The organism is Mediterraneibacter flintii (genome assembly GCF_055387595.1).
Window position 1 is genome coordinate 807,403 of the sequence record NZ_AP031405.1, and the last position, 57,671, is coordinate 865,073.

The following is a 57,671-nucleotide window of genomic DNA, read 5'->3' on the forward strand; positions in this document are numbered from 1 at the left end:
AATATAATTGAAAAGAATGACAGCCTCTTCTGACAAGTAAGCGCAGGAGAGAAAATTTTATTATAACATATAACAAAAATACTGGAAAGAAAGGGAGCAAAGGTAACAATGGCAGAGGCAAAGAAAAGACTGCTTACGTATGCGGGACTGAAAGCTCTGGAGGATGAGCTTGAGACTCTGAAAGTAGTCAAACGAAAAGAAGTTGCACAGAAAATCAAAGAGGCGAGAGAGCAGGGAGACTTGTCTGAGAATGCGGAATATGATGCTGCGAAGGATGAACAAAGGGACATCGAGGCGAGGATTGAAGAGCTGGAAGGCATTCTGAAAAACGCAGAGGTCGTCGTTGAGGACGAAGTTGACTTTGACAAGATTAATGTAGGGTGCAAGGTAAAAGTATTCGATATTACGTATGATGAAGAGATGGAATTTAAGATTGTCGGTTCTACGGAAGCAAACAGCCTGGAAGGGAAGATTTCCAATGAATCTCCGGTTGGACAGGCGCTGTTAGGCAAGAGAGTCGGAGAGACAGTGGACGTAGAGACACAGGCAGGAATCATTCAGTATAAAGTGCTAGATATCAGCCGTTCCATGTAAATAGTTTTTCGAATCCAGCCTCCTTTTACAGGGGGCTGAATTGGCATATAAAGAAAGGAGAAAAGCAGTGTCCAAACAGCAGAATAATGTACAGGAACCAGATTTGAACCAGTTAAGAAAGGTGCGCCGTGAGAAGTTAGCTGAGCTTCAGGCAAATGGAAAAGATCCGTTTGCTATCACAAAATATAAGCAGACAATCCACAGTCAGGAGATTAAAGATAAGTATGACGAGTTGGAAGGAAAACAAGTTTCTATCGCCGGACGCATGATGTCCAAACGTGTGATGGGAAAAGCATCTTTCTGTAATCTTCAGGATTTAAAGGGAAACATCCAGTCCTATGTTGCAAGAGACAGTGTGGGAGAAGAGAATTACAAAGAGTTCAAAAAAATGGATGTAGGCGACGTGATTGGCATTGTAGGCGAAGTATTTAAGACAAAAACAGGAGAAATATCGATTCACGCGTCCTCTGTTACACTGCTCACCAAAAGTCTTCAGATATTGCCGGAGAAGTTCCATGGGCTGACGAATACGGATGTCCGTTATCGTCAGAGATATGTGGATTTGATCATGAATCCAGATGTGAAGGATACATTTATCAAGCGCTCCAAGATTCTAAGCGCTATACGCCGTTATCTGGACAAAGAAGGATTTATGGAAGTAGAAACACCTATGCTGGTCAGCAATGCGGGAGGAGCAGCAGCAAGGCCCTTTGAGACTCACTTTAATGCGCTGGATGAAGACTTTAAACTGCGTATTTCCCTGGAGCTGTATTTAAAACGCTTGATCGTCGGCGGCCTGGAAAGAGTCTATGAGATCGGCAGAGTGTTCCGGAATGAGGGATTGGATACAAGACATAATCCAGAATTTACTTTGATGGAGCTGTACCAGGCATATACAGATTATAACGGTATGATGGATTTGACAGAAAATCTGTACCGCCATGTGGCACAGGAGGTGCTCGGAACAACTACGATTGTCTACAACGGTGTAGAGATGGATTTAGGAAAACCGTTTGAGAGAATTACAATGGTAGATGCAGTAAAGAAATACGCGGGTGTGGACTGGAACGAGGTAGAGACGTTAGACCAGGCAAGAGCACTTGCACAGGAACATCATGTTGAATTTGAAGAACGCCATAAAAAGGGCGATATACTTTCACTATTCTTTGAAGAATTTGCAGAGGAGCATTTGATTCAGCCGACATTTGTAATGGATCATCCGATTGAAATTTCACCGCTTACAAAGAAGAAACCAGAGAATCCAGAGTATGTGGAACGTTTTGAATTCTTTATGAATGGGTGGGAGATGGCAAACGCTTATTCTGAGTTAAACGATCCGATCGATCAGAGAGCGCGCTTTAAGGCGCAGGAAGAACTGCTGGCGCAGGGAGACGAAGAAGCAAATACAACAGATGAAGACTTCTTAAATGCACTGGAAATCGGCATGCCGCCTACCGGAGGAATCGGATTCGGAATTGACAGAATGTGTATGCTGATGACAGATTCCGCGGCAATAAGAGATGTGCTTTTATTCCCGACAATGAAGTCCTTAGATGGTGTAAATAAGAAAAATGATGTAAATAATACAGCTTCTGAAGCACCTGAAAAAAATGTAAAAACTGAGTCTGAAAAGATTGATTTTTCTAAGGTAAAGGTAGAGCCTTTATTTGAGGAATTTGTTGATTTTGATACATTCAGCAAGTCAGATTTCCGTGCAGTAAAGGTTAAAGAGTGTGTTGCAGTACCGAAGTCAAAGAAACTGTTACAGTTTACTCTTGATGACGGAACAGGCACAGACAGAACCATTTTAAGCGGTATTCATAGCTTTTATGAGCCGGAAGAACTGGTTGGAAAGACTCTTATTGCTATCACAAATCTTCCACCGAGAGCGATGATGGGCATTGACTCTTGCGGTATGCTCCTCAGTGCTATTCATGAAGAAGAAGGCGAAGAAAAGCTTCATCTTCTGATGGTAGATGACAGAATTCCGGCAGGTGCAAAGCTCTATTAAGATGATGTAAAGATGTACCGTTTCACCAAATAGACGGGACGTACTTCATTTGATAAAAAACTGAAAAAACAGCGATTTACATCAAACTTACATCAATTGATGCAGAAATCGGTGCAAGCAAGAAAAAATCGCATAATTAGTGCAATGAGTGGGCAATTCCAATCGGGATTGCCCATTTTTAAAACAAACAGAAATACAAATCGGGAATTTGTATAAAATATTTTTTGAAAAAACTGTTGACTCCTACGTTGCGTAATGGTTTAAAGTATATTTATCGAGAGAGGAGGAAATGATGATGATGACAGTAAATGAAGTGAGTAAGCTTGCCGGAGTGAGTATACGCACTCTACAATATTATGACAAGATTGGTCTTTTACATCCGACGGGATACACCGATGCGGGTTACAGATTGTATGACGATGCAGATTTGGAACGCCTTCAACATATTTTGCTGTTTCGAGAATTGGAGTTTCCTCTTAAAGACATTAAGATGATTGTTAATAGTCCTGATTTTGACAGAAGCAAAGCTTTAGAACAACAAATAGAGCTGCTTAAGCTTAAAAAGGAACATATTGAGAACTTAATGAACTTTGCTCTTGGAATAAAATTGTTAGGAGTGAAACACATGGATTTTAAGGCTTTTGATAGAAGTAAATTAGATGAATATAGCAGACAGGCAAAGGAATTATACGGTAATACACCAGAATATAAGGAGATGGAAGAAAAGCAAAAGAATCGAACTGAAGAAGATGAGAAAATCTTAGCAGATAGATTTATGCTTTTTTTTAAAGAAGCCGGAGAGATGAAGAATATGAATCCAGCATCTGATGATGCACAGAATCTTGTAAGAAGATTACAGGATTATATTACCCAAAACTTATATACTTGTACAAATAAGATTTTGCGTGGATTAGGAAAAATGTATTCAGGAGGTGGAGATTTTACAACAAATATTGATGCATATGGTGGAGAAGGTACAGCAATATTTGTAGCAGATGCAATAGAGATATATTGTGATAATGCAGAGTAAAATTGAATTTTTATTTATGTAATGCACACGATAAATCCAGTTTTGAACTTGCCCTTTGAGAGAGGAGAAAATCCTTTTCTCAAAGGGCTTTTTCTATTTATATGGATATTCGCAAACTACAAGATAAAGCTAAAACTTCATATACTCTAAGCACAAGGAGGTTGAGGTTTGGCTATGAATAACAGTTTAGCAGAAGTACACCCGGAGCTTGTTTCGGAGTGGTCGGAAAAGAATTTAACGCTTACGCCTGATGACATTACTTTCGGTTCAAATAAAAAAGTATGGTGGAGAGGTGCTTGCGGTCATGAATGGCAGGCAAGCGTTAAGGCTCGTTCTAATGGAGAAAAATGCCCGATATGTTCCGGTGCGAGAGTGATTGCAGGTATTAACGATTTGACGACATTAGAGCCATTACTGGTAAAACAGTGGTCGAAAAAGAATAGGATAAAACCGACAGAGGTTTCTATTGGTTCTCATAAGAAAGTGATTTGGAGATGTGAGAAAGGACACGAGTGGGAAGCTGCGGTTAAGAGCAGGACAATAAATAAAACTGGTTGCCCGTATTGCTCCCATAACAAAGTGTTGGCAGGATTTAATGACCTTGCAACACTTCTGCCGGATATAGCAGCCGAGTGGTCGGACAGAAATTATCCGTTACTTCCAACTCAGGTTACGGTCTTTGCCAATCGTAAGGTTTGGTGGAAGTGTAAGGATTGCGGCAAAGAGTGGAACACCCTTATTTCTACCCGTTCCGGTGGGAGCAAATGCCCGTATTGCAGTGGGTACATATTCCTGAAAGGGTTTAACGATTTGCAGACAACACACTCTGAAATTGCTTCGGAGTGGTCGGAGAAGAACTTGCCATTGAAGCCTGATGAAGTAAATGCAAAGTCGAGGAAAAATGTCTGGTGGAGATGCGGTAAATGCGGTAACGAGTGGAAATCTGTTATCAATGCCCGTGTGAAAGGTACGGTATGCCCCGTTTGTGCAGAGAGAGAAGTCCTTGCCGGATATAATGATTTGGCGACAACGGACAGTCAGCTTCTTAGCGAATGGGATTATGAACAGAATAAACTGAAACCTACAGAGGTATCACGAACTTCAGCAAAGAGAGCGTGGTGGAAATGCAGGCACGGTCATTCGTGGAGTATGAAGATAAATGAAAGAACGATATTGAATAAAGGCTGTCGAATTTGTGAGCAGGAGTATTTGTCATTGTTTCCTACTTTGGCTGTCAGCTATTATTCTAATAAGAAAGGCTTGAAAGCAGAACTTGGCTCTGACCGATTGCTTGGAGTTCCGCTTGAAACATACATACCTTCAGAAAAGTTGGCTATTGAGTCAGGAAGTGCCGATGAGAATATAGAAATAATGAAAGCATATATGTGTAAGCAACGAGGGATAAGGCTGATTAAGCTGCCGATGAAAGGCACAGAACTGGATTATGCCAATAATTTAAAGAAAGCTTTTCAGAGCGTACATATATTTATTTCTTCTGATACCGAGGAAGATGTGGAGATAATCAAGAATACATTTGAAAGATGGAGGGACAGCCAATGAGAGAGAAAACTTATCATCTATACTTAAATGAAGAAGAACGAAGCCAAGTGATACAATTACTCATTGCACTGAAGAACAATTTAGCAGCTCAGGGACGATACACCGACGCAGTAGATGATGTTCTATGTAAAGTGCTTGAAGCAAAGAAAAAGAAATTGAAAATTGAATACATTTAGAACGTGTTTTGCCGTCTGTTTCCTAACCGGAGCAGGCGGCTTTTTTTATTTAAAAAATTTTTTTAAAAAAATTTTCGGAAAAGCGTCGATTTTGGGTGTGCATTTCATACCCCTTTGTCCAAATGAGTGAAGGGGTTCATTCCGGATAGCAAAAAACGGAAGCCTTTTCGCTTGAAAAATTGAATAAGTCATTCACTAAGACTTTATTTCTGATGATAGCCACTTTAGTAGGTACGCCGTGATTTCTGTATTTCAGAATAGCGAGAACTCCGGCTATGAGTATCAGGTTGCCCCTGATATGGCGATGACAGTCAGAATGATAATGATACTTCTCTACGGAGCTGGCGGAGTACCCGGCAGAGGTTAGAACCCTATGATACAGATAAGCAGTCTGTTCCTTAGTGATTTCCCATAAGCATTTTGCTTGGCAAGGGGTGTTGAGAACAAATATTGCTATGACCGATTAGGAAATGAGTCGGTCAGGTACATAGCCATAATGCGGTGGCTATGAATTTTCAGAAAGGAGGGCAAAAAGAAGTGTCAAACTGCAAAACGATTTCCGTATGTAACCAGAAAGGCGGAGTCGGAAAAACCACCACAACCGTTAATCTTGGAGTCGGGCTTGCAATGCAGGGCAAGAAAGTATTGCTCATAGACGCAGACCCGCAGGGCGATTTAACGACTTGTCTTGGTTGGCAGGATACAGACGGTTTGGGTATCACGCTTGCAACGAAACTCACAGATGTAATCAATGAAACGATGACAGACCCTATGGTTGGTATCCTGCACCACGAAGAAGGTGTTGACCTTGTTCCGGCAAACCTTGAGCTTTCAGCAATGGAATTTAACCTTGTAAACGCAATGAGCAGAGAAACTACACTCAAGAATTATCTGAGTCAAGTGAAGAACAGATATGATTATGTAATTATAGACTGTATGCCTTCACTTGGTATGGTTACTCTCAATGCTTTATCGGCGGCAGACAGTGTTATCATTCCGGTTCAGGCTCAGTATTTGCCTGCAAAGGGTATGACACAGCTTGTGCAGACCATTTCAAAAGTAAAGAAGTATATCAATCCGGATATTAAGATAGACGGTATGCTGCTTACTTTGGTGGATAGCCGAACAAACCTTGCAAAGAGTACGGTGGAAGCACTCAGGGCAAACTTCGGTAATCAGATAAGGATGTATCGAACACAAATCCCGATTGCCGTAAAAGCCGCTGAAACTTCTTCCAAAGGTAAAAGCATTTATGCTTATGAGCCAAACAGCACAGTGTCTAAGGCATACGCTGAATTTACAAAGGAGGTGTTAGCCGATGGCAGGAAGAAAGAGCGACTTCACTCTCACGAAGCTCGATGATTTATTTACCACGCAGGCACAGAGAGATGAAGAACAGCTTTCAAAAATCCGAGATATTCCGTTAGAGCTGATTGATGATTTCCCCGACCACCCGTTTAAGGTCAGGGACGATGAAGATATGATGCAGCTTGTGGAGAGTGTCAAGGAAAGAGGAGTTATTACTCCGGCAACGGTAAGGCAGAAAGAGGACGGCAGATACGAACTTGTTTCAGGACACAGACGAAAGCGAGCTTGTGAACTGGCAGGATTTGAAACCCTGAGAAGTGAGATTGTAGACCTGAACAGAGATGAAGCGACCATTTTAATGGTTGAAAGTAATTTCCAGAGGTCAGAGATATTGCCGAGTGAAAAAGCCTTTGCCTATAAAATGCGTTTGGAAGCAATGAAAAGGCAGGGACAAAGAACAGATTTAACTTCTACACCACTGGTGGAGAAGTTGGCAGGTAAAGATGCCCTTTCGGTTTCTCGTATTGGAGAAGAAGTAGGGGAAAGTCGTGAACAAATACGCAGGTATATTCGCCTGACAAACCTTGTTCCTGAATTGCTTGAATTTGTTGACGAGGGGCGTATTAAAATGCGTCCTGCCGTAGAACTTTCCTATCTTGACGAAGATTGCCAGCGTGATGTGGTTGACGAAATCGACCTGAATGACGCTACCCCGTCACACGACCAGACAATCCGTATGCGAAAGTTATTCAACGAGGGCAACCTTACAACAGAAGCAATCCACGCTGTTATGTCTGAGGAAAAGCCGAACCAAAAGGAAAAAATCGTGTTGAGGGGCGACAGAGTAAGACAGCTTATCCCGAAAAACATTCCCGTCAGTCAGACGGAGGATTTTGTCTGCAAGGCATTGGAGCATTACAACAAGTTTTTGCGTAACCGTGCAGAGCGTGACAGCAGATAGCCTGTTTTACAGTTCCCCTTTCTCACACTCTAACCCCTTAGTTATACTTCTACCTACCGAAAATGATATATATTATCTCACTTGAATATAACTATCTCAAAGTATATGTCTATCTCTAAGGGGCAATCGCACAGTATGAACGGACTGGAGGTGTATGGTAAAATGAAAAATTAACGAAAAATCCGTATTTGTTTTTCGGCAGGTAAATTCTGCCGTAAGAAAAAATCCATAAAGGCACATCGTAGCGATACGGTGTGTTTTCAATTTTTACAGGAGGAAACGCAATGATAAAGTCAAAATTCAAAAGAGTCACGTCGCTTTTCTTGGCGACCCTTATGTGTGTGACCACTTTTGCAGGCATTGGCTCGACAACAGCATATGCTGCTTCGGGAGAAAAAGCCGATGTTTATATGGTCGATTTCCCTCGTGATGGCGATGCTAATTACGATGGGGTATGGGGACACAGCAATTTGACCTTGAAAAATGGTTGGCATACCGGACGTTCCAATTTTACCAATCTTAAGGCTATTGGCTCATACTCAGGCAATGTTGCTTATTGTATTGAGCCGGGAATTTCGCTCAAGGTCGGTCAGACAATGAATAAGTATGACGAAAATTATTTTAATAACCTTGCAGCCAACGGGGTTATTTCCGGAGATGAAATCCGTCTTTTCGTTGGTCGTATTTTACAGTATGGCTATCGTGGGACAATCTCGACATCTTGGAGGTCACAGAATGAAGCAGCAGCAAACAGCATTGCACAGGCTTATGCTACACAGCTTCTTATCTGGGAAACTGTTATCGGAGAGCGTGATGCGAACTTCAATCATGTAGCAGCCAGTGGTTGCAGCAATGTGAAAGATGTCATCAATGCAAAGCATCCGCTCCGCAATAAGATTTTCAGTTATTACAACAGTATGGTGCAGAGTGTACAGAACCATGCAACCATACCGAGCTTTTGTAATAAATCATCCGGTTCGGCAAAGACAATAGAACTTGAGTGGAACGGAAGCAAGTACACAACTACTCTGACAGACTCCAATAATGTGCTGTCCAAATATAATTTCAAGGCAAGCATCAGTGGAGTGAGCTTTTCAGTGAATGGTAACAAACTTACTGTTTCTATGGATACTGCACCGAGTAAGGAATTTACGATTACCGCAACGAAGAAAAATGCAGTACGAAGAGGTGTGGTTGTATGGTCAGAGGGTAAACACGGTCAGAACTCCAGTGTGCAGGATGTTGTCAGCTATGCTCAGGAAGTAAGCGACAGTATCAACGGTTTTGTGAAGATGAAAGTCAGCTATGGTTCTTGTCAGATTGTAAAGACCAGTGAGGACGGCAAGGTTGACGGTATCAACTTCACGATTACCGGAAACGGTATCAATCAGACGGTTACAACAGCTAATGGCGGTAAGTTCCAGATTGATAACCTTATGCCGGGTATCTATACCGTAACCGAGCAGGCATACGATAAGTACGAGCCGCAGGAAACACATAGAGTTACTGTTGTGGCAGGGCAGGTTGCAAAGGTCACTTTCAATAACAAATTGAAGCGTGGCGACCTTCAGGTAGTGAAGTCCTCAGAAGATAACCTTGTTGAAGGTGTGAAGTTCCATCTTTACGGTACTTCTCTTTCCGATGATGCTGTTGACCAGTATGCAGTTACAGACAAAAACGGTGTGGCAACTTTCAAAGATGTGCTTATCAGTGGTTCTGAACCATATACCCTTGAAGAAGTAGACACGGCTATCCGTTATGTTGTGCCGAAAAATCAGACTGCACCAGTGAAGTGGAAAGAAGTAACCACAAGAAACTTCAATAACATTTTGAAGAAATTTACTGTAACAGTAACAAAGAGCGACGCTGAGAAAGGCGAAGCACAGGGCAATGCCAAACTTTCGGGAGCAGTTTACGGTATCTATAAGGGCGAAACGCTTGTAGATAAGTATGTTACTGATGAAAACGGTCAGTTCACTACTAAAGAATATGTTTGTGATACCGACTGGACAATCCGAGAAATTACTCCGTCAGAGGGGTATTTGCTTGATAAGACTATCCATGAAGTAGGTGCAGACCCGAAACTTTATGAGGTAGAACACAACCTTACTTCCAATGATGTAATCGAGCAGGTAATCAAAGGCAATGTGGCTATCATTAAACACACTGATGATGGAGAAACAAAGATTGAAACTCCTGAAAAGGGTGCTTCCTTTGAGATTTATCTGAAATCTGCTGGAAGCTATGACGCAGCCAATAAAGACGAGAGAGATACTATCGTTTGCGATGAAAATGGCTTCGGTCAGACAAAAGATATGCCGTATGGTATTTATACCGTACACCAGACTTCCGGTTGGGAAGGCAGAGAGATGATGGACGATTTTGATGTGTTCATTTCACAGAACGCACAGACCTACCGTTATCTTATCAATAACCGTAACTTTGAGAGCTTTGTCAATGTAGTCAAGGTGGACGCAGAAAGCGGAAAGAGTATTCCGTATGCAGGAGCAGGATTTAAGATTTACGACCCACAGGGCAATCAGGTCAAAATGACCTTTACTTATCCGACACCGACCACGATTGATGTGTTCTATACCGACGCAAATGGTTCTCTTGTAACACCTGAGAAATTAGATTACGGCAAGGGATATTCCATCGTAGAGGTACAAGCTCCATACGGATATGTACTTGATGATACTCCGGTATATTTTGATATTACCGAAGAAAATTCCACAGAGGAAGGCGGCGTAACTGTTGTGAAAGTCAATAAGCCGAATATGGCACAGAAAGGTACTATCACGGTTGAAAAGACCGGAGAAGTATTTAGTGGTGTCAATGTAAGTGGTTCTGAGGACAGTGATGTTATCTATCAGCCTGTTTATGAAGTGTCAGGACTTGAGGGGGCAGTTTATGAAGTCCGTGCTGCGGAAGATATTAGCACACCGGACGGTACACTCCGCTATTCAAAGGGCGAAGTGGTAGATACTATCACAACAAGCTCCGATGGATTTGTGAAGAGCAAAGAACTTTATCTCGGAAAATACGAGGTCAAGGAAATTACCGCACCTGATGGAATGGTAATCAGTGGCGAAACACATACGGTTGAGCTTACTTATGCAGGTCAGAATATCTCTGTTACCGAAACTTCCACATCATTCTATAACGAAAGACAGAAAGTGCAGGTAAGCCTTGCAAAAGCCATTGAAAAGGACAAGACATTTGGTATTGGCGATAACGGAGAAATCAAAAATATCAGCTTTGGTCTTTATGCCGCAGAAGATATTGTATCTGCAAGCGGTACAGTTATTCCAGCTGATGGACTGATTGAGATTGTCAGCGTAAATGAAAATGGAACTGCTGTTATGAAGTCAGACCTTCCGTTTGGTAAATACTATGTCAAAGAGATTGCAACCGATGAGCATTATATTCTCTCTGATACGAAGTATCCGGTTGTATTTGAATACGCAGGTCAGGATACCGCAACGGTTGAAATCAAAGTGAATGACGGAAAAGAAATCAAGAATGAACTTATCTATGGTTCTGTATCAGGTAAGAAGATTGATGAGAATGGAGAAGCACTTGAGGGTGCTGTTATCGGTATCTTCAAAGCCGAAGAAACAGAATTTACAAAGGATACTGCACTTATGACAACTACCTCTGCAAAAGACGGTAGTTTTTCTTTTGCAAAAGTTCCTTATGGCAAATGGATTGTAAGAGAAATCGAGCAGCCAAAGGGATTTGTTCTTGATGAAAAAGCGTATGAAGTCAATATCAGCGAAGCCGAGCAGGTAGTTGAAATCGAGATTGTCAATGAGTATGTTCACGGTAATATCAGACTCACGAAGGTGGACGCTGAATATCCGGATAACAAACTTACGGGTGCAACCTTTGAGGTATATAAGGACATCAATGAGAACGGAAAGATTGATGATGGCGATGAACTTATCGGAAATCTTGAAGAAACCGAAACCGGAATTTATGAGATGAAAGAGTTACTTTACGGAAAATATATTGTCCGTGAAACAAAAGCACCGGAGGGCTTCCTGCTTGATAAGGGAGAATACTCGGTTTTCATTGAGAAAGACGAAACAACTTATTCTGTCGAGAATAAGGCGGGTGTTGGATTTATCAATGAAGCTATGCGTGGAACACTGAAAATCGTCAAGACATCTTCGGACGGTAAGGTTAAAGGTTTTGCGTTCAGAGTAACCGGAGCAAACGGCTATGATATGACATTTGAAACAGATAAGAACGGCGAAATCGTGATTGAGGGACTTCGTATTGGCGAATATACCGTATCAGAAGTGGCAAACAATGCGTCTGCCGCATATATCACACCTGCCGACCAGAATGTTACTATCAAACTTGATGAAACAGCCGTTGTAAAAATGCACAATGAATTAAGGGATACTCCGAAAACAGGAGATGATACCAATATGAAACTTTGGTATGTTCTTGCCGGACTTTCTGCTGTCGGTATCGCTGTAACTTCTGTTGTTGCACATAAAAAGAAGAAAAAGGAGGGTAACGAGTAATGGAAGCAAAGACAATTATTGCTATCGCATTAGTCGCCGTTATCGTCGGCGGCTTTATCTTTCTTCAGGTTAAAAACCGTAAGAAGTAAGAAATAACCGAACATTAACCAGTCGGGGACAGAGCGTAAAAAACTCTGTCCCTTTATTTTTGGGAGGAACACTATGAAACAACAGAAAACGGTGGAGAGCCGAGTGCTTGAAATCTTAAAGGAATGCCCGATGTCGAGGTATGATGATATGCTTCTCATTCTGCATTATTACAACCGATACGGATATATTCCTGCCGGAAAACTTCCGCTTGAGGATATTGTCTTTAATTACAGGGCGTACGGACTTCCTTGTTTTGAAACCATACGCAGGGCAAGGCAGAGAGTACAGTCCCTTTTTCCTGAGTATTCACGCAATCCGCAGAAAGAAGAACAGAGCGGCAGTATTTCTATTGTAATCAACATTGGCTAAGGAGGTATTTTCGTGAAAGACAAAGCAACTTTTCAGAATAAGGTCAAGGTACTGAATAAACTCTTTGACTCCGGTTGTGATACGGAGAAAAAGTTGCAGCAGCTTGATATGGAATCAATCCTGAAAATCCCGAATATCACTATTCCCGATATGGGTGTGATTATGGAGCTTCAGAAGAATACAAAGTCCGGTAAGCTCTTTTCGTATTTGGGCGGAGGTTCTGATGAAGCAGTAAAAAGTAACAATGAGAAGAAAGAGCCTGCTATGCAGGAGCAGAGATAAGAAACGATAAGGAGGTGCAAGAGTAATGGCACGAAAATATGACCTTATTTCTGAACTTTACAACCGCACCTGCAAAACGGTTGTGTCAAATCCTCAGAACTGGCAGGCATTCTTAGCTTCGGCTTGCCGAAATTATAAGTTACGCTATGACGAACAGCTTCTTGTATATGCACAGCGACCCGATGCAACTGCGGTTCTTGAGATAGAGCAGTGGAACAAAATTTTTGGCAGATGGGTCAACCGAGGTGCTAGAGGTATTGCTGTTTTTGCTGATGAGAACCGTTCACGGCAAAGACTGACACATTACTTTGATATTTCAGATACTCACGAAAGCAGATATTCAAGAACAGTCCCGATTTGGGATATGCGTCAGGAATACGAAGCTGATGTGATTGAGACATTGGAAAGCACTTTCGGAGAGATTGAGAATAAGAGCAGTCTTGCCGAAGCAATTATTGGAGCAGCAAGAAATGCGGCAGAGGATAATATCCCTGATTATCTGCAAGACCTTTACTATGCAACCGAGGGCAGTTCCTTCGAGGAAGTGGAAGAGGATATTGTGGCTTTCATTTATAAAAATGTCGTGGCAAACAGTGTGGCATATATGATGATGTCAAGGCTTGGCATTGATACGGACGGTTATTTTGAACTTGATGATTTCAGAGATGTTACTAACTTCAATACGCAGGAAACACTCAATGCACTTGGATTTGCTACCAGTGATATTGCAGAAATGGGATTGACGGAAGTATCTAAAACAATTACTGCACTCAACCGTCAAAATCGCATAATTGTCGGTCAGGACAGAAATGAATACAATAAGGTTGAAAATAACGACGAAAGGAGTTTGGACAATGAACGAACTGACCTACACGATGGTGGGCGATTACAGCCTTCCGAACCTGAAACTTCCACAGCAGCCGGAAGTGACGTTGGGCAGATACGCTCAGATGAGGAGAGAGTTTCTGAAGGAACATCACAGAGTCCTTTACTACAATCTCCTGACGAGGGGCGAACTGACACATCACTTGGCGGAAGTGGAACAGAGAGCCAGCAAGATGGAGGAAACAATCCTGAGCCAGATGGCACAGAAAGAGGGAGTGACCGAACAGATGAAAGCGGAGGATATGATGAAATGGGTTCGTCTGATGAACTCCCTTCGCAGCTCGGCACAGGAAATCGTGAAAGCGGAAGTGATATTCGCTTAGAAGATATAAAACCGTTGCCGGATATGGGCGGGCAATTATCCTTTATACAAGAACGAGCAGAGGAACAAACAGCCTCTGCTTTTTCTATTCCAAAAGAAATTATAGATAATTATCTTGCGAGTGGAAGCGGCTTTGCGAATGGAAAGTACCGTATTTATGAGCAACTTCAAAAGAGTTTATCGCTTAAAGAAAATGCCGATTTTCTAAAGAAAGAGTATGGCACTGGTGGAGGGACATACGCAGGTGGTGTTTCGGACTATAATTATGATTGCGATGCAAAAGGTGTCCGTATCCGAAAAGGTTATGAGGAAAATGCACCAGAGATTCGTATGAATTGGACGGAGGTTGCAAAGGAAATTGGTCGCCTTATCAGCGATGACAGATACCTGAATAAAAAAGAATGGTGGAACTATCCTGAATGGCTCGCTGAGCAGGAAGTGAAGCGTACAAGAGTAGCAGAACAGGTTAAAAATCGTGAAGTGATGTCCACCGTACCAGCCGAAAAAGAGCCTGAAGAACAAGAAATGCCGCAAGATGTGGAGTATGAATATCATCTTGGCGATAAGGTGTATATCGGTGCTTCTGAGTATGAAATTTTATCTATTGATGACGAGAGAGTAATGCTCTATGACTATGATATGCCGTTGTTTAATAAGGAATTTTCACACATAGAGTTTGATGAAAAAGTGCGTGAAAATCCAATGAATGAGCATTTGATTGTAAAAGAAGTACCAACCGAAGAAAGAAATGTAACTGTCGATTATAACGATGCTTTTTTTATCAATCAGGATAATGCAACTGTTACTTGGATTTATTATAATCCGGACAGTGCAGCCGGAGGACAGTATGTCACAAATATACTGAATTTTGATGAAATCACAGAGATAGCAAAAGACAGTCAGACATCTAATGAGTTTTTTGATAGGCTTGGAAGTATCGCCAATCAGACACTTGCCGATGTCGGAACTGAATGGTTTTCGGAAGCAGAAAGCCGTTTTTTAGAAAAGCCGGATTTTACAGATTGCACGCAGGATACAATGCAGAGCCTTATTTCGGAAGCAGAAAAATCTTCAGTCACAGAAGTTCAGACCAATATGGGCAGTATGCCGATAGAGGATTATCGAGAGATAGTAGCTTCGCAGTCAGGTTTTGACAGCTATGATGAAATGTATAAGCAGGGGTATCGCATAGGAAACGGTTACGATAAAGAGCCTGAGCCGGTAGTTCCCGCTTGGGAGCAGAAGAAAAAGGTCAAGGGCTTTGACCTGCACCCTGATGTGCCTATGGCAGACCGTCATACCTTTAATCTCAGAGAAAATGAGGTTGAAACGGTAGGTAAAAAGGAACGCTTCCGCAGAAATATTATGGCGATACAGCTTCTTAAAAAGTGTCAGGAAGAAAACAGATTTGCCACTCCTGAAGAACAAATTATCTTATCAAAGTATGTTGGTTGGGGTGGACTTTCAGAAGCCTTTGATGAAAATAATTCAGCGTGGGCAACGGAGTATCTGGAACTTTCTTCGGTGTTAACACCGGAGGAATATGCTTCGGCAAGAGAAAGCACATTGACTGCGTTCTACACGCCGCCCGAAGTTATCACAGCCATTTATAAGGCAATGGAGCAGATGGGCTTTAAGGAAGGAAACTTATTAGAGCCGTCCTGCGGTATCGGTAATTTCATTGGTATGCTGCCGGACGCAATGCAGGACAGTAAGATTTACGGTGTGGAACTTGATACGATTTCCGCAGGGATTGCACAGCAGCTTTACCAGAAAACAACCATTGCGGCACAAGGATTTGAAGAAACAAATCTGCCGGACAGCTTCTTTGATGGAGTGGTTGGAAATGTACCTTTTGGAGATTTTAAGGTATCGGATAAAAGGTATGACAAGCATAAGTTTCTGATACACGATTACTTTTTTGCCAAGTCTCTTGATAAGTTAAGACCCGGCGGTGTGATGGCTCTTGTAACGAGCAAAGGCACAATGGATAAGGAAAACTCGGCAGTACGAAAGTATATTGCACAGAGAGCAGAGCTTCTTGGAGCAATCCGATTGCCGAATAATACCTTTAAGGGTAATGCAGGAACGGAAGTCGTTTCGGATATTCTTATCCTGCAAAAGCGTGACAGATTGATAGATATTGAGCCGGATTGGGTTCATCTTGATACCGATGAGAACGGAATTAAGATGAACTCTTATTTTGTGCAGCACCCAGAAATGATACTTGGAGAAATGAAAATGGTATCAGGGCGTTTCGGTATGGAAGCAACTTGTGTGCCGTATGAAAATGCAGACCTTGCAGCACAGCTTGATGAAGCGGTAGCAAACATTCACGGGGAAATCACGGAATATGAAGCCGAGGAAGAACTGGAGGAGGAAGATAATTCTATTCCGGCAGACCCGACAGTGAGAAACTTTTCCTATACGGTGGTGGACGATAAAATCTACTATCGTGAAAATTCCCGTATGACTCCGGTGGAGGTGTCGGCAACCGCAGAGAACCGAATTAAGGGTATGATTGCCATTAGAAATTCTGTCAGAACGCTGATTGAATTGCAGACAGAAGATTACCCTGACAGCGAAATCAAAGCAGAGCAGGAGCGATTAAACAGACTTTACGATACCTTTTCCGGTAAGTACGGACTCATTAACAGCCGTGCAAATACTTCTGCTTTTTCGCAGGACAGTTCGTTCTCTTTGCTTTCCGCATTGGAGATAATCGGAGAGGACGGAGAACTGGAGCGTAAGGCTGATATGTTTTCCAAGAGAACAATCAAGCCGCATACCCCGGTTACTTCTGTTGATACGGCAAGCGAAGCATTGGCGGTATCTCTTGGAGAAAAAGCCACGATTGATATGGACTATATGATGGAGCTTTCCAGCAAATCGGAGAATGAAATCTTTGAGGATTTGAAGGGTGTTATCTTCTTGAATCCGCTTTATGAGTATGGAAATTCTTACGAACCGAAGTATCTGATGGCTGATGAATACCTTTCGGGTAATGTCAGGGAGAAGCTGAGGATTGCAAAGAACTCGGCAGAACTCTATCCGGAAGATTATAAGGTCAATGTGGAAGCACTTCAAAAGGTGCAGCCGAAAGACCTGACTGCAAGTGAAATTTCCGTACGACTTGGTGCAACTTGGCTGCCGCCGGACGATGTGCAGGATTTTATCTTTCATTTGCTTGAAACACCACGCTATGCACAGTGGAATATCAAAGTTCACTTCTCTCCTTTTACGAGTGAGTGGAACATTGAGGGCAAATCTTACGACAAAGGAAATGTTAAGGCATATAACACTTACGGAACTTCCCGTATCAATGCCTATAAGATTATCGAAGAAACGCTGAACTTAAAAGATGTGCGTATCTTTGATTATATCGAAGATGATGAGGGAAAGAAAAAGGCTGTCCTGAATAAAAAGGAAACAGCGATTGCTCAGTCAAAGCAGGAAATGATTAAGCAGGAATTTCAGGACTGGATATGGTCTGACCCTGAACGAAGGGAAAGACTTTGCAAGTTCTATAATGAGAAGTTCAACAGCGTCAGACCCCGTGAGTATGACGGAAGCCATATTATTTTTAATGGTATGAATCCTGAAATTGAACTCAGGGAACATCAGAAAAATGCGGTTGCCCATATCCTTTATGGAGGAAATACGCTTCTTGCACACGCAGTCGGAGCAGGAAAAACTTTTGAAATGGTAGCGGCAGCACAGGAGTCAAAAAGGCTTGGACTTTGTAATAAGTCACTGTTTGTTGTACCAAATCACTTGACCGAACAATGGGCGGCGGAGTATCTGCAACTCTATCCGGCGGCGAATATCCTTGTTGCAACAAAGAAAGATTTTGAAACCAAGAACCGTAAAAAGTTCTGCGGCAGGATTGCAACCGGAGATTATGATGCAGTCATTATCGGTCATTCACAGTTTGAGAAAATTCCGATGTCCATTGAAAGACAGAGGGTAATCTTAGAACAGCAGCTTGAGGAAATAACCGAAGGAATTGCGGAACTCAAGCGAAACCGAGGGGAAAACTTCTCAGTCAAACAGCTTGAAAAGTCAAAAAAATCCATTAAGCAGAAATTGGATAAACTCAATGACCAGACGAAGAAAGATGATGTTGTAACCTTTGAGGAACTTGGTGTAGACAGGCTTTTTGTTGACGAGAGCCACTACTATAAGAACCTTTATCTCTATACTAAAATGCGTAATGTGGGCGGTATCGCACAGACGGAAGCACAGAAATCTTCCGACCTCTTTATGAAGTGTCGTTACCTTGATGAGATTACCGGAGGACGAGGAACAGTGTTTGCAACGGGTACACCTATCTCTAACAGTATGGTGGTGCGCCCGTAAGGGGCTGTAATAATCTTACCTTGAGCAAGTAATAGGGCAAGGTATCAAAGCGGAATAATCCGCACCCTATCGTCACCCGACTTATCCAAAAGGGGAAACCCGATGGGGAGTGTAGCATGTCGGAGGGCACGAAACACGGAAACTTCCAAAGTGTTTGCGTGGTAGTGGCGAAAAGTTATGAATAAGGATGAAAGCTAAACTGCCTGAATGACAGTCGGAGATTGGGCAAAATGTTGCTCCATGCGTAAGGAAGTTATACTCGCATGTACTCTGGTGGATATGAGTCGGCCATGCGTATCCACAAGATACCCAGAGTAAATCAGCCATAGGATAATGGAAAACGACGAACGTCACATCCGAAATCATAACAGGCTTATGTTATTACAGTTCTAAACGGGGATTGCCTAAGGTAAAATGCCGAAAATCGGCTATGAGTGCTATGAGAAAAGTGACTCTGAATATTTACTATGGCAACAGAGTCTCCGTAGTAGTCCGAGGACGGGAAAGCCGTCCACATGGCGAAGGGAGACAGTCTTTCTTCAATACAAATAATAAGGAAAGGTGCGTGAGGCATTATGAGAAGTCCCGAAAATGTATTGAAAAGTTTAAGTGAAAAAGCAAAAAACAAAGAGTACAGGTACGAGAGATTATACCGTAACCTGTACAACCCAGAGTTCTATCTGCTTGCATACCAGAATATTGCGACCTCTCAGGGGAGCATGACGGCAGGTGCAGACGGATTCACTCTTGACGGTATGAGCATGGAGCGCATTGAAAAGCTCATTCAGAAGCTGAGAGACCACTCATACCAGCCGAACCCTGCAAGGCGTGTTTATATTGCGAAGAAAAACAGCAGTAAAAAGCGCCCATTGGGGATTCCGTCAACGGACGATAAACTGTTACAGGAAGTTGTCCGTATGATACTTGAAGCAATCTATGAGCCGACATTCTCTGATAATTCACATGGTTTCAGACCGAAAAGAAGTTGCCACACAGCGTTAAAAGAAATCGTAACGCTGTTCACTGGTGCAAAGTGGATAATCGAAGGAGACATTAAGGCTTGTTTTGACAGCTTCGACCACCATATCACAATACAGCTTTTGAGAAAGCGCATAAAAGATGAAGCGTTCATATCGCTGATGTGGAAGTTTCTAAGGGCAGGATATATGGAACAGTGGACATACCATGAAACGTACTCCGGCAGTCCACAAGGCTCCGGTGTCAGTCCGATACTTGCCAACATCTATCTGAATGAACTTGATGAGTTCATGGCAAGGATGAAAAAGAGTTTTGACAAAGGCGATACAAGAAGCCGTAAAGTCCACAAAGACCATGATAAGGTACGCTGGGCTTATCGGAAAGCGCAGAAAAATCTGGAAATAGAGCGCACAGAAGCAAACCTAGCAGCATTTAAAGAAGCAAGGAAAGTGATGTTGTCCACACCACATTTAGACGAGATGGATGAGAATTACAAAAGACTTCAATACAACCGTTACGCTGACGATTTCCTGATTTCAATAACAGGTTCAAAGCAGGATGCTGAAAATATCAAGGAACAGGTAAAGATATTTCTAAAAGACAAGCTAAATCTCACAATGTCGGAGGAGAAAACTCACGTTACCCATTCCTCTGAAAAGGTGCGGTATCTTGGATACGACATAAGAATATCAAGAAGTCAGGACACAAAGCGGACGAAAAAAGGTCTGCAACGGGTGTGGTATGGAAAAGTGCAGTTATATATGCCGAAAGAAAAATGGATTGCGAAACTGCACGAATACGGTGCGTTTAAAATCAAAAAAGACGAAAACGGCAAAGAGATTTGGAAGCCACTCCACAGAGGGGCGCTTATGCCATTAGACGATGTGGCAATCATCAGTAAATATAATTCTGAAATCAGAGGATTGTACAATTATTACAGGTTAGCAATCAATGTATGCAATCTGGGGAAATTTCATTCTATCATGCGTGGAAGCTGTTTAAAGACGTTGGCGGCAAAATATAATTCTTCTGTTATGAAGATGTATAAGAAATACCGTAGCGTAAAGGGCGACTTTGGCGCAGATTACAAAACCAAGAGTGGAACAAAGCGGTGTGAGTTTTACAATGAAGGATTTAGGCGTAATAACAATATCGCACCTGAATTTGTAGACATTATGCCGAAATACAGAGGGCAGATAAAACCGAATAGTCTTGCAGGACGTTTAAAAAGCGGACAATGCGAGATGTGCGGAGCAAACCCCGTGAAAGTGTATATGCACCATGTAAAGCGCTTAAAAGATTTGAACGCTGATAATGAATTTGATGAACTGATGTTACTGAAAAGGCGGAAGTCATTGGCTCTCTGCCCGAAATGCTACGAAGAAGCAAAGACAAAATCACTTAAACTATGAAAGATGGCGAGCCGTGTACATCGAGAGGTGTAAGCACGGTTCTGGAGGGGGTTACGCCAAGACCACGGACGAAAGGAAGTATGGCGTGGCGTTTCCTACCTTATGAACTCTACACGATACAGCGATATTTACAGTACAACACGCTTGTGAAAAATGGTTTACAGCACTTCGACGCTTGGGCTTCCACTTTCGGAGAAACCATTACGGCAGTGGAACTTACACCCGAAGGAACGGGATACAGAGCAAAGACAAGGTTCGCAAAATTCTATAACCTGCCTGAACTTATGGCGATGTTCAAGGAGATTGCGGACATTAAAACGGCAGATATGTTGAACCTGCCAGTACCGGAAGCAAAGTACCATAACATTGCAGTAAAGCCGTCAGAAATGCAGAAAGAAATGGTTGCTTCTCTTGCAGAGAGAGCCGAGCAGGTGCGTGGCGGCGGTGTGGACGCAAGCGTAGATAATATGCTGAAAATCACGAATGACGGAAGAAAACTGGCTCTTGACCAGCGTATGCTCAACGATATGCTGCCTGATTTTGAGGGCAGTAAAATCAATGCCTGCGTCGATAACATCTATCGGATATGGGAAGAAAACGCCGACAAGAAATCGGCACAGCTTGTGTTCTGCGACTTGTCCACTCCGAAGAATGACGGAACATTTTCCGTCTATAACGACATCAGGAAGAAGCTGATTGAGAGAGGTATTCCTGAAAGCGAAGTGAAGTTCATACACGAAGCCGACACGGATATGAAGAAAAAAGAACTGTTCCAAAAGACCCGTAAGGGAGAGGTCAGAGTGCTTCTTGGCTCTACTCAGAAGATGGGAGCAGGAACGAATGTGCAGGATAAACTTATCGCACTTCACGACGTGGATTGTCCGTGGCGACCTTCAGATTTGGAGCAGCGTTCCGGTAGAATTGTCCGTCAGGGCAATGAAAATCCACAGGTAGATATTTACCGCTATGTAACAGAGCAGACCTTTGACGCATACCTCTATCAGCTTGTGGAAGGTAAGCAGAAGTTCGCAAGTCAGATTATGACGAGCAAATCTCCGGTCAGGTCGGCAGAGGATATTGATGAAACCGCATTGTCCTATGCAGAAATAAAAATGCTTGCAACAGGCAATCCGTATATCAAAGAAAAGATGGACTTAGACATTCAGGTACAGAAGCTGAAGATGTTAAAATCCAATTTCTTATCGGAGAAATACGGACTGGAGGATAAGGTCATCAAGTTCTACCCACAACAGATTGCTTACTTGAAATCCCGTGTAGAGGGACTTACAAAAGATGTTGAAACAGCAAAATTACACCCGAAACCGATAGACGAGCAGCCGCTTGGAATGATGGTATCGGGTGTTTCTTATTCCGAAAAAGCCGAAGCAGGTCAGGCAATCATCAATGCCTGCAAGTCAATGAACAGTCCCGATGCGATACCACTTGGCGAGTACCGTGGCTTTCAAATGGAACTGTATTTTGATACGGTGCAGCGTAATTATGTTGTGAAATTGAAAGGCGAAACGAGCAGAGATGTACCGCTTGGCGATGACGCTCACGGTAATATCGTGAGAATAGATAATGGCATTGAACGCTTTGAAGAAACACTTGCTGATACGAAAAACAGTCTTGAAAATACAGAAAAGCAGTTTGAAACGGCGAAGCAGGAAATCGAAAAGCCGTTTGCTAAAGAGGAAGAATTGAGGGCAAAAACTGCCCGACTTGATGAGCTGAATATCCTGCTCAATATGGATAAAAAGGAAAATGAGATTGTCGGCGGAGAGCCTGATGAGGGCGAAGCAGTCGGCGGCAGAAAGGAGAAATCGTATGAGAGATAAACAGAAAGGCGGTGGTCGATATGCCTTTTATCGCACCTGAGTTAATCGTTCAGGCGAAACAGATGGACTTATTAACCTACCTGAAAAATTATGAACCGTATGAGCTGGTTAAGTATTCAGGTAACACCTATTGCACCAGAACCCACGACAGTTTGAAGATTTCAAACGGGAAATGGATATGGTGGTCGAGAGGTATCGGTGGCAGGAGTGCTTTGGATTATCTGATTAAGGTCAAAGGTTACAGCTTCCTTGAAGCGGTGGAAACCATTATCGGACACACGGCGATTCAGGCTCCGGTCTATGAAAAGCCACAGCCAAAAGAGGAAAATAAACCGCTTCTTCTCCCTGAAAAATGTGCTTCCAACAGAGTGATTACAGAGTATCTTTTCGGGAGAGGAATAGATTTTGAAATCATCAATTACTGTATCTCTAATGACCTTATCTTTGAGAGTCTGCCGTATCACAATGTTGTATTTGTAGGCTATGACGAGAAGAAAGAACCGAAATATGCAGCCTACCGTTCCACGAATAAGCGTAGGATTATGGGCGATTGCAGTGGCAGTAAAAAAGATTATTCTTTTCGGCTTGGTAAGGAAAACTTGGAGGAAGTACACCTCTTTGAGTGTGCCATTGACTTGTTATCCTATGCCACGCTTGCGAAGCTGAACGGGCAGGATTGGAAGGAAATGAGCTTTGTTTCGTTGTCCGGGGTGTATTCTCCGGCAAAGAAAATTGAGGACAGTAAAGTGCCGATTGCACTGGAAAAGTATCTTGGCAGTAATCCATCTGTCAGGAAAATCCGTATCCATTTTGACAATGATATAGCGGGTAGAAAGGCAGCACAGACCTTAAAAACCATTCTGCCGGATAATTATGAAATCGTTGATGAACCACCAAAAGCAGGTAAGGACTTCAACGATTTTCTTTGTATGCGGATGGGAATTTACAATAAAAAAACACACGAAAGGAATGAAGAACGATGAATGATACAAAGATTAAAGTTCTCTTGGTAGAACCGGAAAAGTACCCGAAGGAAATTGTAATCGACGACAGTCTGGAAGCAATGCAGGAGGTTGTCGGCGGGGATATTGAGGAATATATGCCCTATGACGATGACGTTGCAATCATCTGTAATGAGGAAGGAAAGGTAAGAGGGCTTCCGCTTAACCGTGCAGTTTATGTGCAGGACAATGATAAGAAAGAAATGGTAGATATTATCTGTGGCAAATTCTTTATCTGTTATGCACCGCCTGAGAGTGAGAGCTTTCAGAGCTTGCCGGACGATATGATGAAGAAGTATAAGGAACAGTTCAAGTATCCTGAACGCTTTTCTAAGGAAGTGGGCGGCAATATCGTGGCTGAACCTTTTAAGCCGAAATCAAAGGATTATGAGAGATAGCAGCCTGAGAACGGGGCAACCCGGAGGAGATGTTTATTCTTAGCGAGCAGACCATTTGGATAAACACAGTTTCCCAAACGGTAAAAGGCTCGTTAGGGGTTGCCCCTAATACCCCGTGAGAAAGGAGAACTTGATTTGAGAGAGTTATTACTTATCGCCGCCGGAACACTGCTCGGCAGTTGTCTTGGCGTTACGATGATGTGCTTATTCCAGATTAACAAAGATTGCAGAATGCAGAGAAAGGAAGATACTGATTATGAGAAAGAGAAACATTCAGAAGATTGTTCGCTTTAACCGCAAGGAAGCACAGGACTTGGCAGCAAAGGCAAAGAAGGCTTGTCTTTCCGAAGCCGGACTTATCCGTTTACTTATCAGAGGTTACGAACCGAAAGAGAAACCCGATGACCGTTTCTATGATGTGATGAGGGAACTTTCCTCTATCGGTAATAACATCAATCAGCTTGCTGCCAAAGCAAATACACTCGGTTTCATTGACGCACCTATGCTGAAGAATGAAGCTGCGAAGTGGAATAAGTTCCAGTCAGAGATTGAGAGGACGTATCTTCGTCCAAATCAGAGCGAAATGAAATGGCAGTAACAAAGTTGTGGTCGGTAACAGAAAGGCTCGGTCAGGTCATTGACTATGCGACCAATCCCGAAAAGACTTCTGCCCAAATCAAAAGGGAGTTTTCGCCGGAACAGTATCAGGCTCTTGCAGATGTCATTGCTTATGCAAAGGACGAAGAAAAAACAGAGCGAGAATTTTATGTTGAGGGTATCAACTGTAATGTGTTGATTGCCCGTGACCAGTTCATAACGGTTAAGGAACAGTACCAAAAGACAGACGGTATCCAAGCCTATCACGGATATTTGAGCTTCAAGGAAACAGACATATCTCCTGAGATGGCACAGAAAATCGGAATGGAATTTGCAAATGAAGTGTGGGGCAAAAGATTTCAGGTCGTTGTGACAACCCACCTGAACACAAAGCACCTGCACTGTCATTTTGTCATCAATTCTATTTCTTTTGTCGATGGCAAACATTTGTGGGGAGAGGAAAAAGCGTGGTTCAAATTCCGAAAAGTTGCAGACAGGATTTGTGAGAAGTATGGACTTTACTATGACCCGAATCCGAACCGCAGTAAGCAGTCGGATTATCTGACGATGAAAGAAAAGGCAGGTATGCCGACACGCTACTCGGTTGCAAAAGAAGCGATTGATTATGCTATCGACCACAGCAAGACCCTGAAAGAATTTCAGTTTGCACTCAAGGAAATGGGATATGCCTATAACCTGAGTCCAAGCCGAAAATACTGGACGGTCATTCCAAAGGGATACGATAAGCCGATACGACTGAAAAATCTCGGAGCAGATTATACCAATGACCGGATTGTAGAGCGTATCAAAGAAAATCGTAACAGATGGGCAGAGATTGAGCCGTTCCAGAGGGCAACTTATAAACCAAGACAGTACCGTATGCAGACCAGAGGGCAGAAGCTGAAAAAGAAAGGCGGACTTTATGGGCTGTATCTGTATTACTGTTATAGACTCGGTTATCTGCCAAAGTATAAGAAACAGAATAACGCAAGGCTTCATTATCTCTTGAAAGATGATTTGATGAAGCTCGATAAGATTACTGATGAAGTAAGGCTGCTCGGACGAGAAAATATTTCCACGGACGAACAGCTTTTTTCATATAAGACTTCCTTAGAGGAGCAGATGAAAAATCTGATTGCCGGAAGAACACATCTCCGAAAAAAGATAAGAACAAATATTGATGATGGTCAGTTTCAGGCGGCAAAAGATGAAATCGCTTCTATCAATGGAGAATTGAAAAAACTCCGACGGGAAGTAAAACTCTGCGAGGATATTGCGGAGAGGTCAAAGGTTATGGAAGAAAACCTTGAGCATATCGAAACAGAGGAACAAAAACAGCAGAGAAAGGAGAAATCACGCTATGAACAACGGTGGTGACGCAGCAGAGCAGGTCGTTAGGCTTTCGCTTGAAGGATTTGAAGTTGCTGCAAGATTAAGCGGTTCGGCGGCGAAGAATATCGCATTGCTTTTGGTATCGGTTCTGAAGCAGGAGCAAAAGACGAAGGGCAAAGCAAGGCTTACCAATATGATTAAGTCAGGCAAGGAGCTGAAAGTCTTTTCCATTCCGCAAAAGGATTTGAAGAAGTTTACCGAACAGGCAAAACGCTATGGCGTTCTTTATTGTGTCCTCAGAGATAAGAACACAAAGGGAGAGAATGCTCCGGTAGATATTATCGCAAGAGCAGAGGACGCTTCTAAAATTCAGCGTATCGTTGAAAGATTTGAACTTGGCAAGGTGGATAAGGCTTCGATTGTCAGTGAAGCAGAGAAAGCTATCGCAGACCGTGAAGCGGTTGAGAAAGAAAAGCCGACCAAATCCAAGAGTGAAATCATTATGGAAGAAGCGGTCAGAAATCCGATGCAGAAAGAGGAGCGAGCAAACGCAAACCCCTCAGTCGCCAAAACAGACAAAAGCCCTCTGTCAAGGCAAAACTCAGAGCCGGTAGAAACGCAATCTGATAAGGGTGTTGCAAAGCCAGTGGAAAAGCCATCGGTCAAAGAGAAACTTGACCGTTACAAGGCACAGGCAAAACAGCAAAAAGAAGCAGAGCGTAAAGAGCCGGAGGTTAAGAAAGACGGCAAGAAGCCGCAGCAGAAAAACGGTCAGACAGTACACCGTCAGCCGAAGAAGAAACCCAAAACAAAAGAGAGGTAATTCACTATGACAAATGATTTCAAACCCGCAAAGGCTGGCGGTAATCAGCCAAGATTATCCAAAGAGGAGTATGCGGAAAAGAAGCGAGCAGAAAAAGAAAAGGTCTATCAGATGATTGATGACGCTGCCCGTGAGATTGTGAGTGACCCTGAGAAGTTCAAGAGCTTTCTTGATACGCAGAGTCGAATGGACAGATATTCCGCAGCAAATGCTCTCCTTATTTACAGTCAGTATCCGCAGGCAACACAGCTTAAAGATTTTGATGATTGGGGTAAGGACAATGTGAAGATTACCAAAGGGGCAAAGAGTATTTCTATTCTTGAACCAGTGGAATATACAAGAGCAGATGGCTCTCCGGGTATTTCCTACAATGTCAAAAAGGTATTTGATGTTACGCAGACAAATGGAAGAAAAGCTCCGGCGGTATCAGCAAACCGTGACCCGAAAGCACTTATCACGACAATGCTTGATGTATCTCCAGTGGAGGTTGCGTCAACCGATGAACTTCCGTATCCGAATATGGCAGCTTTCTATAATAATGAAAAGCAGACCTTGTATGTGAAGCGTAATGTGGGCGACAGCGTAGCAGTTGCTCAGTGTGTCGCTCAGGAACTTGGACACGCACAGCTTTCCATTAACAGCGAAAGTTACAGCCGCAGGGATATGGGCTTTCAGGCAGTGTGTATCGGATATATGCTTTGCAAGAAGTATGGAGTAGATACACAGAATTTTGCAATTAACCGCATTCCGGAGGGACTGGCTTCCAAAGAGCCGAAAGAAATCCGTGCGGAGCTTTCCAAGACCCGAAATGCAATGGCAGAAATTCACAGTCATATCTCTGATGAAATGTTCCGCAAGAAGCAGGAGCGTTCAAAGGACTATGAGAGATAATGGAGGGCAGATATGGAAAAAGAAAAACTCTACCACATTGCTTTGGACGATTACGAACACGGTGTTGTCATTCGCTCCTTAAACGATGAGAAAACAAAGTTGATGGAGGAAGGCAAGTCCGCAGATGCAGTAGACGACCTGCTTGTAAAAGTCGGAAATGCCCCATTGAAAAAGTTCAAAGTAATTGAAAGGAAACGCTCAGATGAAGCGAGATAATGACAGGCAGACTGCCATTATTTTATCCATTGTCGGTATCGTTCCGGTCATATGGCTGGCACTTCTGATTGCACCTTCCATAAGCGGAGGGTTGCCGGAGATAGCAGCCAATCTTGCGACACTCTTTGATAATCCATTTTCCATAAAATTATGTGAGGACAGTCTGAAAACTGTCCTCATTTTGCTTTTGTGCTATGGAATGGGTATCGGGATTTACTTTTCGACAAGAAAGAATTACCGCAGGCGAGAGGAACACGGTTCTGCCAAATGGGGCAATGTCAGAGCCATTGATAAGAAATACCGACAAAAGCCGCTGTCAGAAAATAAGCTGATGACTCAGAATGTGTGCATTGGGCTTAATGCCAAGAAGCACAGACGAAATCTGAATACGCTTGTGTGCGGCGGCTCCGGTGCAGGTAAGACAAGATTTTATGCAAAGCCTAATATTATGAACGCTGCCAGAAACAGTTATGTGATATTAGACCCGAAAGGGGAAATCCTGCGAGATACGGGACATCTTCTTGAGAAGAAGGGTTACGAAGTGCGTGTGCTTGATTTGATTTCAATGGAGAAAAGCCATTGTTACAATCCGTTTGTCTATTTGCAGAATGACAATGATGTGCAGAAACTTGTGACAAATCTTTTCAAGAGTACCACTCCGAAAGGTTCACAGAGCAATGACCCGTTTTGGGATACGGCAGCGTCAATGCTTCTGCTTGCACTTGTATTTTATCTGCACTATGAAGCACCGCCAGAAGAACAGAATTTTGCAATGGTAATGGAAATGTTAAGAGCCGGGGCGATTGAGGACGAGGACGACCCAAGTCCTTCTCCGCTTGACAATCTGTTTTCGGATTTGATGATAGATAATCCTGACCACATTGCTTTGAAGTATTACCACTCTTATCATTCCGGTTCTTCCAAAACATTAAAATCCATACAGATAACCCTTGCAGCAAGGCTTGAAAAGTTTAACTTGGAAAGTCTTGCTGCTCTTACTTCTGCTGATGAACTGGATTTGCAGTCACTCGGAGAGAAAAAAGTGGCACTGTTTGCACTGATACCGGATAACGACTCCAGTTTCAACTTCTTGGTATCCATTCTTTACACACAGCTCTTTCAGCAGTTGTTTTATGCAGCCGACCATATCCACGGCGGTTGTCTGCCGATGCCCGTTCATTTTATGATGGACGAATTTGCCAATGTTTCACTGCCGGACGATTTCGACAAGATACTGTCGGTTATGCGTTCCCGTGGGGTATCGGTAAGTATCATCTTACAGAACTTGGCACAGCTTAAAGCCTTGTTTGAAAAACAGTGGGAGAGCATTGTGGGTAACTGCGATGAATTTCTTTACCTCGGTGGAAATGAGCAGTCAACCCATAAATATGTGTCGGAGCTGTTGGGTAAGGAAACCATAGATACTAATACGTTCGGAAAGAGTACCGGAAGAAGCGGTAACTATTCCACCAATTATCAGATTAGCGGCAGAGAGTTACTTACCCCTGATGAGGTGCGTATGCTTGATAATCAGTACGCTATTTTATTTATCCGTGGGGAAAGACCCATTATGGATTTCAAATATGACATTATGAAACACCCGAATGTGGCACTTACCACAGACGGAAAGGCAAGTCCTTATATGCACGGAGAAGTCACAAAAGATATTGCTTCGATTGCTATTTGGGACATTGACCCTGCAACACTTCCTGAAAAGGAAATGGAAGAAACGAACTGGGAACTTCTTTCCGATGAGGAGATGGAAGCTCTGTTCATAAACAATCAAACGAATTAAATTTTGGAGGTATTCAACTATGACTATTTTTAAGAAAAAAGCAACTGATACTCAGGAAACAAAGAAACTGCCTATGACCGGAAAGGTTAAGAAAGGCTTCCGTGCTTATTGCACAATGGTCATTGTCGGTGCGTTGGCACTTGGAATGACAACCACTGCATTTGCAGCAAATGACCCGCTTACCGTAGTCAACAATCTGTCCGACTTTATCTTCGGACTTATCCGTGCCATCGGTATGATTTTGCTTGGCTTTGGTATCGTGCAGGTCGGTCTTTCACTCAAATCTCACGACCCTTCTCAGAGAGCCAATGGTTTCCTGACTCTTGCGGGTGGTGTCATTATCACTTTTGCGAAAGAAATCCTTACTCTTATCACAGGCTAAGATAAGAGTTACACAGTTATCGAGGGGTGTGCCAAGTTAAGGTACACCCCTTAATTGTAAGGAGGTGCTTTGAATGAGTGATAACTGGGTAGTTCAAAATCTTGAAAATGCCCTTGAAACTTGGAATGAAAAACTGTCGGAAATATGGACGCTCATCACAACTACACCGCAGAACTTTAAGGGCGGGAATATCTGGAAGGTTATCGTTGACATCAATGGTGCGGTTCAGGCTATCGGACTTGCATTGCTTGTATTGTTTTTTGTGATAGGTATGGTAAAGACCTGCGGAAGTTTTACAGATGTGAAGAAACCGGAACACGCTTTAAAACTATTTGTCCGTTTTGCACTGGCGAAAGGTGTTATCACATACGGAATGGAACTTATGCTTGCACTATTTAATATCGTGCAGGGTACGATTTCAACCATTATGAATGCTGCCGGATTTGGAACTCCGGAACAGACGACCTTACCCGCAGAGATGGTAACGACCATAGAGGATTGCGGATTTTTCGAGAGTATTCCATTGTGGGCGGTAACGCTTATCGGAGGATTATTTATCACGGTGCTGTCGTTTATTCTGATAATGACGGTGTACGGAAGATTTTTCAAGTTGTATATGTACACAGCACTTGCACCGATACCGCTTTCCACATTTGCAGGAGAACCGACACAGAATGTCGGCAAGAGTTTTATCAAGAGCTATTGTGCAGTTCTGCTTGAAGGGGCAGTCATTGTACTTGCTTGTATTATTTTCTCTGTATTTGCTTCATCGCCGCCAGTAGTGAATCCTGACGCAGCAGCAGTTACGCAGGTTTGGGCATATATCGGGGAACTGGTATTTAATATGCTCGTTCTTGTCGGTGCAGTGAAAATGTCTGACCGTATTATCCGAGAGATGATGGGACTTTAAGGAGAGATTTTGAGATGAACCAAAGAGATTGTAAGAAATGTGTTTACTATGGCGGTAAACGAAAAGGCAAAGTCTTTTGCTTGAATGATAAATGCGTGAGGGAGAAAGACCGAAATCGCAGGAAAGGAAACAGATATGGAAGTAAAAATTAACCGAGAAATCAGAAATTATACAGAGTCAATGTTTTTTGGATTGTCGCTCAGACAGTTCATTTTTTCTGTTCTCGCTTGTGGCGTTGCGGTAGGACTGTATTTCTTGCTTAGACCGTATGTTGGCACGGAAACCGTATCGTGGGTGTGTATTTTGGGTGCTGCCCCGTTTGCGGCACTTGGCTTTGTGAAGTACAACGGTATGACCGCAGAGAAAGCAATCTATGCGTGGATAAAGTCGGAGTTTTTAATGCCGAAGAAACTGGTATTTCACTCCACCAATGTTTATTACGAACTGATGAAGCCAAGCATTGAACAGAAGCAGAAGGAGGTATTGAAGTCAAATGATTAAGACTCTTACAAATTTGTTTAAGCAGGATAAAGAAAAATTTGTTGTACCGAAAGGTGTGCAGGACGTGATTCCCGTAGCAGCTATCTTTGATGATGGCATTTTCAAAGTGGGAAAGGATAAATATTCAAAGACCTACCGCTTTACGGACATTAACTATGCAGTGGCAAGTCGTGAGGATAAGGAAGCGATGTTCCTTGAATATTCTGAACTTCTGAACTCCCTTGACAGTGGTGCAACGACAAAAATCACAATCAATAACCGTCGGCTCAACAGACTGGATTTTGAACAGACAATCCTTATTCCGACAACCGGAGATAATCTGGACGAGTATCGAGAGGAATACAATAAAATGCTTCTTGATAAGGCAACGGGGGCAAACTCCATTGTTCAGGATAAGTATATTACCATTTCCATCAACAAAAAGAGCGTGGAGGACGCAAGAACATATTTTGCCCGTGTCGGTGCAGATTTGATTGCTCACTTCGGCAGGCTTGGAAGTAAGTGTGTGGAACTGGAAACAGACGAAAGACTTCGTATTTTCCACGACTTTTATCGTGTGGGAGAGGAAAGCTCTTTCCACTTTGATATTAAGGAAACAAGAAAAAAGGGACACGATTTCAAGGATTATATCTGCCCTGACACAATGGAATTTGAAAAGGACTATTTCAAGATGGGAAACCGTTATGGAAGAGTCCTTTTTCTTCGTGAATATGCGTCCTATATCAAGGACAGTATGGTAGCGGAACTTACGGATATGAACAGAAATCTGATGATGTCCATTGATATTGTTCCCGTTCCGACTGATGAAGCAGTAAAGGAAGCAGAGAACCGTCTGCTTGGTGTGGAAACCAATATCACGAACTGGCAGCGTAGGCAGAATGCCAATAATAACTTCTCTGCAACCGTTCCGTATGATATGGAGCAACAGAAGAAAGAAATGAAAGAGTTCCTCGATGACCTTACGACCCGTGACCAGAGAATGATGTTCGCTGTTATCACAATGGTTATTACGGCAGACAGCAAGGAACAGCTTGAGAATGATACGGAAGCATTGCTTACCACGGCAAGAAAACATCTTTGCCAGTTCGCAACACTGAGATTTCAGCAGGTAGATGGACTCAACACGGTAATGCCGTTTGGAACAAGAAAGATTGATGCGTTCAGAACACTTACAACAGAGAGTCTTTCGGTATTTATCCCATTCAGGGTGCAGGATATTTTCCACGAAAACGGTATCTATTACGGTCAGAATGTTATCAGCAAAAATATGATTATCGCAGACCGTAAGCAGCTTTTGAATGGTAATTCCTTTATTCTCGGTGTATCCGGTGGCGGTAAGTCATTTGCAGCAAAGGGAGAAATCATCAATCTGGTTCTTTCTTCGGACGCAGATGTTATCATCATCGACCCTGAACGAGAGTATTCACGACTTGTCAATGCGATGGGCGGAGAAGTAATCAATATTTCTGCTACTTCCGATAATCATATCAATGCAATGGATATGAATAAAGATTACGGCGATGGTGCAAACCCTGTCATTTTGAAATCTGAGTTCATTATGTCCCTTTGTGAACAGCTTATCGGTGGAACAAATCTCGGAGCAAAGCAGAAGTCTATCATTGACCGTTGTACGGCAAGCGTGTACCGCAGTTATCAGCAGAATGATTATCAAGGGCATATCCCAACCTTGCAGGATTTCAGGGCAGAACTTTTGCAGCAGGACGAACCGGAAGCAAAGGAACTGGCACTTGCTATTGAGCTTTTTACACATGGTTCTCTGAACACCTTTGCAAAGCAGACGAATGTGGATACTAACAATCGCCTTATCTGCTATGACATTCTTGATTTGGGTAAACAGCTTATGCCGATTGGTATGCTTGTTGTCCTTGACTCTATCCTGAATCGTATCACACAGAACCGTGCAAAGGGTAAGAATACCTTTATCTTTATTGATGAGATTTATCTTCTGTTCCAGCACGAATACTCTGCAAATTTCCTCTTTACCTTGTGGAAGCGTGTGAGGAAATACTCTGCATACGCAAGCGGAATTACCCAGAACGTCGATGACCTTTTGCAGAGTCACACAGCAAGAACAATGCTTGCAAACTCAGAGTTCATTATTATGCTGAATCAGGCTTCCACAGACAGGCTTGAGCTTGCAAAACTCCTGAATATTTCCGACCTCCAGATGTCCTATATCACGAATGTGGAAGCAGGACACGGACTTATCAAGGTGGGAAGTTCGCTTGTACCGTTTGCAAACAAATTTCCTAAGAACACGAAACTTTATAAACTGATGACGACCAAGCCAGGCGAAGCGTAAGGAGGGATTTACAATGTCTAAAATTCAATTTCGCAATGCTGCACACAGAGATTTTGTATTGGAAAATCTGGATAAGTGCAAAGTCAACGACTGCTATCACAGAGCATTTTTCTATGTGATGGGTATTTCAGAAGAAACGAGAATGAACATCGGAAAGATGTTTGATTTCAAGAGGGACTGCATCATACCGGAAGGTATGCACGGCGGTTGGCAGACAAGTGGCACAGTCAAGGTCTGCCACCTTGCCTTTAATCTCTGGAATGGATTTACGGAAGAAGGCAGGGAAAACCTCTATACACCGGAGGAACTGTTCTGTTGCGGATATGCTCCGTATTTTATGGAGGGTATCAAGTTGAGGTATCCGGAGTATTGCAGGGATTTGACCCCGCCTAAGAGAAACGATATGGAAAGGTAAGAGAAAATGAGCAGAAAAATCTATATCAGTATTGCGGTGGTGCTTACAGTAGTGTTGTCTGTAAGCACCTTCTTTATTATCCGCAATCACATTGACTCTGCCAAGCAGAGTGAAGTCTATGATAACCTTGCGGAGATTGTGAAGGACGAGCCGCCAAAGGAAAATGAGGGTGTGACGTTTTCGGAAGATAAGGACTATCTTGCAGAATATCTTGAACTCTATCGGCAGAATGAGGATATGGTGGGGTGGATAAAGGTTGAGGATACCAATATCAATTATCCGGTCGTACAGTCTGTAAATGAGCCGAACTTCTACCTGAAGCACAAGTTTGATAAGACCTATTCCGCTTATGGCTGCCCGTATGTGCAGGAAAATTGCGATGTGCAGAAACCTTCAGACAACATCATTATATACGGACACCACATGAATGACGGTTCTATGTTTACGGGACTGATGAAGTACAGAAACAAGAGCTTTTGGGAAGAACATAAGGTTATTACTTTTGATACACTGACGGACAGACACCAGTATGAAGTGATTGCAGTCTTTAAGACGGTTGTTTATACAAATAGCTCCGACAGCTTTAAGTATTATGAGTTTACGGATACAGAAAATGCGGCAGAGTTTGATGCGTATGTTGCTAAGTGCAAGGAACTTTCTCTGTATGATACCGGAGTATCGGCAGAGTATGGCGACAAGCTGATTTCTCTTTCTACTTGTGAATATTCAAGAAACAATGGCAGGCTTGTTGTTGTCGCTAAGAGAGTGGATTAACCCCCACTCTCTATTATTTTTCGAGAAAGGAGGAAACCGATGGCTGATATAAAAACAAGAGATACAAGCAAAGGTACAATCAAGACCATAAATAAGGCAGCAGTTGCCACGGAGCGAATGAAGAAAGCCTATGTGATGACGAAAGATAAGGCAGAACATTCCACCAACGCTTCGGAAAATTCCGCAGAGGAATATGCTTCCGATAAAATCGAAGCGGCAACGGATAGGACTGTTCACGAAACAGCATACCGTGCGGATAAAGTCGGCAGATGGGGTGTGCGTGAAACAAGACAGAATTATCAGAAAGCCAAAACGGGAATTGAGAATTTCAAGACCAAGCGTGCAGAGAAGCAGCTTCAAAAACAATCGGTCAATCCTGTCGGAAAACAGAGCATCCGAACTCTGGAGCGTACGGAGAAAACAATTAAACAGTCTGCAAGGTCGGCAGGAAATACGACAGTCAAGACCGTATCGAAAGGTGCAACCAATACTGTTCAGAGGTCGGTCAAGACCGCAGAACAAACGGCAAAGACTTCTATTAAGACCACAAAAGAAGCTACCATTATAGCACAGAAAACAGCAAAAACAACAGCCAAAGCAACACAGAAAGCGGCTCAGACGGCAAAGAAAGCGGCGAAAGCCACAGCAGATACCGTCAAAGCGACAGCGAAAGCTACTGTTGCGACAGTCAAAGCGATTATTGCAGGGACAAAAGCACTTGTAGCAGCAATCGCAGCAGGCGGTTGGATAGCGGTGTTGATTATTATGATTGTCGTGTTGTTTGGTGCTGCCGTAGCAATGTTTGGAGGAGGAAGTGACAGTAATTCCTATACTCCGGTAAGTGCAGAGGTAGAAGCCTATGAACCCATCATACAGAAGTATGCCAAAGAGTATGGCATTCCTGAGTATGTAGAACTTATCAAGGCGGTTATGATGCAGGAAAGCGGCGGCAGAGGACTTGACCCAATGCAGGCAGCAGAGGGCAGTTACAATACGAAGTATCCGCACGAACCTAATGGAATTAAAGACCCTGAATATTCTATCCAGTGTGGTGTTCAGGAATTGAAAGCGGCTCTTACCTCGGCAGAGGTGGAAAGCCCGATTGATATGGAGCATATCAAACTTGCCTTGCAAGGCTACAACTTCGGTAATGGGTATATTTCTTGGGCAAAAACAAATTACGGTGGATATTCCTATGCCAATGCAGTAGAATTTTCGACAATGCAGGCTTCCAGACTTGGGTGGAGCAGTTATGGAGATACGCAGTATGTCGCTCACGTTCTGAGGTACTATCCGTATGGGCGAGCCTTTACTGCCGGAGGTAATCAGGCGATTGTTGAGGTTGCCTTGACACAGCTAGGCAATCAGGGCGGACAACCTTATTGGAGCTGGTATGGCTTTAACAGTCGAGTGGAATGGTGTGCTTGCTTCGTATCTTGGTGTGCTGACCAATGCGGATATATTGAAAGCGGACTTGTTCCGAAATTTGCAGGTTGTGTGGACGGTGCAAACTGGTTTAAGTCAAATGGAAAATGGCAAGACCGCACTTATGAACCAAAGGCAGGAGATATTATCTTCTTTGATTGGGAAGGCGACGGTACAACAGACCACGTTGGTATCGTAGAGAAGTGTGAGAATGGCACAGTTTATACCGTAGAGGGTAACTCAGGCGACGCCTGCAAGCAAAGACAGTACGCAGTCGGAAGCAGCAATATCTATGGATACGGTATTCCGGCATATTAAAAATTCCAGACGGTGTCTGGAAAATCGAAAAGATGGCTGCTCGGTTGAGTAGCCATCGGGTACATTATGAGAAATCGGTTGTTTCTCTGTTATTCAGGAAAATATGGTGTGTGTGATAAGTGAAGCTGAAAAGCATATCGGCATTTTCTTTACTGCCGTCTAAAAAGGAAATATCATCGGCAAGGATAAAAAGAATTGCTAACAGCTTCTTGATATATCCAGTGTAGCAGGCATAATCTACATAGATGTTGGCGATATATCCCTCGGCAAATTCTATCAGGTCAGCGTCAATTTCAAAGCTGTTGGATAACTCGTAAACGGTCTTGATGAATTTGTCCTTATCAGCAATTCGTTCTTTACTTGGAACACTTCTGCGGTTCTTCTGTATGAATTTCAAAAAATCATCAGCTTCCGTAAAGTCAGGAGTGATTGTGTTGCCAGTTCCCAAATCTGTTTTGTAATCCTCAAATTTCTCTTTTTCAAACCGATTACTGAATATTATCTTTTGTTCGTCCATTCCTTTTTACCCCTAAGTTTCTTCTATGGAGATTGTTTAACTTGGCTCTTGGGTTGTGATTTGTCTTTCGCCATTAACAATCGTGAATTACTACTTTTGTAGTATAACATAAAAATAGTTGGGAATCATCACTAATAGTTGGTTTAACTTCCTTTGGGTGCGTGTGATTTGAAATCGACTTAACCTATACTATTAGTTATAGAAACACACTAAGGGAGGTGATGTGATGAAGCTCGATACAATCGGCAAGAATATAAGAAAGTTCCGACTTGCGAGGAAATTACGCCAAGAAGATTTGGCTGAGAAAACAGATTTGACAACAAATTATATTGGTATGGTTGAGCGTGGAGAGAAAATTCCGTCACTCGAAACTTTCATAAAGATAGTAAATGCTTTAGGTGTATCATCGGATATGGTTCTTACTGATGTCCTCGAAACGGGATATACAGTCAAGAACTCTATGCTGAATGAGAAGCTTGAAAAACTTGCTCCTGAAGATAGAAACAGAATTTATGAAGTCATAGATACACTTGTAAAGCAATCAAAGCAAATACTTCCATAAAACACAGAAGTTCGTCCTAATCGACGAGCTTTCTTTTTTTAGTATAAATAATTTCTGCTATCGACAAATTTTTCGGGACTTCGACAGAGAGAATATGCTATAACAACAACTGTCAGTGATAGACACATACTAATAGACATAGGAGGAAGTAGAAGTGAACGACATTTTCAGACAAATAGCGAAAGAAAATGGAACAACCGAAAAAGCAGTAAAAGAGGAAATGCAGTTTGCCATTCGGGAAGCAATGAAAAGTGCTGAACCGGAAGCAATAGCTTTTTGGAAAGCAGTTGCACCGGACGGAAAAGAGCCGCCGATAGAAAAGGTCATAGCAATGATTGCATTGAATGTTAATAATAGAATGTATAATTGAGGTGCTTCGGCATCTCTTTTTTCTTATCCTCAAAAATGTCGTATTAGGTGTTTGCAAAAAGTGACACCTTGGTGTCTGAAGGGTTACATTTCTGTCTGAAATCTTGAAATGCCTGAAAATTTAATATATAATGTTAAATGGTTAACTGTAACGAAGAAGAATTATAAGATGAAGAGGTGTTACTGATGAAGATATGCTATAACAAACTTCAAAAACTTATGATTGACAATCAGATGAAAAGACAGGATTTAATGCGTGCAGCCGAAATCACATCATACGCTGCAACGAAGATAAATAAAAATGAGCCGGTATCTCTTGAAGTACTGATGAGGATATGTCAGGTGTTTCATTGTGACATCGGAGATATATGCGAAGTTATTTTAGACGAAGATTAAAACACGGAGGTAATTATAGATGGCAAGGGCTGCTAAACCAAAGAAAGAAATATCAATGGAAGAAGCACTTTGGAAAAGTGCTGATAAACTGAGAGGTTCTGTTGAGCCTGCGGAGTATAAGCACGTTGTTCTGAGTCTATTCTTCCTTAAATTTGCCAGTGACAAGTTTGAGGAATGCCGTAATAAGATTATTGCTACACACGGCGAAAAGTATGCGGATATGAAGCCGTTTTACACTCAGGAAAATGTATTCTATCTTCCTGAAGAAAGCCGTTGGAAATACATTATTGAAAATGCAAAGCAGGACGATATTGCTCTGAAGATAGATACGGCACTTTATACGATTGAAAAGAACAACCCGTCACTGAAAGGTGCTTTGCCGGATAACTATTACTCCCGCTTACATATTGATACGGCAAAGTTGGCTTCTTTGCTTGATGAAATCAATCGTATCAACACTGATGATAAAGAGAACGACATTATAGGTCGTATATATGAGTATTTCCTTAGTAAGTTTGCTCTTGCAGAAGGAAAAGGTAAAGGAGAGTTCTATACACCAAAGTGCATTGTAAACCTGATTGCTGAAATGCTTGAGCCTTATGATGGAATACTTTATGACCCTTGTTGCGGTTCGGGCGGTATGTTTGTGCAGTCCATCAAGTTCGTAGAAGCACATAGCGGTAATAAAAAGAAAGTGTCTATTTACGGTCAGGAATACACAAATACCACTTTCAAACTGGCAAAAATGAACTTAGCTATCCGTGGTATTTCTGCAAATCTTGGAGAGATGGCTGCCAATACATTTACCAACGACCAGCACAAAGACCTTAAAGCAGATTTCATTATGGCAAACCCGCCTTTCAATCAGAAACAGTGGAGAGCCGAAAATGAGCTTGTAGATGACCCTCGTTGGAATGGCTATGAAGTTCCGCCGACAAGTAATGCAAACTATGGTTGGATATTGAATATTGTTTCCAAACTCTCTCAAAACGGTGTGGCAGGTTTCCTGCTTGCCAATGGTGCATTATCTGATGATGGTACAGAGCTGAAAATCAGACAGCAGCTTATAGAAAATCATTTGGTAGAAGCAATCATTATTCTTCCGAGAAACCTTTTCTATACCACAGACATCAGCGTTACCCTTTGGGTACTCAATAAGAATAAAAAAGCTCGTGTTGTTGAACAGAATGGAAAGCTAAAACGCTATCGTAATCGAGAAGATGAAATACTCTTTATGGATTTACGACAGATGGGCAGTCCTTATGAGAAGAAGTACATTGAATTGACAGAGGAAGATAGAGCCAAAGTTACAAGTGTATATCATAACTGGCAGCAGGAAGGCTATGAGGAAACTTATGAGAATGTGCCGGAATTTTGCTATTCTGCTTCTTTTGATGAAGTAAAGGAAAAAGGATTTACTCTTGTACCGAGCAGATATATTGAGTTTGTCAACCGTGATGAGAACATCGACTTTGATACCAAAATGAAATCATTGCAGGGAGAACTCAAGGAACTTCTTGTTCAAGAGGAAAAATCCAAAGCAGATTTGCTTGCTGTATTTAAGGAGTTGGGATATGAAATCAAATTATGATATTTTAGAAAACCATATCCGACTGATTGATACTCGGAACAGAGAAAGCATAACGGACAGAGTTTTGGGAATTAACATAGACAAGTTCTTTATGCCATCGGTTGCAAATGTCATTGGTACGGATTTGAGTAAATACAAACTGATAACAAAAGGAAAGTTTGCGTGTAATCCAATGCACGTTGGTCGTGATGAACGACTTCCGGTTGCATTGTATGATGAGGAAGAACCTGCTATTGTTTCTCCGGCATATTTTATGTTTGAGGTAATAGATAATAGCATTTTGAATGAAGATTACCTGATGATGTGGTTTCGCAGACCGGAATTTGACCGTATTTGTTGGCTGCATACTGACGGAAGTGTTCGTGGTGGGATTACTTGGGACGATATTTGTAGATTGGAATTGCCTATTCCGCCTATTGAAAAACAGTTTGAAATAGTGAACAGTTATAAGGCTATTACGGAGAGAATTGCTTTAAAACAGAAGATAAATGATAATTTACGTGCTTCCGCTTCAATAATGTTTTTTAATAAAATTCGATATGTTCAATGCTCTGAATGCTGTCAAGAAACTGAAATTGGTAGATATCCGATTGAGTGGACTTTTTCCACTCTCGGAAATGTTCTTGATACAATCATTGACCGTCGAGGTTTGACGCCTACCAAACTTGGTAGCGAGTGGAGTAATGAAGGAATTATTGCATTATCTGCTAAGTCAGTTAAAAATCACGAACTTGTGAATTTAGATATAGCTAATCATGTTGATAATGATTTATACAATCGCTGGATGCCGCAGAAATTACAATCTCAAGATATTCTTATGACCTCTGAAGCACCACTTGGAGAATTTTATTATCTTGCGGATTTTTCTACATATTGCTTAAGCCAACGATTATTTGCAATGAGAGCCAATAAAACAATTATTGAACCTACCGTGTTGTATTTTCAGTTGACAGATTCCATTGGAAAACATCAAATTGATATTCGCAAAACAGGAACAACAGTTACAGGTATTCGACAATCGGAATTGATACAAGTACCTATCATCGTTCCGCCAATGAATATTCAAAAAGAGTTTGCACGTTTTTGTAATCCTATAATGATTACTATCGAAAAAAATGCTGATGAAATCAGACAGCTTTTCAAGTTGCAAGAAATGCTTTTATCACGGTTAAGCCGCTAAATTATCATTTACAATAGAACTCCCATCAGTGGCGGGAGTTAAAACAAGGGACTGCCACTGGTAGTCGTTCTCTTAAAAAACAAAAGGAGAATTGACTATGAAACAGAACCTAATCACAGATGTTATTCAAGGAATGTTACCTTACTTGAATAACGCACAGACAGAAAGATTGCAAGAGGTATTACAACATACACTTTTTGATTATGAGGTAACAAAGACGGAAAAAGATAAGGAACTTTCAGAACAGAATTTAGTAGAGTCTTTCTTATCGGCAAAGCGTATTGAAGGCTGTTCTGAGAAAACCTTGAAATACTATAATGCAACGATACAGTCAATGCTTGATGGCATTGGAAAAGGAATTAAATACATTGTAACCGATGATATTCGTTGTTATTTGACCGAGTATCAGGCTAAGAAAAAATCCAGTAAAGTTACGATAGATAATATAAGACGAATACTTTCCAGTTTTTTCTCTTGGCTTGAGGACGAGGATTATATTTTGAAAAGTCCAGTCAGGCGAATACATAAGGTTAAGACCGGAACGAACATCAAGGAAACTTATTCAGATGAAGCACTTGAATTGATGAGGGATAATTGCTCGGAACTTAGGGACTTGGCAATGATTGATATGCTTGCTTCAACGGGTATGCGTGTCGGAGAAATGGTGTTGCTAAATCGTGAGGATATAGATTTTAACGAAAGAGAATGTGTTGTTTTCGGCAAAGGTGATAAGGAACGAATAGTATATTTTGATGCAAGAACAAAAATACATTTGCAGAATTACTTAAGTAGCCGAAAGGACGATAATCCGGCACTTTTTGTATCATTACAATCGCCGTATAATCGAATGAATATCGGTGGTATTGAAGTGCGATTACGACAGCTTGGAAAGCGCTTGGGACTGAATAAGGTACACCCTCATAAATTCAGGCGAACGCTTGCGACAATGGCGATAGACAAAGGAATGCCAATAGAGCAGCTTCAGCAGCTCTTGGGGCATAGAAGAATAGATACGACATTGCAATATGCAATGGTTAAGCAGAGCAATGTGAAAATTGCTCACAGAAAATATATAGGATAAGGCGGAAAAGATATGTATAAAACCATTGAGGAACTTGTAACAAGGGTAGATGAAAGAAATAGTGATGGAACGGTTTCAGAACTGATAGGTGTAAGTATTGATAAATGTTTCATTAAATCTGTTGCAAATACAAATGGAACAGACCTTTCAAAGTATAAGATAATCCGTAAAAATGACTTTGCAGTAAGTTTAATGCAGGTCAGTCGTGATGGAAAAATACCGGTTGCAAGATTAGAGGAATATGAAGAAGCAATAATGTCGCCTGCATATCCTATTTTTAGAGTAAAAGATAAGAATATTATTCTGCCAGATTATTTGGAAATGTGGTTCAAAAGACCAGAATTTGATAGAGAAGCTGCCTTTATTGCGGTTGGTGGTGTGCGTGGTAGTATGCCGTGGGAAGAATTTGCAAAAATGAAATTGCCAGTACCGTCTATCGAAAAACAGCAAAAGATTGTGAATGCATATAAGATTGTTACAGACAGAATTGCATTGAAGCAGAGGATAAATGATAATTTAGCGGCTTAACTGGGTTACCAACAAGTCCTTTGTTTCATTAAGCCTATCTATTTCCTGTAAATTATGAAGTATTGCTGAAAATATTATATTTAGCTTATGTTCAAGTTGCTGCAATGTATTATCTGAAGGTGTTGGAATCTCATAATTTTCAAAAGATGTTTTGTTAATGTTTATCATTGTTGAGCTTCCCTCGCCTAATGTTCTTAATTCTACGGTATGAGCTTTTATCGAAAAATATAAGAAACACGGATATTTTGAAATTATCGCATTTATCTGTTGGTTTGTTTGTGCAATATATGATGTTAATGCCACCTCACCAGCATTTGCACCAATGCAAGCAACAACAACCGTATTTTCAGGAATATATTTATTTTTCTGACTATCAGCTCCCGCTTTTGAAAGTGAACATTCAGAACTGGTAATATATACATTTCCGTGCATATCCGGTGTTTTTATAAACGGAATATCATTACCATAATATTCAGCAACTGATGTTGGTGGTGTTTTTCCAGTAATAACCGTTCCAAAGTTATGGATTGGTTGTAAATCTGTAAAATCTGGTGCTGATGATGAAAATATAGCATTTGCTTGTGCTTCTAAATTATCATTTAACGGAGGTGGTATATATGACAACAGCAGAAATAATTCAAATAGTCATTGGAATATTGTCATTAGTGGCAACAATAGCTGTTTCGTTTTTGATATATTGGTTACAAACACGACACGAAAAAGAAATTCAAAAGCTACAAGATGAAAAGGAACAGAAAGAATTAGAAACGAAAGCACGTTTGTTTTTAATTGATAATGAGCCTGAGAGAGATTATTTACCGTGGTGTGTTGTAGCTGCTAATGTGCATCCACTTGAAAGACATTCCAGAAAGATTTATACGGAATATTGCCGTTGTACGGAAGAACTTCAGAATGAAATATTGCATCAAGCAGGATATAAAAGTAATTCAATACAAGGAATTCGTTGGGTACAGAAATGTATAATGGATTTGGAGAAGGATATTGAGCAATATAATTTAGGTAGAGATTACCTGTATGATGGAGCAAAGTATTTTCATAGAAGCTATGAGAGATACCGTGATTTGCAGTGGAATGGTACGCCAAGCGTGTTTGAACCCATAAATAAGAACAATAAATTCAGAAGAACTTTCAATATAAATCAACTCTCTGTCGGAGAATATGTAGATGAGTATTTTTATTACTATATTGACAAGAAAATGGAATTTAATGAAGATGTTCCTATTCCACCAATGGATTATGTATGGAATTCTCAAAATCTTGCAAATTGCGAAGAAGAAAAAGTGTGTATGTGGTTAATGGAATTGATTGAAGATATTGCTATTGTAATAAGAAATAGGAAACCTGATGAAGAAATAAATCAAAAACCATTGGAATATACAGATGCACAAGCTGAAACATTTGAGGATAAGTATTATGAGGTAATACAACAGCTTTATAATACTTACTATGTGAGTGCTGACGAAAATAAGAGAAAAAGAAAGAAATGCTAACGCAAAAGGAGTGAACGCAATGGCAAATTTTAATGAACACGCATTGGAAATGTCAATAATGGAGTTGTTCAAAGACGAGGGATACACCTATGTCAGCGGCGACCAGATACACAGAGAAAGGACGGAGGTTCTGCTTACGGACGACCTGAAGCAATACCTTTATAATCGCTATGCGAAAGACGGTATCACACCGAGTGAGGTGGATAGTGTCATTCTAATGCTGCGTAATATTTCTGGTACGATTTATGAAGCAAATAAAGCTGTATTCAAGTTGCTTTGCGATGGCTTTATTCTTAACCGTGAGGATAGAACGCAGAAAGACCTATATATTGAACTTATTGATTTCGACACTCCCGAAAACAATATCTTCAAAGTGGTTAATCAGTTTGAAATTGAAGGCGTAAATAATCAGTTGCGTATTCCTGATGGTATTGTATTCGTAAATGGTATTCCTGTTGTTGTTCTTGAATTTAAGAGTGCGGTACAAGAAAATACGACCATAATGGACGCATATAAGCAGCTTACAATCCGTTACCGTAGAGATATTCCGGAGATTTTCAAATACAATGCGTTTGTTGTTATCAGTGACGGAGCAAACAATAAATACGGTTCTTTCTTCAGCCCGTATGATTTCTTCTATGCGTGGAGAAAGATAAACTCAGACGATAAAGAACTGGACGGTATCAATTCTCTTGTAACAATGATAAAGGGACTTTTCCGAAAAGACCGTTTACTTGAAGTTATCAAAGATTTTATTTATTTTCCGGATAACTCAGATAAGGATTTGAAGATAGTGTGCCGTTATCCACAGTTTTTTGCGGCAAATAAATTGTATGAGAATATCAAGGCTCATCTTCGTCCTGAAGGAGATGGTAAAGGTGGTACATACTTCGGAGCGACAGGGTGCGGTAAGAGTTATACAATGCTTTTCCTTACCCGTATGCTGATGAAAAGCAAATACTTTTCTTCCCCGACTATTCTCATTATTACAGACAGAACAGACCTTGACGACCAGCTTTCCAAACAGTTTGTAGGTTCAAAGAAATATATCGGAGATGAAACTGTTGTAAGCATTGAATCCCGTGAGAAACTTCGTGAGGAGCTTCAAGGACGAGAGAGTGGCGGTGTTTATCTGACTACCATTCAGAAATTTACAGAGGATTTGCAGCTTCTTACAGACAGAACGAACGTTATTTGTATTTCTGATGAAGCACACAGAAGCCAAATCAATCTCGACCAGAAGGTTAAGATTACAGATTCCGGCGTTCAGAAAACCTATGGCTTTGCCAAGTATCTGCACGACTCTTTACCAAATGCAACTTATGTAGGATTTACTGGAACTCCGGTTGATGGAACAATCGAAGTCTTTGGCGGTGTTGTAGACGCATATACAATGACGGAAGCTGTTAAGGACGGTATTACAGTTAATCTTGTTTACGATGGTCGTGCAGCTAAAGTTATGCTTAATCAGGACAAGGTAAGACAGATTGAAGAATATTATGCACAGTGTGAGCTTGAGGGGGCAAATGAACATCAAGTAGAAGAAAGCCAGAAAGCAGTTGCCAAAATGGAAGTTATTATTGGCGACCCTGACAGACTTCGTGCTGTTGCGGAGGACTTTATCAAGCATTATGAAACCCGTGTGGTAGAAGGTGCAACCGTAGCAGGCAAAGCAATGTTTGTATGTTCCAACCGAAACATAGCATACGATTTCTATAAGATAGTAAAGGAACTCAGACCGGAATGGACAGAAAAGAAGATTTGTGATGACGGTGTTGTTCTGAGTGAGAAAGATAAAAAAGAGTTGAAGCCAATGGAAAAAATCAAGTTGGTTATGACTCGTAATAAAGATGATGAAAAAGACCTCTTTGATATGCTTGGCACAAAAGAGGATAGGAAAGAATTTGACCGTCAGTTTAAAAATCCGAAGTCAAACTTTAAGATTGCCATTGTTGTAGATATGTGGCTGACTGGTTTTGATGTGCCGGAGCTTGATACGATTTACATTGATAAGCCTATTCAGCAGCATACCCTTATTCAGACGATTTCCCGTGTAAATCGTGTATGCGAGGGCAAAGATAAAGGTTTGATTGTTGATTATATAGGTATCAAGAAAAATATGAACACTGCCCTTAAGAAATATACGAATTTTGAGAGCGAAGAATTTGAAGGTGTGGAGCAGTCTATCACGATTGTAAAAGACCAGTTAGAAGTTCTTGGTCAGATGTTCCATAACTTTAACAGCAGTGATTTCTTCAATGGTTCGCCTACCGAACAGCTTGCCTGCCTGAACCGTGCGGTTGAGTATGTGCAGTTGTCTGAAGAACTGGAAAGAAGATTCATGGCAGCAGTCAAGAGAATGAAACAGGCATTTAACCTTTGTAGTTCAAGTGAGAAATTCTCCGATGAAGATAAGGATTATATCCATTTTTATTGTGCTGTCCGTTCTATCCTTTTCAAGTTGACAAAGGGCGACGCACCGGATATTGAGCAGATGAACGCTCGTGTCCGCAAAATGCTTGAGGGTGCAATTCAATCCGATGGTATTGAGGAATTATTTGAAACCGGAAAGCATATATCGGTGGATATTTTTAGCGATGAGTATATGGATAAGATAAATGCTATTCAGTTGCCGAATACGAAAATCAAGATACTTCAAAGACTTCTTTCTCAGGCGATTGACGAGTTTAAGAAAGTCAATAAGATTATGGGTGTGGAATTTGCAGACAGACTCAAGAAAGTTGTTGATGAGTATAATAACCGACGTCGTGATGAAGCGTATGCCAACGAAGTCCTTGATGATGTTGCGGAGCAACTTGCACAGTTATTGTCTGAACTGAAAACAGAAAAGAACTCCTTCAAGAATATGGGTATAGATTATGAAGAAAAGGCTTTCTATGATATTTTGAAAGCAGTTTCCAAGAAATTTGAGTTTGAATATCCGGACGATAAAATGATTGAATTATCCAAGAGGATAAAGCTGATTGTTGATGATAAGTCACGCTATACCGATTGGTCTGCCCGTGATGATATTAAGGCAAACTTGCAAGTGGATTTGATATTGCTACTTGATGAGTTCGGCTATCCGCCAGTAACCATTGATGATGTTTACAAGGAAGTTCTTGAGCAGGCAGAGAACTTCAAGAAATATGCGAATTAAAAACTGATTGTATCAGGAGTAATTTTCAGAAGATAGAACTTAGAAGAGAAAGGAATTGGGTTATGTCAAAATTAAATGTTGACCAAAAAACAATAAAAGATTTATTTCAGAGTAAAAAATCGGATTTTTTAATACCAGATTATCAAAGACCTTATGCTTGGGGCGAAGCTGAATGCAGAACGCTTTGGGATGATATATTCTCATTTGCTATTCCTGATGAAGGAAAGACAGAATTTGATAGTAATAGCGAGTATTTCCTCGGTCCGATTGTAACTTTCAGAAATGAGGATAAATTAGAGGTTATTGATGGACAGCAGAGATTGACAACTCTTATGCTGCTTTTAAGAGCGTTTTATTCTAAGTTCGGTCATATGCAGGACAAGGCTTCTATATCAACAAAGCAGAATATTGAAAAGTGTTTATGGAAAACTGATGAATTTGGGGAGCCTGATATGTCACAGCTCAAGATAGACTCTGAGGTTGCTACTGATAATGACAAGGAAGAATTTCTTGAAATATTAAGAACAGGAATTGTCAATAAAGAAATGAAAAGCAAATATGCTTGCAACTTCAGATTCTTTCAGAATAATATTGATGAATTTTTGTCCAAATATCCTACTTACTTTGCTTATTTACCTACCCGTATTATGAATAACTGTATTCTCCTTCCGATTGAAGCTGAGTCGCAGGATACAGCGTTGCGTATTTTTTCAACGCTTAATGATAGAGGAAAGCCGCTGTCTGATGCGGATATTTTTAAGGCACAGTTTTATAAGCATTTTTCTAAATTGGGTAAAAAAGAAGAATTTATTGCTCAATGGAAAAAGCTCGAAGAACTTTGTGAGAGAATATTCCATCCGATTTCTGGTACACCGATGGACGAATTGTTTACACGATATATGTATTTTGTCCGTGCAAAAATGGGGATTGTATCATCTACAACAGAAGCTTTAAGAAAATTTTATGAGAAAAATTCTTATGCCCTTTTGAAAGACACTAATACATTAACGGAATTGATTGTATTGGCTGAATTTTGGGAAGATGTTTCCAATCAAGATACCGAAAGATTTTCAAATAGAGTTTTGAAGCGATTTTTTGTATTGAACTATGCTCCAAACGGAATGTGGACATATTTTGTATCCGTATATTTTATGCAAAATAAAGATGATGAAGGTTTGCTTGATGATGAGAAGTTCTATACATTCTTGCAAAAGATAACTGGATTTATATGGACATATGCTATTACAAATCCGGGCGTAAATGCACTTAGAACCCCGGTGTATGCTGAGATGGTAAATATCGTAAATGATAAGCCTGTTGAATTTTCAAAATACAAGTTCGATGCGGATACTATAAGAAGTATATTTGATAATTTCAGCTTCAATAATGCACGCCCAATTACAAAAGCAATGATAGCTTGGTGGGCATATCAGAATGATAAACAGCCACTACTTTCACTTGAAACTACTTTTGAGATTGAACATATTTATGCTCGGAATAGGAACGAGAAAGAAAATTCATTAACAGATGCTCGGAATGTAGAGTCATTGGGCAATAAAGCATTACTTGAGAAAAGAATCAACATTCGTGCTTCTGATTATCGTTTTGCTGATAAGAAGAAGTATTATGAGGGATTTACGAACAGTAAGGGTCAGGTAAAAGAGGGAACAGGTGTTGTTGAACTTCTTGACCTGACAGCTACATCGACTGACTTTACGGAGAATGATATTATTGACCGATATAAAAAGATGATTGATTGCTTTATCAATTACTTGCAGAAGAATGGCTTGCTAAAATAAGAGCATAGAATGCGAAAAATATGTTTCATTTGGAAAGGTACAGGGAATTGATTTGGAAAATAATAAAGCTGTTTTATTTGAATTAAATATAGAAAATGATAGATGTATATTTCCAAACACAATATCAGATGCAATTATTGATGCAAATAAAGAACTGAAAGATTTGGAAGATAAGCTTAATGAAACACTTGAAACAATAAGGCTGTTGACTCCAGAATGTGATAAGTTGGATTATATATTGTCTGCAAGTTCGGGTGCGTTATGTGGAATAATTGATGTTTTTCTTGTGGGTAAACCAGGAGAGTCACCATTAGGGGATATAACAGATAAATGGTTTGCAAATAGAACAATAGACTTTGCAAAAATATGTGGATATACGGGGGACAAGAATTCTTTATCATCAGCAATAAAATTTTTGGAGAAGAAATTTAAAATCCCATATGACCAAAGTGTTGGTGGAGGAATATTTCGTGAGTTGATTGATTTGACTCCATCAAACCATCATTTTAAATCGTTGGGACATAATCCAACACTTTTAGGTTTGTTTTTTTCCATCCTTAATCAGTTTACAAATACTTCAGATTTCGTATCAAATGGAGAATTGATTTCGTTAAATAATTCAGATGGGAAATTTGAACTTCAAGGAAAAAACATACCAAGTAAACTATTTTGCGGTATTGCAAATTGGATTGGTCATTTGATTTCAGATGTATCTGGTTCGTCAAGTAGTAAAGGCAGAGGAATGGGAATACCATCTCCAATATGGGCTTGGAGTAATGATGTAATTGCAATTAAGGCAAAACTAAATATTCCAGTGACTGAATTTGATAAATCCGTAAATGAGCTTGCTTTGAAGTTATTTGAAAAGGGATACGATGTAAGATTTCAAACTACTCAGGCAATACCAGTTTTTATCAATGAAATGGTCGTAAGATTGTTATATTCAATAAGACGCCTGATTGGATATTATATATCTGTACCTAAAAAAGATAGGAGTTGGGGATTACTTTGGAAATCGTGTGAACCATTTTCGAATGCAACTGTAAAGCGTATGCTGACAGTTGCACATGGGACATTTTGTATAATAGATATTGGCGATGCAACAATTAGAGGATTTGAAAAAGGAATAGGAAGTTTCAATGTTGTCGAATTCTTTATGCGATTGAATATAGTCGGTGTTGGTCGGTTGACAATCTCTCTTTATGGAGAAGCAAAACGAGGAATACAGCGTAGTAAAGCCAATAATGAAGCTATATTCATGAAAAGAGAAAAAGTGATTATAGATGATTATATGGAAGGATTGAAAATTCTATCCAAGACATATGATGATAAATTGTTGATGACTTTTGTTAGCGATTTTAAATCAAGTAATGCATATAAAGAGTCTTTTAACAAATCAGTTGAATTGGCAAAATTACGAAATGTGCCTGAAAATGAAAGAATAAAATCAAAGGCAGACATAGATTGCTATTTCCGAGGAGGTTCATTGAAATGAGTAAGAAGAAATCTAAATTACAGCAAGCACAAGACGAAGCACAAGCAGCGATAAATGAAACGAACAAAAAAATTGAAGAACTTGGAAAACATTCAAACAATTTATGCATTGAATTAAATAACATTCAAAAGTTATTTGATGAGATTCGGAATATACCAAGTGAAAAGAAAATAGAGTGTGAAAAATTAAAAAAAATCAGATTGAATTGGAAACAACAAGCTGAGAAAATAGAAAGTGATTATAAAGCAGCAGCGGTAAAAAATGCAGGAGCAGGAGCAGCCGGAGTAAGTGCCGGTGTTGCTGTTGCAGCAATGGGTCCGACAGCAGCTATGGGAATTGCAACTACTTTTGGAGTTGCTTCAACAGGAACGGCAATTTCAACATTAAGCGGGGCGGCTGCAACAAATGCAGCTTTAGCTTGGCTTGGTGGTGGAGCACTTGCAGCAGGTGGTGGTGGAATGGCAGCTGGAGAAGCTTTTCTAACCCTTGCGGGACCAGTAGGGTGGGCTATTGCAGGCGTTGCACTTGTAGCGAGTGGAATTATGTTTTGGCGGTCATCAAGTAAGAAAAAAAGAATCGAAGAAATTTTTACACTGATTAGCAAACGTGATGTCAAATCATATAAACTTGCAGTTGTTGAATTGAGTGAACGAATTACAAGAATTGATGAAGAAAGCAAATTGTTAAGAGATGCGATTGTAAAGGTAAAGAGTTTTGGCACAGATTATGATGCAATGACAGAAGCACAGCAGTATGAACTTGGGGCGTATGTTAATCTAATGTTGTCATCTACACAATTATTGGTTAATCCAATACTTGGATTGCAGCCTAAATATGGAAATGAAGATTTTGAAAAGTTTATTTCTTGGAAAGGAAGGAAAACAGATAAAGCATTGTGTAATGATTTCAAGACATTGATTATATCGTTTGCTAATCTTCTTTATAAAATAGATTTAGATGATAACGATAAAAGATTGTTATATAAGACTTTTAAAGGAAATAAAAAAATGCTTAGTGCATTAAATATGAAAAAGAAGGAATTTAAAATAGATATTTTAAATGCTGTTGAAGAAGCACTTTTGTATAGCTATAAATAGTTCGTGGTAAAATAGACCACAAAATAAAATTTAAATACTGAAGGAGAAGTGCAGATGCTAAATCTTGCTAAGGGATATAAAATATATGAGCCGGAAAGATTGAATGAGGAATACGAAGTGACAGATGACGTGACGTTAATGGCTAATGTTGATGTAGAAAAGATAAAAGAAGTATTCCAGCATTTCATTGTAATGCATGATGAACCATTATTTTTTATTTTAGAATTACCAGTTACGTGTGACAGAGAAAATCCAGTTGCTCCGGGAATATTAGAGGAAACACATAAAGATGTTTATTATATAGATGGGTGTTCACAGGAAGAATGTCTTGTATTATTGGAAAGATACGGAGAACTTCTTATCAATGACGGCATGAACAGATTTGGATTTGGCTGTCATGAGAGTCAGGACGAAATCATGCTTGATAAATATAACGTGGTAACGATTTATAGTCAGCAGTTGTCGAACTATAATGAGTTTTTTGAAGCTCATGGAATTGAAAAAGTAGAAAGTCTAATTACAGCATGGGATACATTTTCTGATGAAACACCGGGACAGGCTGAAAGATGTGATTATAAAGGAAAATCGGTGTATGATTTGCCAGAAGAATTAAAGGATTGGGGAATGTACTTAGCGGACACAAGAGCAGAGTAATTATTTTAGAAAGGGCAGGCTATGGAAACAAAGCCAAGAATTTTATACCTACAAAAGATTTTATTGGAAAGAACCGATGAAGAAAATCCTCTTTCCACAACACAGTTAATCAATATATTGAATGATGAGTACGGAATATCTGCACATAGAACTACAGTCACAAAAGACATTGCAGCACTTCAGGAGTTTGGAATGGACATTGTTACTATCCATTCTACTCAGAGCAAATACTTTGTAGCCAGCCGCAAATTTGAATTGCCGGAACTAAAACTGCTGATAGACGCAGTAGAGTCATCGAAGTTTATTACAAAGAAGAAAAGCGAAACGCTGATTGAGAAGATACATACGATGACCAGTCCGGGGCAGGTGGTAAAGCTGAAGCGTAACAATTACGTGGTCAATCGTATTAAGCCGGATAATGAACAGATATATTACATCATCGACGCTATAAATGATGCCATCAATGCAGGTAAGCAGATTTCTTTCCAGTATTATGATTATACCGGATTAAAGAAAAAGGTTCTGAAGAATAAGGGCGAAGTATATAAGTTCAGTCCGTATAAACTTCTCTGGTGTGGGGACTATTATTATGTTCTCGGATATTCTGAGAAGAAAAGCAAGGTTATCAATTTCAGGGTAGACCGTATTGCTTCAAAACCTGAGATATTGGATAAGGACATTATCCCTATGCCTGATGATTTTGATATTGAGAATTACACAAAGGAAGTTTTCTTTATGTTCTCAGGCGAGAAAGTTCTGGTGGATTTACGGTGTGATAACAGCCTGATGAAAACAATGGTTGACCGCTTCGGAGAAGATGTGACAACCCTTGCGTATGATATGACGTCTTTCAGGGTACAGACCGAAGTATCAGCAAGTCCTACCTTTTTCGGTTGGGTGTTTGGCTTTAATGGAAAGGTACAGATACTTGCACCGGAAAGTGTGAAAGAACAGTACAGACAGATGATTGCAAAAGCTGATGAGGATATGCAGGAAAGCGAATAGTGCAGATTTGAATTTGTGCAGACGGTCTGCACAAAGCGTGAAGTCAATATTAAAGAATGGAGAGGTGTTAGCAAATTGCGACACCTCTTTTCTTTTGCGAAAAACTTACTTGAAAAATTTTTCGTATCAGGTATAATAAAACTATCGAAAGCAATCTGCTTCCGATAGAAAAGAAAGCGAGGTGCAGGTATGAGAAGCAAGAGTCCTGAACTTATGAGTGAGATAAAAAAGTATATCGAGGATTATTACCTGCAAAACAGACAATCCCCATCAACTACAAAGATTGCTGAAGCGGTTGGCATTGCCAGAGGTACAGCATATAAATACTTGGTAGAGATGGCTGAGAAGAATATGATTGAGTACGACGGGCAGGAGATTCGTACTAATGTGACCCGTAAGTATAGTGGCGAACAGACACAGACACCGATTGTGGGTTCTATTCCTTGTGGCAGTCCTCAGTATGAGGAAGAAAACATTGAAGAATATGTATCACTTCCTACTGCTATTTTCGGCAAAGGAGATTTCTTCATATTAAGGGCAAGCGGTCAGTCTATGATTGAAGCGGGGATTGATGACGGCGACCTTGTGGTTGTCAAAAAGCAGGTAGAAGCCAATGAGGGCGATATAGTAGTTGCCCTTGTGGATAATCAGAATACATTGAAACGTTACTTCCGAGATGATGAGAATAAGAAAATCATTCTCCACCCGGAAAATAAGAAGATGAAAGACATCATTGTAGATGAATGCTGCATTCAGGGTGTGGCTTGTCACATCATCAAAGAACTATAACAGAGGACAGACGAATGAGAACACTTGAAGGAATTCGCTATCTAATCAATTTGGATAGTGCGGAAATACAACAGAACTTTGCCGGAGGAGTTGCACCGCCGGACAAGGTGGAGTCGGAGGTGGACACAACTTGAGTATTTATATGTCAAGAGCCGAGTTGGAAGAAATCAGCGAAGGCTTGATAACAGCTTATGCTAATAAGTTTAGCAATCGAGTGATTCAATCCATCGACATAGAACATTTCATTACAGAATTTCTTATGTTACGAATTGAATACGCTTCTTTCGCAGAAGATGATGCAGGTAGGATTGGTTTTCTGGCAGATGGAGCAACACCACTGCTGGTACATCAGGACGGAAAAATTATTCCCTTTGTTTTCCCGAAAGATACCATTGTACTTGATAAATTTCTTCTTGCTGAAAAGGAGCAGGGACGTCGCAGGTTTACAATGGCACACGAAGCGTCACATCATATCTTGAGTAAGATGTATGCAATGCCGAGTGAAGGACGCTTTCATGCAGAGTATGACAGTGAGCGTAGTTATTCCAAAGAGGAACTGGCTCAGATGTTTGCGTCTGTTGAGTGGCAGGCAGATACAATGGGAGCGTCGCTTCTTATGCCGAGAAGAATTATTGAAAATGCCTTGGCGAAATATAATCAATCAAATCCGATAAAGGTTTATGGCGATAATACCATTACTTCAAAGGATAAAGCAGTTATCCGCAGAATGGCAGCTTATATCGGAGTATCTTATACAGCCTTGGTTATCAGATTGAGAGATATGGGACTATTTGAGTATCACAATATCCTTGAGTACATTTCCAATGAGTTAAATCTGGGAGGTGTTTCGCAATGAGATTACAGACTCATGTAGCACCTGAAATACAAAAGAGGTTGCTTCTGTCAAGAGTAGAAGCAGAAAGCCTGAAAGAGCGTGATATTCTCTGCCCGACTTGCGGGTTTAGGATACAGAGAGTTTTTTCAGACGCAACCGGACATTTGAGTGTGAAGTGTCAGAAATGCAAGAATGTCCACATCTTAAATCTCGCTTATTTCCGCAGAATCCGCAGGAACGGATATGGCAGGAATTGCAGGCGATGAAGATTACAAGTAAATATCGAAACGATTTCTAATCGAGTAAGCGGAGATAAGCAATTTATTTGCTAAACTACCAAGCACCGTACGAAGCCGGATAAGTGAAGAATAGAAGTATTCTTTGCTGTCCAGATTCGACGGTGCTTTTTTGTTGCTGTTTTATTCGATTATGCTTCGTGCAGTATTAGGTCTTTTCCCTTACTTGGGAAAGGACTTTTATGTTTTATAACGCTTGGCAGTGCCAGATAGCTGAGTACCCGTAATCTCCGAATTTTGAAACTTATCAATTTTTCAAAATTCAAAGGAGATTACGAAAATGACAAACAAACTTACATTAACAGAACAAGAAGAATTATTTGCAAAGGATTGTAAACTGATAAACCTTAAATACGAATATAACGGTTATACCGGAGATGAAAGATGGGCGATTATTACGGAATTATCTGTAAAAGAGCTTTGGGAGAAGTATCCCCTTGTTATAGAAAGATATTCTCCGTTTGTGCATCTTTCCATTGCACAGGGAGAGGTAATTGACGATGCAAACCGAAATGAGGACAAGTATGCAAAGAGAAGCAGTCGCACACTTGACTGCTATGGATATGACGATGAAATGTCCTCACAGTTCCATAAAGAACTTGCCATTATGTTTGACGACCCATTTGAAAGAGCAGAGGAAGAAAGGCTTGAACTGGAAAGAGAAGAATTGCGTCAGTGTGAAATCAGGAAAGCAAGGATAGCACTTTCAATGTTGCAGCCACTTCAAAGGGAACGCCTTATGAAGAATGTGTGCTGCGGTCTGAGTTCCAGAGCGATTGCAAAGCAGGAGGGCGTATATTACAGCTCCGTAGATAAGTCTATTGCAGCGGCAAAGAAAAACTTTATCAAATTTTATGAAAATCTCTGATTTTGGGTGTGCATTTCAGCACCCTTTGTCCAAATGAGTGAAGGGGTTATTTCATTCCGGATACGAATGACACTTTAAAAATTAGATTCTTGTGAGGTTATGTATATGAAAGAAAAAATGATTTGTCGTGGGGATTTATTCTACTATGACTTTGGAGATAACAGTGGTTCAGTACAAAGCGGAGAGCGTCCGGTGCTTGTCGTTCAGGCGGACGATTATAACCAGAATGCTCCAACGATTATCGTTGCAGCGGTTACAAGTGTAATCAAGAAAAGATATTTGCCATCGCACATTATTCTCGGCGAGGAGTTTGGACTGAAGAAACCGTCAATGGTTCTTTTGGAGCAGATACGGACAGTCAATAGAGAGGATTTGCGTGAATACATAGGTACGGTAGATGACGATAAACTTTTCAGGCAGATAAACGCAACTTTGAAAAAGACTTTTGGACTTTGGGTTTACAAGCCGGAGGGGAAAGAAAATATTCGCTGTCTATGCTCGAAGTGCCTGAATGATTACATCCACAATCCGGACTATATCGTAAGACGACTTGACCCATTTGCAAAGCGAAAAGACAGATGTGATAAGTGTGATGGAGATGGTTGGGATTATGTTGTTACCGACAGATATTCATCAAAGAAAGAAAAGAGGGGAAGCAATGACAGAAAATAAAATCATTATTCCTATCTGGAAGAAGTCCAATCTTACAGTAGAAGAAGCCGCAGCTTATTGTGGTATTGGCTCAAGAAAATTAAGAGAAATGTCCGACTCGGAGTTTTGCCCTTTTGTTCTTTGGAATGGAAGTAAGCGACTGATTAAAAGAAGAAAACTGGACGAATATCTTGATAATGCGTATTCGATATAGCTGATTTGTAAAATGTGCGATGGGTCGGTTCGCATAATAGGCTCATCGCCATTTTTTAATTATCATAAGGGCAGAAAAAAACAAGGAGGTGCTTCCGTAATGGCAGATACAGAAAAGATTATCCGAAAAAAATATGATGTGCCGATATGGCATAAGTCTAATTTGACGATTGATGAAGCAGTTGAATATTCTGGTATAGGTAGAGAAAGACTGAGAAAACTGACAAGCCAAGAAGAATGCCCATTTGTTCTTCATATAGGAA

At 40.9% G+C, this 57,671-nt stretch carries 51 protein-coding genes and 2 pseudogenes (1 of these 53 running past the window's edge); 51 read left to right on the forward strand and 2 right to left on the reverse strand.

Features of this window, described 5'->3' with window-relative positions:
• Positions 1-108 precede the first annotated feature (108 nt).
• The 30 genes and pseudogenes from greA to ACZ5C4_RS03915 all read left to right on the forward strand — a co-directional run bounded on the left by greA (position 109) and on the right by ACZ5C4_RS03915 (position 36,811).
• Complete coding sequence (greA, locus tag ACZ5C4_RS03770; protein ID WP_186875605.1) at positions 109-594, forward strand: transcription elongation factor GreA; 486 nt, start codon at positions 109-111, stop codon at positions 592-594.
• A gap of 67 nt (positions 595-661) precedes the next feature.
• Positions 662-2,605 carry a lysine--tRNA ligase gene (lysS, locus tag ACZ5C4_RS03775; protein ID WP_464522301.1) on the forward strand — a complete coding sequence of 648 codons (1,944 nt, stop codon included), beginning with the start codon at positions 662-664 and terminating at the stop codon, positions 2,603-2,605.
• Positions 2,606-2,900: 295 nt separating this feature from the next.
• On the forward strand, positions 2,901-3,635 hold the full coding sequence (locus ACZ5C4_RS03780) for a MerR family transcriptional regulator (RefSeq protein WP_066557019.1): 735 nt from the start codon (positions 2,901-2,903) through the stop codon (positions 3,633-3,635).
• Between the two features lie 174 nt (positions 3,636-3,809).
• On the forward strand, positions 3,810-5,195 hold the full coding sequence (locus ACZ5C4_RS03785; RefSeq protein WP_066556954.1) for a zinc-ribbon domain-containing protein: 1,386 nt from the start codon (positions 3,810-3,812) through the stop codon (positions 5,193-5,195).
• On the forward strand, positions 5,192-5,371 hold the full coding sequence (locus tag ACZ5C4_RS03790; RefSeq protein ID WP_066556947.1) for a hypothetical protein: 180 nt from the start codon (positions 5,192-5,194) through the stop codon (positions 5,369-5,371). The genes ACZ5C4_RS03785 and ACZ5C4_RS03790 overlap by 4 nt, the downstream gene beginning before the upstream one ends.
• A 238-nt stretch (positions 5,372-5,609) precedes the next feature.
• Positions 5,610-5,738 (forward strand): hypothetical protein, encoded by a 129-nt coding sequence (locus tag ACZ5C4_RS03795; protein WP_255601781.1) that lies wholly within the window; start codon positions 5,610-5,612, stop codon positions 5,736-5,738.
• A 170-nt stretch (positions 5,739-5,908) separates the two neighbouring features.
• Entirely contained in the window at positions 5,909-6,733 is an 825-nt protein-coding gene (locus tag ACZ5C4_RS03800) for a ParA family protein (RefSeq protein WP_054754259.1), read from the forward strand.
• Positions 6,690-7,640, forward strand: coding sequence for a ParB/RepB/Spo0J family partition protein (locus ACZ5C4_RS03805; RefSeq protein ID WP_055057186.1), 951 nt, complete (start codon positions 6,690-6,692; stop codon positions 7,638-7,640). Before ACZ5C4_RS03800 ends, ACZ5C4_RS03805 begins: the two co-directional genes overlap by 44 nt.
• A gap of 284 nt (positions 7,641-7,924) precedes the next feature.
• Positions 7,925-12,175, forward strand: coding sequence for a SpaA isopeptide-forming pilin-related protein (locus ACZ5C4_RS03810; RefSeq protein WP_227072374.1), 4,251 nt, complete (start codon positions 7,925-7,927; stop codon positions 12,173-12,175).
• Between the two features lie 162 nt (positions 12,176-12,337).
• Positions 12,338-12,634, forward strand: a complete 297-nt coding sequence (locus ACZ5C4_RS03815; RefSeq protein ID WP_195956025.1) for a hypothetical protein — start codon at positions 12,338-12,340, stop codon at positions 12,632-12,634.
• Between the two features lie 12 nt (positions 12,635-12,646).
• Positions 12,647-12,916 (forward strand): hypothetical protein, encoded by a 270-nt coding sequence (locus ACZ5C4_RS03820; RefSeq protein ID WP_195956026.1) that lies wholly within the window; start codon positions 12,647-12,649, stop codon positions 12,914-12,916.
• Positions 12,917-12,941: 25 nt separating this feature from the next.
• Positions 12,942-18,470, forward strand: a pseudogene (locus ACZ5C4_RS03825) (DEAD/DEAH box helicase family protein); the annotation flags it as partial.
• Between the two features lie 587 nt (positions 18,471-19,057).
• A complete protein-coding gene (locus tag ACZ5C4_RS03830) occupies positions 19,058-20,872 on the forward strand; it encodes a reverse transcriptase/maturase family protein (protein ID WP_002576337.1) in 1,815 nt (604 codons plus the stop codon).
• Positions 20,873-20,976: 104 nt separating this feature from the next.
• Positions 20,977-22,710, forward strand: a pseudogene (locus tag ACZ5C4_RS03835) (helicase-related protein); the annotation flags it as partial.
• A 20-nt stretch (positions 22,711-22,730) separates the two neighbouring features.
• Positions 22,731-23,693, forward strand: a complete 963-nt coding sequence (locus tag ACZ5C4_RS03840) for a DUF3991 and toprim domain-containing protein (RefSeq protein ID WP_195956028.1) — start codon at positions 22,731-22,733, stop codon at positions 23,691-23,693.
• Positions 23,690-24,109 carry a DUF3846 domain-containing protein gene (locus tag ACZ5C4_RS03845; RefSeq protein WP_195956029.1) on the forward strand — a complete coding sequence of 140 codons (420 nt, stop codon included), beginning with the start codon at positions 23,690-23,692 and terminating at the stop codon, positions 24,107-24,109. Before ACZ5C4_RS03840 ends, ACZ5C4_RS03845 begins: the two co-directional genes overlap by 4 nt.
• 135 nt (positions 24,110-24,244) lie before the next feature.
• Positions 24,245-24,403, forward strand: coding sequence for a DUF3789 domain-containing protein (locus ACZ5C4_RS03850; protein WP_195956030.1), 159 nt, complete (start codon positions 24,245-24,247; stop codon positions 24,401-24,403).
• Positions 24,366-24,707 carry a plasmid mobilization protein gene (locus ACZ5C4_RS03855; RefSeq protein ID WP_002594670.1) on the forward strand — a complete coding sequence of 114 codons (342 nt, stop codon included), beginning with the start codon at positions 24,366-24,368 and terminating at the stop codon, positions 24,705-24,707. Before ACZ5C4_RS03850 ends, ACZ5C4_RS03855 begins: the two co-directional genes overlap by 38 nt.
• Positions 24,698-26,083 (forward strand): relaxase/mobilization nuclease domain-containing protein, encoded by a 1,386-nt coding sequence (locus ACZ5C4_RS03860; protein ID WP_227072377.1) that lies wholly within the window; start codon positions 24,698-24,700, stop codon positions 26,081-26,083. The genes ACZ5C4_RS03855 and ACZ5C4_RS03860 overlap by 10 nt, the downstream gene beginning before the upstream one ends.
• On the forward strand, positions 26,067-26,861 hold the full coding sequence (locus tag ACZ5C4_RS03865; protein ID WP_015530022.1) for a PcfB family protein: 795 nt from the start codon (positions 26,067-26,069) through the stop codon (positions 26,859-26,861). Before ACZ5C4_RS03860 ends, ACZ5C4_RS03865 begins: the two co-directional genes overlap by 17 nt.
• A 6-nt stretch (positions 26,862-26,867) precedes the next feature.
• Positions 26,868-27,752, forward strand: coding sequence for a hypothetical protein (locus tag ACZ5C4_RS03870; RefSeq protein WP_008789326.1), 885 nt, complete (start codon positions 26,868-26,870; stop codon positions 27,750-27,752).
• A 12-nt stretch (positions 27,753-27,764) separates the two neighbouring features.
• On the forward strand, positions 27,765-27,968 hold the full coding sequence (locus tag ACZ5C4_RS03875; protein WP_008789327.1) for a hypothetical protein: 204 nt from the start codon (positions 27,765-27,767) through the stop codon (positions 27,966-27,968).
• Positions 27,955-29,763 (forward strand): VirD4-like conjugal transfer protein, CD1115 family, encoded by a 1,809-nt coding sequence (locus tag ACZ5C4_RS03880; protein ID WP_092071542.1) that lies wholly within the window; start codon positions 27,955-27,957, stop codon positions 29,761-29,763. The genes ACZ5C4_RS03875 and ACZ5C4_RS03880 overlap by 14 nt, the downstream gene beginning before the upstream one ends.
• A 19-nt stretch (positions 29,764-29,782) precedes the next feature.
• Positions 29,783-30,145: a hypothetical protein gene (locus tag ACZ5C4_RS03885; RefSeq protein WP_015530024.1), complete on the forward strand. Its 363-nt coding sequence runs from the start codon at positions 29,783-29,785 to the stop codon at positions 30,143-30,145.
• A 73-nt stretch (positions 30,146-30,218) separates the two neighbouring features.
• Positions 30,219-31,055, forward strand: a complete 837-nt coding sequence (locus ACZ5C4_RS03890) for a VirB6/TrbL-like conjugal transfer protein, CD1112 family (RefSeq protein ID WP_002594677.1) — start codon at positions 30,219-30,221, stop codon at positions 31,053-31,055.
• A 135-nt stretch (positions 31,056-31,190) separates the two neighbouring features.
• Positions 31,191-31,556 (forward strand): PrgI family protein, encoded by a 366-nt coding sequence (locus ACZ5C4_RS03895; protein ID WP_023920514.1) that lies wholly within the window; start codon positions 31,191-31,193, stop codon positions 31,554-31,556.
• Entirely contained in the window at positions 31,549-33,879 is a 2,331-nt protein-coding gene (locus tag ACZ5C4_RS03900; protein ID WP_464519864.1) for a VirB4-like conjugal transfer ATPase, CD1110 family, read from the forward strand. The genes ACZ5C4_RS03895 and ACZ5C4_RS03900 overlap by 8 nt, the downstream gene beginning before the upstream one ends.
• Positions 33,880-33,892: 13 nt before the next feature.
• A complete protein-coding gene (locus ACZ5C4_RS03905; protein ID WP_002594682.1) occupies positions 33,893-34,294 on the forward strand; it encodes a DUF6075 family protein in 402 nt (133 codons plus the stop codon).
• 6 nt (positions 34,295-34,300) lie between these two features.
• Complete coding sequence (srtB, locus tag ACZ5C4_RS03910) at positions 34,301-35,068, forward strand: class B sortase (protein WP_464519865.1); 768 nt, start codon at positions 34,301-34,303, stop codon at positions 35,066-35,068.
• Between the two features lie 39 nt (positions 35,069-35,107).
• On the forward strand, positions 35,108-36,811 hold the full coding sequence (locus tag ACZ5C4_RS03915; protein WP_464519866.1) for a lysozyme family protein: 1,704 nt from the start codon (positions 35,108-35,110) through the stop codon (positions 36,809-36,811).
• A gap of 64 nt (positions 36,812-36,875) precedes the next feature.
• Here ACZ5C4_RS03915 and ACZ5C4_RS03920 read toward each other — a convergent pair whose 3' ends face one another.
• Positions 36,876-37,328: a hypothetical protein gene (locus tag ACZ5C4_RS03920; RefSeq protein WP_008118497.1), complete on the reverse strand. Its 453-nt coding sequence runs from the start codon at positions 37,326-37,328 to the stop codon at positions 36,876-36,878.
• Positions 37,329-37,554: 226 nt separating this feature from the next.
• On the opposite strand from ACZ5C4_RS03920, the gene ACZ5C4_RS03925 reads away from it, so the two are divergent.
• The 7 genes from ACZ5C4_RS03925 (at position 37,555) to ACZ5C4_RS03955 (ending at position 43,035) form a co-directional block, all read left to right on the forward strand.
• On the forward strand, positions 37,555-37,890 hold the full coding sequence (locus ACZ5C4_RS03925) for a helix-turn-helix domain-containing protein (RefSeq protein WP_002594686.1): 336 nt from the start codon (positions 37,555-37,557) through the stop codon (positions 37,888-37,890).
• A gap of 154 nt (positions 37,891-38,044) precedes the next feature.
• Positions 38,045-38,260: a hypothetical protein gene (locus ACZ5C4_RS03930; protein WP_002594687.1), complete on the forward strand. Its 216-nt coding sequence runs from the start codon at positions 38,045-38,047 to the stop codon at positions 38,258-38,260.
• Positions 38,261-38,445: 185 nt separating this feature from the next.
• Positions 38,446-38,655, forward strand: a complete 210-nt coding sequence (locus tag ACZ5C4_RS03935; protein WP_002587820.1) for a helix-turn-helix domain-containing protein — start codon at positions 38,446-38,448, stop codon at positions 38,653-38,655.
• Between the two features lie 55 nt (positions 38,656-38,710).
• Positions 38,711-40,246, forward strand: coding sequence for a type I restriction-modification system subunit M (locus tag ACZ5C4_RS03940; protein ID WP_464519867.1), 1,536 nt, complete (start codon positions 38,711-38,713; stop codon positions 40,244-40,246).
• Positions 40,230-41,426: a restriction endonuclease subunit S gene (locus ACZ5C4_RS03945; RefSeq protein WP_464519868.1), complete on the forward strand. Its 1,197-nt coding sequence runs from the start codon at positions 40,230-40,232 to the stop codon at positions 41,424-41,426. The genes ACZ5C4_RS03940 and ACZ5C4_RS03945 overlap by 17 nt, the downstream gene beginning before the upstream one ends.
• A gap of 97 nt (positions 41,427-41,523) precedes the next feature.
• On the forward strand, positions 41,524-42,507 hold the full coding sequence (xerA, locus tag ACZ5C4_RS03950; RefSeq protein WP_237972425.1) for a site-specific tyrosine recombinase/integron integrase: 984 nt from the start codon (positions 41,524-41,526) through the stop codon (positions 42,505-42,507).
• Between the two features lie 12 nt (positions 42,508-42,519).
• Positions 42,520-43,035, forward strand: coding sequence for a restriction endonuclease subunit S (locus ACZ5C4_RS03955; RefSeq protein ID WP_196376405.1), 516 nt, complete (start codon positions 42,520-42,522; stop codon positions 43,033-43,035).
• On the opposite strand, the gene ACZ5C4_RS03960 is transcribed toward ACZ5C4_RS03955, so the two are convergent.
• On the reverse strand, positions 43,024-43,659 hold the full coding sequence (locus ACZ5C4_RS03960) for a restriction endonuclease subunit S (protein ID WP_196376404.1): 636 nt from the start codon (positions 43,657-43,659) through the stop codon (positions 43,024-43,026). The genes ACZ5C4_RS03955 and ACZ5C4_RS03960 overlap by 12 nt on opposite strands.
• Between ACZ5C4_RS03960 and ACZ5C4_RS03965 the strand changes: the two genes are divergently transcribed.
• The 14 genes from ACZ5C4_RS03965 to ACZ5C4_RS04030 all read left to right on the forward strand — a co-directional run.
• The gene (locus ACZ5C4_RS03965) at positions 43,653-44,546 is read left to right on the forward strand and encodes a hypothetical protein (RefSeq protein WP_196376403.1); all 894 of its coding nucleotides are present in this window, start codon (positions 43,653-43,655) and stop codon (positions 44,544-44,546) included. The two genes, ACZ5C4_RS03960 and ACZ5C4_RS03965, sit on opposite strands and share 7 nt — an antisense overlap.
• A 19-nt stretch (positions 44,547-44,565) precedes the next feature.
• Complete coding sequence (locus ACZ5C4_RS03970) at positions 44,566-47,706, forward strand: type I restriction endonuclease subunit R (RefSeq protein ID WP_464519869.1); 3,141 nt, start codon at positions 44,566-44,568, stop codon at positions 47,704-47,706.
• Between the two features lie 62 nt (positions 47,707-47,768).
• A complete protein-coding gene (locus tag ACZ5C4_RS03975) occupies positions 47,769-49,505 on the forward strand; it encodes a DUF262 domain-containing protein (RefSeq protein ID WP_412229158.1) in 1,737 nt (578 codons plus the stop codon).
• A gap of 52 nt (positions 49,506-49,557) precedes the next feature.
• Positions 49,558-51,000 carry a hypothetical protein gene (locus ACZ5C4_RS03980; RefSeq protein WP_412229156.1) on the forward strand — a complete coding sequence of 481 codons (1,443 nt, stop codon included), beginning with the start codon at positions 49,558-49,560 and terminating at the stop codon, positions 50,998-51,000.
• Positions 50,997-52,097, forward strand: a complete 1,101-nt coding sequence (locus tag ACZ5C4_RS03985; RefSeq protein ID WP_443725024.1) for a hypothetical protein — start codon at positions 50,997-50,999, stop codon at positions 52,095-52,097. Before ACZ5C4_RS03980 ends, ACZ5C4_RS03985 begins: the two co-directional genes overlap by 4 nt.
• A 54-nt stretch (positions 52,098-52,151) precedes the next feature.
• On the forward strand, positions 52,152-52,751 hold the full coding sequence (locus tag ACZ5C4_RS03990; protein WP_412229154.1) for a hypothetical protein: 600 nt from the start codon (positions 52,152-52,154) through the stop codon (positions 52,749-52,751).
• Positions 52,752-52,772: 21 nt separating this feature from the next.
• Positions 52,773-53,756 (forward strand): helix-turn-helix transcriptional regulator, encoded by a 984-nt coding sequence (locus tag ACZ5C4_RS03995; protein WP_464519870.1) that lies wholly within the window; start codon positions 52,773-52,775, stop codon positions 53,754-53,756.
• A gap of 213 nt (positions 53,757-53,969) precedes the next feature.
• Entirely contained in the window at positions 53,970-54,545 is a 576-nt protein-coding gene (gene lexA / locus ACZ5C4_RS04000) for a transcriptional repressor LexA (RefSeq protein ID WP_015530046.1), read from the forward strand.
• 130 nt (positions 54,546-54,675) lie between these two features.
• Positions 54,676-55,401 (forward strand): ImmA/IrrE family metallo-endopeptidase, encoded by a 726-nt coding sequence (locus tag ACZ5C4_RS04005; protein WP_008789352.1) that lies wholly within the window; start codon positions 54,676-54,678, stop codon positions 55,399-55,401.
• A complete protein-coding gene (locus ACZ5C4_RS04010) occupies positions 55,398-55,646 on the forward strand; it encodes a hypothetical protein (protein ID WP_464519871.1) in 249 nt (82 codons plus the stop codon). The genes ACZ5C4_RS04005 and ACZ5C4_RS04010 overlap by 4 nt, the downstream gene beginning before the upstream one ends.
• 310 nt (positions 55,647-55,956) lie before the next feature.
• Positions 55,957-56,544, forward strand: a complete 588-nt coding sequence (locus tag ACZ5C4_RS04015; RefSeq protein WP_024853351.1) for a hypothetical protein — start codon at positions 55,957-55,959, stop codon at positions 56,542-56,544.
• A gap of 105 nt (positions 56,545-56,649) precedes the next feature.
• Positions 56,650-57,216: a type II toxin-antitoxin system PemK/MazF family toxin gene (locus ACZ5C4_RS04020; protein WP_464519872.1), complete on the forward strand. Its 567-nt coding sequence runs from the start codon at positions 56,650-56,652 to the stop codon at positions 57,214-57,216.
• Entirely contained in the window at positions 57,203-57,409 is a 207-nt protein-coding gene (locus ACZ5C4_RS04025; RefSeq protein WP_002594704.1) for an excisionase, read from the forward strand. The genes ACZ5C4_RS04020 and ACZ5C4_RS04025 overlap by 14 nt, the downstream gene beginning before the upstream one ends.
• 99 nt (positions 57,410-57,508) lie before the next feature.
• Positions 57,509-57,671 carry the 5' portion of an excisionase gene (locus ACZ5C4_RS04030; RefSeq protein ID WP_002594705.1) on the forward strand. It continues 65 nt past the right edge of the window, so only the first 163 of its 228 coding nucleotides appear in the window; it begins with the start codon at positions 57,509-57,511; its stop codon lies beyond the right edge, outside the window.

Excerpts from the sequence above, each read along its gene's own strand:
- greA (WP_186875605.1), top strand. The coding sequence starts at position 109 with ATGGCAGAGGCAAAGAAAAGACTGCTTACGTATGCGGGACTGAAAGCT.
- ACZ5C4_RS03780 (WP_066557019.1), top strand. The coding sequence starts at position 2,901 with ATGATGACAGTAAATGAAGTGAGTAAGCTTGCCGGAGTGAGTATACGC.
- ACZ5C4_RS03785 (WP_066556954.1), top strand. The coding sequence starts at position 3,810 with ATGAATAACAGTTTAGCAGAAGTACACCCGGAGCTTGTTTCGGAGTGG.
- ACZ5C4_RS03790 (WP_066556947.1), top strand. The coding sequence starts at position 5,192 with ATGAGAGAGAAAACTTATCATCTATACTTAAATGAAGAAGAACGAAGC.
- ACZ5C4_RS03805 (WP_055057186.1), top strand. The coding sequence starts at position 6,690 with ATGGCAGGAAGAAAGAGCGACTTCACTCTCACGAAGCTCGATGATTTA.
- ACZ5C4_RS03810 (WP_227072374.1), top strand. The coding sequence starts at position 7,925 with ATGATAAAGTCAAAATTCAAAAGAGTCACGTCGCTTTTCTTGGCGACC.
- ACZ5C4_RS03815 (WP_195956025.1), top strand. The coding sequence starts at position 12,338 with ATGAAACAACAGAAAACGGTGGAGAGCCGAGTGCTTGAAATCTTAAAG.
- ACZ5C4_RS03830 (WP_002576337.1), top strand. The coding sequence starts at position 19,058 with ATGAGAAGTCCCGAAAATGTATTGAAAAGTTTAAGTGAAAAAGCAAAA.
- ACZ5C4_RS03840 (WP_195956028.1), top strand. The coding sequence starts at position 22,731 with ATGCCTTTTATCGCACCTGAGTTAATCGTTCAGGCGAAACAGATGGAC.
- ACZ5C4_RS03845 (WP_195956029.1), top strand. The coding sequence starts at position 23,690 with ATGAATGATACAAAGATTAAAGTTCTCTTGGTAGAACCGGAAAAGTAC.
- ACZ5C4_RS03855 (WP_002594670.1), top strand. The coding sequence starts at position 24,366 with ATGAGAAAGAGAAACATTCAGAAGATTGTTCGCTTTAACCGCAAGGAA.
- ACZ5C4_RS03860 (WP_227072377.1), top strand. The coding sequence starts at position 24,698 with ATGGCAGTAACAAAGTTGTGGTCGGTAACAGAAAGGCTCGGTCAGGTC.
- ACZ5C4_RS03865 (WP_015530022.1), top strand. The coding sequence starts at position 26,067 with ATGAACAACGGTGGTGACGCAGCAGAGCAGGTCGTTAGGCTTTCGCTT.
- ACZ5C4_RS03870 (WP_008789326.1), top strand. The coding sequence starts at position 26,868 with ATGACAAATGATTTCAAACCCGCAAAGGCTGGCGGTAATCAGCCAAGA.
- ACZ5C4_RS03875 (WP_008789327.1), top strand. The coding sequence starts at position 27,765 with ATGGAAAAAGAAAAACTCTACCACATTGCTTTGGACGATTACGAACAC.
- ACZ5C4_RS03880 (WP_092071542.1), top strand. The coding sequence starts at position 27,955 with ATGAAGCGAGATAATGACAGGCAGACTGCCATTATTTTATCCATTGTC.
- ACZ5C4_RS03885 (WP_015530024.1), top strand. The coding sequence starts at position 29,783 with ATGACTATTTTTAAGAAAAAAGCAACTGATACTCAGGAAACAAAGAAA.
- ACZ5C4_RS03890 (WP_002594677.1), top strand. The coding sequence starts at position 30,219 with ATGAGTGATAACTGGGTAGTTCAAAATCTTGAAAATGCCCTTGAAACT.
- ACZ5C4_RS03895 (WP_023920514.1), top strand. The coding sequence starts at position 31,191 with ATGGAAGTAAAAATTAACCGAGAAATCAGAAATTATACAGAGTCAATG.
- ACZ5C4_RS03900 (WP_464519864.1), top strand. The coding sequence starts at position 31,549 with ATGATTAAGACTCTTACAAATTTGTTTAAGCAGGATAAAGAAAAATTT.
- ACZ5C4_RS03905 (WP_002594682.1), top strand. The coding sequence starts at position 33,893 with ATGTCTAAAATTCAATTTCGCAATGCTGCACACAGAGATTTTGTATTG.
- srtB (WP_464519865.1), top strand. The coding sequence starts at position 34,301 with ATGAGCAGAAAAATCTATATCAGTATTGCGGTGGTGCTTACAGTAGTG.
- ACZ5C4_RS03915 (WP_464519866.1), top strand. The coding sequence starts at position 35,108 with ATGGCTGATATAAAAACAAGAGATACAAGCAAAGGTACAATCAAGACC.
- ACZ5C4_RS03920 (WP_008118497.1), bottom strand. The coding sequence starts at position 37,328 with ATGGACGAACAAAAGATAATATTCAGTAATCGGTTTGAAAAAGAGAAA.
- ACZ5C4_RS03925 (WP_002594686.1), top strand. The coding sequence starts at position 37,555 with ATGAAGCTCGATACAATCGGCAAGAATATAAGAAAGTTCCGACTTGCG.
- ACZ5C4_RS03935 (WP_002587820.1), top strand. The coding sequence starts at position 38,446 with ATGAAGATATGCTATAACAAACTTCAAAAACTTATGATTGACAATCAG.
- ACZ5C4_RS03940 (WP_464519867.1), top strand. The coding sequence starts at position 38,711 with ATGGAAGAAGCACTTTGGAAAAGTGCTGATAAACTGAGAGGTTCTGTT.
- ACZ5C4_RS03945 (WP_464519868.1), top strand. The coding sequence starts at position 40,230 with ATGAAATCAAATTATGATATTTTAGAAAACCATATCCGACTGATTGAT.
- xerA (WP_237972425.1), top strand. The coding sequence starts at position 41,524 with ATGAAACAGAACCTAATCACAGATGTTATTCAAGGAATGTTACCTTAC.
- ACZ5C4_RS03955 (WP_196376405.1), top strand. The coding sequence starts at position 42,520 with ATGTATAAAACCATTGAGGAACTTGTAACAAGGGTAGATGAAAGAAAT.
- ACZ5C4_RS03965 (WP_196376403.1), top strand. The coding sequence starts at position 43,653 with ATGACAACAGCAGAAATAATTCAAATAGTCATTGGAATATTGTCATTA.
- ACZ5C4_RS03970 (WP_464519869.1), top strand. The coding sequence starts at position 44,566 with ATGGCAAATTTTAATGAACACGCATTGGAAATGTCAATAATGGAGTTG.
- ACZ5C4_RS03975 (WP_412229158.1), top strand. The coding sequence starts at position 47,769 with ATGTCAAAATTAAATGTTGACCAAAAAACAATAAAAGATTTATTTCAG.
- ACZ5C4_RS03985 (WP_443725024.1), top strand. The coding sequence starts at position 50,997 with ATGAGTAAGAAGAAATCTAAATTACAGCAAGCACAAGACGAAGCACAA.
- ACZ5C4_RS03990 (WP_412229154.1), top strand. The coding sequence starts at position 52,152 with ATGCTAAATCTTGCTAAGGGATATAAAATATATGAGCCGGAAAGATTG.
- ACZ5C4_RS03995 (WP_464519870.1), top strand. The coding sequence starts at position 52,773 with ATGGAAACAAAGCCAAGAATTTTATACCTACAAAAGATTTTATTGGAA.
- lexA (WP_015530046.1), top strand. The coding sequence starts at position 53,970 with ATGAGTGAGATAAAAAAGTATATCGAGGATTATTACCTGCAAAACAGA.
- ACZ5C4_RS04010 (WP_464519871.1), top strand. The coding sequence starts at position 55,398 with ATGAGATTACAGACTCATGTAGCACCTGAAATACAAAAGAGGTTGCTT.
- ACZ5C4_RS04015 (WP_024853351.1), top strand. The coding sequence starts at position 55,957 with ATGACAAACAAACTTACATTAACAGAACAAGAAGAATTATTTGCAAAG.
- ACZ5C4_RS04020 (WP_464519872.1), top strand. The coding sequence starts at position 56,650 with ATGAAAGAAAAAATGATTTGTCGTGGGGATTTATTCTACTATGACTTT.
- ACZ5C4_RS04025 (WP_002594704.1), top strand. The coding sequence starts at position 57,203 with ATGACAGAAAATAAAATCATTATTCCTATCTGGAAGAAGTCCAATCTT.